This is a genomic window from Stenotrophomonas sp. FR010, assembly GCF_047520755.2.
Lineage (GTDB): Bacteria > Pseudomonadota > Gammaproteobacteria > Xanthomonadales > Xanthomonadaceae > Stenotrophomonas > Stenotrophomonas sepilia.
In genome coordinates, this window is sequence record NZ_JAXBQT020000024.1 from 1 (window position 1) to 57671 (window position 57671).

Annotated in this window: 48 protein-coding genes and 3 pseudogenes (1 of these 51 running past the window's edge); 25 read left to right on the forward strand and 26 right to left on the reverse strand. The window is 63.5% G+C overall.

The window, feature by feature from the left end:
* Positions 1-173: 173 nt before the first annotated feature.
* From ACM0PK_RS18015 to ACM0PK_RS18030, 4 genes are all read right to left on the reverse strand, one after another.
* Entirely contained in the window at positions 174-1778 is a 1605-nt protein-coding gene (locus ACM0PK_RS18015; protein WP_180868592.1) for an OpgD/OpgG family glucan biosynthesis protein, read from the reverse strand.
* A 104-nt stretch (positions 1779-1882) separates the two neighbouring features.
* A complete protein-coding gene (gene mutM, locus ACM0PK_RS18020; protein WP_061480453.1) occupies positions 1883-2695 on the reverse strand; it encodes a bifunctional DNA-formamidopyrimidine glycosylase/DNA-(apurinic or apyrimidinic site) lyase in 813 nt (270 codons plus the stop codon).
* A gap of 19 nt (positions 2696-2714) precedes the next feature.
* Positions 2715-3047, reverse strand: coding sequence for an EF-hand domain-containing protein (locus ACM0PK_RS18025; RefSeq protein WP_061480454.1), 333 nt, complete (start codon positions 3045-3047; stop codon positions 2715-2717).
* Positions 3044-4246: a DesA family fatty acid desaturase gene (locus ACM0PK_RS18030; protein ID WP_065179775.1), complete on the reverse strand. Its 1203-nt coding sequence runs from the start codon at positions 4244-4246 to the stop codon at positions 3044-3046. The genes ACM0PK_RS18025 and ACM0PK_RS18030 overlap by 4 nt, the downstream gene beginning before the upstream one ends.
* A gap of 151 nt (positions 4247-4397) precedes the next feature.
* On the opposite strand from ACM0PK_RS18030, the gene ACM0PK_RS18035 reads away from it, so the two are divergent.
* Positions 4398-5219, forward strand: coding sequence for an ABC transporter ATP-binding protein (locus ACM0PK_RS18035; protein ID WP_053496707.1), 822 nt, complete (start codon positions 4398-4400; stop codon positions 5217-5219).
* A 130-nt stretch (positions 5220-5349) separates the two neighbouring features.
* On the opposite strand, the pseudogene ACM0PK_RS18040 reads toward ACM0PK_RS18035, so the two are convergent.
* Together ACM0PK_RS18040 and ACM0PK_RS18045 are read right to left on the reverse strand one after the other, a co-directional pair.
* Positions 5350-6553, reverse strand: a pseudogene (locus tag ACM0PK_RS18040) (DUF4785 domain-containing protein).
* An 11-nt stretch (positions 6554-6564) separates the two neighbouring features.
* Complete coding sequence (locus ACM0PK_RS18045; protein ID WP_072167423.1) at positions 6565-7443, reverse strand: hypothetical protein; 879 nt, start codon at positions 7441-7443, stop codon at positions 6565-6567.
* Positions 7444-7704: 261 nt separating this feature from the next.
* Here ACM0PK_RS18045 and ACM0PK_RS18050 point away from each other — a divergent pair, with 261 nt between their 5' ends.
* Positions 7705-8544, forward strand: a complete 840-nt coding sequence (locus tag ACM0PK_RS18050) for an acid phosphatase (protein ID WP_134969335.1) — start codon at positions 7705-7707, stop codon at positions 8542-8544.
* Positions 8545-8675: 131 nt separating this feature from the next.
* Here ACM0PK_RS18050 and ACM0PK_RS18055 read toward each other — a convergent pair whose 3' ends face one another.
* Positions 8676-10946, reverse strand: coding sequence for a TonB-dependent receptor (locus tag ACM0PK_RS18055; protein WP_414606772.1), 2271 nt, complete (start codon positions 10944-10946; stop codon positions 8676-8678).
* Between the two features lie 160 nt (positions 10947-11106).
* Between ACM0PK_RS18055 and ACM0PK_RS18060 the strand changes: the two genes are divergently transcribed.
* Complete coding sequence (locus ACM0PK_RS18060) at positions 11107-12123, forward strand: TIGR00266 family protein (RefSeq protein WP_134972062.1); 1017 nt, start codon at positions 11107-11109, stop codon at positions 12121-12123.
* A 284-nt stretch (positions 12124-12407) separates the two neighbouring features.
* On the forward strand, positions 12408-13400 hold the full coding sequence (locus tag ACM0PK_RS18065; protein ID WP_164093443.1) for a patatin-like phospholipase family protein: 993 nt from the start codon (positions 12408-12410) through the stop codon (positions 13398-13400).
* A gap of 39 nt (positions 13401-13439) precedes the next feature.
* On the opposite strand, the gene ACM0PK_RS18070 is transcribed toward ACM0PK_RS18065, so the two are convergent.
* Positions 13440-13925 carry an Lrp/AsnC family transcriptional regulator gene (locus ACM0PK_RS18070; RefSeq protein WP_005411782.1) on the reverse strand — a complete coding sequence of 162 codons (486 nt, stop codon included), beginning with the start codon at positions 13923-13925 and terminating at the stop codon, positions 13440-13442.
* A 125-nt stretch (positions 13926-14050) separates the two neighbouring features.
* On the opposite strand from ACM0PK_RS18070, the gene phhA reads away from it, so the two are divergent.
* Complete coding sequence (gene phhA, locus ACM0PK_RS18075; protein WP_111201591.1) at positions 14051-14944, forward strand: phenylalanine 4-monooxygenase; 894 nt, start codon at positions 14051-14053, stop codon at positions 14942-14944.
* 105 nt (positions 14945-15049) lie between these two features.
* Here the strand turns inward: phhA and ACM0PK_RS18080 are convergent, their stop codons facing one another.
* Positions 15050-16105 (reverse strand): LacI family DNA-binding transcriptional regulator, encoded by a 1056-nt coding sequence (locus ACM0PK_RS18080; RefSeq protein ID WP_414606773.1) that lies wholly within the window; start codon positions 16103-16105, stop codon positions 15050-15052.
* Positions 16106-16344: 239 nt separating this feature from the next.
* Here ACM0PK_RS18080 and ACM0PK_RS18085 point away from each other — a divergent pair, with 239 nt between their 5' ends.
* The 4 genes from ACM0PK_RS18085 (at position 16345) to ACM0PK_RS18100 (ending at position 19330) form a co-directional block, all read left to right on the forward strand.
* Positions 16345-16935: a cysteine dioxygenase family protein gene (locus ACM0PK_RS18085; protein WP_414606774.1), complete on the forward strand. Its 591-nt coding sequence runs from the start codon at positions 16345-16347 to the stop codon at positions 16933-16935.
* A gap of 111 nt (positions 16936-17046) precedes the next feature.
* Entirely contained in the window at positions 17047-17685 is a 639-nt protein-coding gene (gene eda / locus ACM0PK_RS18090; RefSeq protein ID WP_065186797.1) for a bifunctional 4-hydroxy-2-oxoglutarate aldolase/2-dehydro-3-deoxy-phosphogluconate aldolase, read from the forward strand.
* Between the two features lie 96 nt (positions 17686-17781).
* A complete protein-coding gene (adhP, locus tag ACM0PK_RS18095) occupies positions 17782-18810 on the forward strand; it encodes an alcohol dehydrogenase AdhP (RefSeq protein WP_414606775.1) in 1029 nt (342 codons plus the stop codon).
* A 127-nt stretch (positions 18811-18937) separates the two neighbouring features.
* Positions 18938-19330, forward strand: a complete 393-nt coding sequence (locus tag ACM0PK_RS18100) for a hypothetical protein (protein ID WP_069138230.1) — start codon at positions 18938-18940, stop codon at positions 19328-19330.
* Between the two features lie 60 nt (positions 19331-19390).
* On the opposite strand, the gene ligD is transcribed toward ACM0PK_RS18100, so the two are convergent.
* The 3 genes from ligD to ACM0PK_RS18115 form a co-directional block, all read right to left on the reverse strand.
* Positions 19391-21877: a DNA ligase D gene (gene ligD / locus ACM0PK_RS18105; RefSeq protein ID WP_134972042.1), complete on the reverse strand. Its 2487-nt coding sequence runs from the start codon at positions 21875-21877 to the stop codon at positions 19391-19393.
* Positions 21878-21880: 3 nt separating this feature from the next.
* Positions 21881-22801: a non-homologous end joining protein Ku gene (ku, locus tag ACM0PK_RS18110; protein ID WP_134972040.1), complete on the reverse strand. Its 921-nt coding sequence runs from the start codon at positions 22799-22801 to the stop codon at positions 21881-21883.
* 163 nt (positions 22802-22964) lie between these two features.
* The gene (locus ACM0PK_RS18115) at positions 22965-23363 is read right to left on the reverse strand and encodes a hypothetical protein (protein WP_049413394.1); all 399 of its coding nucleotides are present in this window, start codon (positions 23361-23363) and stop codon (positions 22965-22967) included.
* 146 nt (positions 23364-23509) lie between these two features.
* Here ACM0PK_RS18115 and ACM0PK_RS18120 point away from each other — a divergent pair, with 146 nt between their 5' ends.
* Positions 23510-23854: a hypothetical protein gene (locus ACM0PK_RS18120; protein WP_053496719.1), complete on the forward strand. Its 345-nt coding sequence runs from the start codon at positions 23510-23512 to the stop codon at positions 23852-23854.
* 79 nt (positions 23855-23933) lie between these two features.
* Here the strand turns inward: ACM0PK_RS18120 and ACM0PK_RS18125 are convergent, their stop codons facing one another.
* A complete protein-coding gene (locus ACM0PK_RS18125) occupies positions 23934-26027 on the reverse strand; it encodes a TonB-dependent receptor family protein (RefSeq protein WP_180885160.1) in 2094 nt (697 codons plus the stop codon).
* Between the two features lie 171 nt (positions 26028-26198).
* Between ACM0PK_RS18125 and ACM0PK_RS18130 the strand changes: the two genes are divergently transcribed.
* The 3 genes from ACM0PK_RS18130 (at position 26199) to ACM0PK_RS18140 (ending at position 29497) form a co-directional block, all read left to right on the forward strand.
* On the forward strand, positions 26199-27401 hold the full coding sequence (locus ACM0PK_RS18130) for an amino acid aminotransferase (RefSeq protein ID WP_134972764.1): 1203 nt from the start codon (positions 26199-26201) through the stop codon (positions 27399-27401).
* Between the two features lie 263 nt (positions 27402-27664).
* The gene (locus ACM0PK_RS18135; protein ID WP_061480468.1) at positions 27665-28681 is read left to right on the forward strand and encodes a class 1 fructose-bisphosphatase; all 1017 of its coding nucleotides are present in this window, start codon (positions 27665-27667) and stop codon (positions 28679-28681) included.
* 108 nt (positions 28682-28789) lie between these two features.
* Entirely contained in the window at positions 28790-29497 is a 708-nt protein-coding gene (locus tag ACM0PK_RS18140; RefSeq protein WP_414606776.1) for a 2OG-Fe(II) oxygenase, read from the forward strand.
* Between the two features lie 55 nt (positions 29498-29552).
* On the opposite strand, the pseudogene ACM0PK_RS18145 reads toward ACM0PK_RS18140, so the two are convergent.
* Positions 29553-30407, reverse strand: a pseudogene (locus ACM0PK_RS18145) (PA0069 family radical SAM protein); the annotation flags it as partial.
* Positions 30408-30527: 120 nt separating this feature from the next.
* A complete protein-coding gene (locus ACM0PK_RS18150) occupies positions 30528-31115 on the reverse strand; it encodes a cyclin-dependent kinase inhibitor 3 family protein (protein WP_012478648.1) in 588 nt (195 codons plus the stop codon).
* Between the two features lie 421 nt (positions 31116-31536).
* Between ACM0PK_RS18150 and ACM0PK_RS18155 the strand changes: the two genes are divergently transcribed.
* The 11 genes from ACM0PK_RS18155 to ACM0PK_RS18205 all read left to right on the forward strand — a co-directional run bounded on the left by ACM0PK_RS18155 (position 31537) and on the right by ACM0PK_RS18205 (position 45282).
* Positions 31537-31902, forward strand: coding sequence for a hypothetical protein (locus tag ACM0PK_RS18155; RefSeq protein WP_414606777.1), 366 nt, complete (start codon positions 31537-31539; stop codon positions 31900-31902).
* 90 nt (positions 31903-31992) lie between these two features.
* A complete protein-coding gene (locus ACM0PK_RS18160) occupies positions 31993-33243 on the forward strand; it encodes a TolC family protein (protein ID WP_012478646.1) in 1251 nt (416 codons plus the stop codon).
* Positions 33240-34475, forward strand: a complete 1236-nt coding sequence (locus ACM0PK_RS18165) for an efflux RND transporter periplasmic adaptor subunit (RefSeq protein WP_005411786.1) — start codon at positions 33240-33242, stop codon at positions 34473-34475. The genes ACM0PK_RS18160 and ACM0PK_RS18165 overlap by 4 nt, the downstream gene beginning before the upstream one ends.
* 9 nt (positions 34476-34484) lie before the next feature.
* Positions 34485-37622 (forward strand): efflux RND transporter permease subunit, encoded by a 3138-nt coding sequence (locus ACM0PK_RS18170; protein ID WP_414606778.1) that lies wholly within the window; start codon positions 34485-34487, stop codon positions 37620-37622.
* Positions 37619-38350, forward strand: a complete 732-nt coding sequence (locus ACM0PK_RS18175; protein ID WP_012478644.1) for a HupE/UreJ family protein — start codon at positions 37619-37621, stop codon at positions 38348-38350. Before ACM0PK_RS18170 ends, ACM0PK_RS18175 begins: the two co-directional genes overlap by 4 nt.
* 19 nt (positions 38351-38369) lie before the next feature.
* Positions 38370-39008 carry a hypothetical protein gene (locus tag ACM0PK_RS18180; RefSeq protein ID WP_012478643.1) on the forward strand — a complete coding sequence of 213 codons (639 nt, stop codon included), beginning with the start codon at positions 38370-38372 and terminating at the stop codon, positions 39006-39008.
* Positions 39009-39047: 39 nt separating this feature from the next.
* A complete protein-coding gene (locus ACM0PK_RS18185; RefSeq protein ID WP_005414985.1) occupies positions 39048-39287 on the forward strand; it encodes a hypothetical protein in 240 nt (79 codons plus the stop codon).
* A 165-nt stretch (positions 39288-39452) separates the two neighbouring features.
* Positions 39453-40787 carry an MFS transporter gene (locus ACM0PK_RS18190; protein ID WP_005414984.1) on the forward strand — a complete coding sequence of 445 codons (1335 nt, stop codon included), beginning with the start codon at positions 39453-39455 and terminating at the stop codon, positions 40785-40787.
* A gap of 686 nt (positions 40788-41473) precedes the next feature.
* Positions 41474-43201, forward strand: coding sequence for an ATP-dependent nuclease (locus ACM0PK_RS18195; protein WP_005414983.1), 1728 nt, complete (start codon positions 41474-41476; stop codon positions 43199-43201).
* Entirely contained in the window at positions 43191-44612 is a 1422-nt protein-coding gene (locus tag ACM0PK_RS18200) for a UvrD-helicase domain-containing protein (protein ID WP_414606779.1), read from the forward strand. The genes ACM0PK_RS18195 and ACM0PK_RS18200 overlap by 11 nt, the downstream gene beginning before the upstream one ends.
* Before the next feature lie 244 nt (positions 44613-44856).
* Complete coding sequence (locus ACM0PK_RS18205) at positions 44857-45282, forward strand: hypothetical protein (protein WP_125892599.1); 426 nt, start codon at positions 44857-44859, stop codon at positions 45280-45282.
* On the opposite strand, the gene ACM0PK_RS18210 is transcribed toward ACM0PK_RS18205, so the two are convergent.
* From ACM0PK_RS18210 to ACM0PK_RS18240, 7 genes are all read right to left on the reverse strand, one after another.
* Entirely contained in the window at positions 45245-47311 is a 2067-nt protein-coding gene (locus tag ACM0PK_RS18210; protein WP_229302253.1) for an integrase, read from the reverse strand. The genes ACM0PK_RS18205 and ACM0PK_RS18210 overlap by 38 nt on opposite strands.
* 44 nt (positions 47312-47355) lie before the next feature.
* On the reverse strand, positions 47356-49197 hold the full coding sequence (locus ACM0PK_RS18215) for a hypothetical protein (RefSeq protein WP_021204602.1): 1842 nt from the start codon (positions 49195-49197) through the stop codon (positions 47356-47358).
* Between the two features lie 90 nt (positions 49198-49287).
* On the reverse strand, positions 49288-50589 hold the full coding sequence (locus tag ACM0PK_RS18220) for a tyrosine-type recombinase/integrase (RefSeq protein ID WP_012478638.1): 1302 nt from the start codon (positions 50587-50589) through the stop codon (positions 49288-49290).
* A gap of 619 nt (positions 50590-51208) precedes the next feature.
* On the reverse strand, positions 51209-51682 hold the full coding sequence (locus ACM0PK_RS18225; protein ID WP_021204601.1) for an NIF family HAD-type phosphatase: 474 nt from the start codon (positions 51680-51682) through the stop codon (positions 51209-51211).
* Positions 51683-51800: 118 nt separating this feature from the next.
* Positions 51801-52475, reverse strand: coding sequence for a hypothetical protein (locus ACM0PK_RS18230; RefSeq protein WP_241899045.1), 675 nt, complete (start codon positions 52473-52475; stop codon positions 51801-51803).
* A gap of 413 nt (positions 52476-52888) precedes the next feature.
* On the reverse strand, positions 52889-53980 hold the full coding sequence (locus tag ACM0PK_RS18235; RefSeq protein WP_021204599.1) for a PA0069 family radical SAM protein: 1092 nt from the start codon (positions 53978-53980) through the stop codon (positions 52889-52891).
* 150 nt (positions 53981-54130) lie between these two features.
* Positions 54131-54466 (reverse strand): hypothetical protein, encoded by a 336-nt coding sequence (locus tag ACM0PK_RS18240; RefSeq protein ID WP_012478634.1) that lies wholly within the window; start codon positions 54464-54466, stop codon positions 54131-54133.
* Positions 54467-54546: 80 nt separating this feature from the next.
* On the opposite strand from ACM0PK_RS18240, the gene ACM0PK_RS18245 reads away from it, so the two are divergent.
* Positions 54547-54771 carry a helix-turn-helix domain-containing protein gene (locus tag ACM0PK_RS18245; RefSeq protein WP_012478633.1) on the forward strand — a complete coding sequence of 75 codons (225 nt, stop codon included), beginning with the start codon at positions 54547-54549 and terminating at the stop codon, positions 54769-54771.
* Positions 54772-54930: 159 nt separating this feature from the next.
* Here the strand turns inward: ACM0PK_RS18245 and ACM0PK_RS18250 are convergent.
* The 4 genes and pseudogenes from ACM0PK_RS18250 to cls all read right to left on the reverse strand — a co-directional run.
* A pseudogene (locus tag ACM0PK_RS18250) lies at positions 54931-55167 on the reverse strand (radical SAM protein); the annotation flags it as partial.
* A 125-nt stretch (positions 55168-55292) separates the two neighbouring features.
* Positions 55293-56036: a pyridoxine 5'-phosphate synthase gene (locus tag ACM0PK_RS18255; protein WP_180885162.1), complete on the reverse strand. Its 744-nt coding sequence runs from the start codon at positions 56034-56036 to the stop codon at positions 55293-55295.
* 9 nt (positions 56037-56045) lie between these two features.
* Entirely contained in the window at positions 56046-56315 is a 270-nt protein-coding gene (locus tag ACM0PK_RS18260; RefSeq protein ID WP_005421192.1) for a hypothetical protein, read from the reverse strand.
* Between the two features lie 40 nt (positions 56316-56355).
* Positions 56356-57671, reverse strand: the 3' portion of a protein-coding gene (gene cls / locus ACM0PK_RS18265) for a cardiolipin synthase (RefSeq protein WP_134972778.1). 145 nt of this gene lie beyond the right edge of the window; 1316 of the gene's 1461 nt are visible here — the last part of the coding sequence; its start codon lies off the right edge, out of view; its stop codon occupies positions 56356-56358.

Below are 57671 nucleotides of genomic sequence, written 5' to 3' on the forward strand. Positions count from 1 at the left end.
GGGTCCGGTTGCGGGGGCGTGAGCCGCATGGATGCGGCGACCGAGCTTACAGGGACGTACTTGCAGCGTCCCCCGCAACCGGACCCACCCCGCCATCCCACGGAATGCACGCATTTGACGTTGCCTTGGCTTGAAGCGGGTGCAGGGCTGCAAGCCCTGCAATCCCAAACCACTCAGTACAGCGTCCGCTCCGGCGCACCCACCGGCGGCGGGGTGTACTGGTACAGCCAGGTCTCGGTGAGGGTCTTGCCACCACTGCGCAGGAACAGGCGGATGTCGATCTGCTCGGTACTGCCTTCCGGCGGCACCAGGTCGAACATCGCGCGATAGCCGTTGATCTCGCGCAGCGGGCGCGCCGAAACGATCTCGACCCGGCCACGGCTGGCTTCCACCACCGCTTCGACCTCGGCCTTGTCGATCAGCCTGGCCAGTTCGCCACCTTCGAAGTCCACCGCGAAGCGCCAGCTGAAGTACTCGCGCTTCTTGCCGACCACACCGCCCAGGCCGGTGCGGCTGGCCACGCAGTGCGCCAGCGGCGGGCGTGCCGGCGGTTCGGCGCCCCAGTACAAGCGGTAACCGACCAGCAGCTCCTGGCCCGGCTGCGGCTTTTCCTTCGGGTTCCAGAACGCCACGATGTTGTCGAAGGTCTCGTCCACGGTGGGAATCTCCACCAGCTGCACCGAGCCTTCGCCCCATTCGCCCTTCGGCTCCACCCACAGGCACGGGCGCTTCTCGTAGAACACGCCGTCGTCCTGGTAATGGTCGAAATTGCGGTCGCGCTGCAGCAGGCCGAAGCCGCGCGGGTTGCGGTCCACGAACATGTTGAAACGCAGGTTGCGCGGGTTCAGCAGCGGCCGCCAGATCCACTCGCCGGCACCGGTCCACAGCGACAGGCCATCGGTATCGTGGATCTCCGGGCGCCAGTCCCAGCCCATCCGGCGGTCATTCTCGCCCACCTGGTACATGCTGGTGCACGGGGCGATGCCCAACCGCTCGATCGTCTTGCGCGGGTACAGCGCGCTGTCGATGTCCATCAGCAGCACGTCACCGTTGGTGATCGCGAAGCGATAGGCTCCGGCCACGCTGGGCGAATCCAGCAGGCCGTAGACCACGATCGTGTCCGAATCAGCCGACGGCTGTTCCAGGTAGTAGGCGATGAAATCCGGGAATTCCTCCGGCTTGCCCATGCCGGTGTCGATCGCCAAGCCACGCGCGGACTGCCCGTACTGGCCCTCCTTGCCGACCGCGCGGAAGTAGCTGGCGCCAAGGAAGGCGGCGAAGTCGCGGTCGGTGTCCTTGCGGGTGTTCAGGCGGAACCCGGCGAAGCCCAGATCGGCCGGCAGCTCGCCATCCTTGATGCCGCTCTTGCCGTAGTTGAACGCCGCGCCGTCATACGCCAGTTCCTGCGCCTTGCCGTCGACCACGTCGAACATGCGCACCGGCGAATGGAAGTACAGGCCCAGGTGGAAGAACTTGGCCTGGAACTTGCCGGGCTGGTCGGCCCACAGCGCATGGTCCTGGCGGTAGCCAATCGACTGGTACTGGTCCCAGTCGAGGCCTTCCAGGCGGCCCGGCAACACCCGCTTGTGGCTCTTGTAGGGCGCCTGTGCCAGCGCGCGCGCCTGGCCCTTCAGGGTGGCGAAGTCGAACGGCTGCGGTTGGCCGAGGCGGCGCAGGCCCATCTGGCCGCTCCTGCTGGCCGCGCACGCGGGCAGGGACGGCAGGCCGAATGCAGCCAGGGCGAGGGAGGCATTGCGGATGAAGTCGCGTCGTTGCATGCAGGCGCGTCAGGCACAGAGGGAAGGTCGGCCATGATAGGCAGACAAACGTTAACGGGCAGCGGAGACGCGCCCTGCCCGTTCAGCTGCCGCTGGTCGCCGGCTCAGCGCTGGCAGTGGCTGCACCAGACGCTGGCGCGCTGGCCGATGGTGGCGTGCTTCAGCGCGCGCCCGCAGTTCGGGCACGGCAGCCCGTCGCGGCCGTACACCAGCAGCTCCTGCTCGAAGTAGCCCGGCGCACCGTCGGGGCTGATGAAATCGCGCAGGGTGGTGCCGCCGCGGGTGATGGCGTAGCCCAGGATTTCCTTCACCGCGTCGGCCAGCCGCTGGTAGCGTTCTCGCGAGATCTTTCCTGCCTCGCGCAACGGGCTGATGCCGGCCTTGAACAGGCTCTCGGCGGCGTAGATGTTGCCCACGCCCACCACCACCGCCTGGTCCATCAGGAAGGTCTTCACCGGCGCGCTGCGGCCCCGGCTGCGGTCGAACAGGTAGTCGCCGTCGAACGCGTCGTCCAGTGGCTCCGGGCCCAGCCCCTGCAGCAGCGGGTGGATCTCCCCAGCCGGCTGCCAGAGCAGGCTGCCGAAGCGGCGCGGGTCGTTGAAGCGCAGCAGGCGGCCGTTGTCCAGGCTGATGTCGACGTGGTCATGCGCCCGCAGCGGGGTATCACCGGGCAGCACGCGCAGGCTGCCGGACATGCCCAGGTGCAGCACGGCGCTGCCGATGGCGGTATCCAGCAGCAGGTACTTGGCGCGCCGGCGGATGTCCTCGATGCGCTGCCCCGGCAGCAGCTCGGCCACTTCCGGTGGAATCGGCCAGCGCAGGTCGGCGCGGCGCAGGATCACGCCATGCACGCGCCGGCCCTGCAGGTGCGGCGCCAGGCCGCGGCGGGTGGTTTCGACTTCGGGCAGTTCAGGCATGGTGCGATTCTACGCCCGCTCAACGCGGCGGCGCGGACAGCTCGCGGGCATCCAGGAAGCCATCACCGTTGGCATCCTGCTTGTGGAAGCGCTGCACGATCACCTGCCGCTGCTGCTCGCGGCGGATTGCCCTGCCCTTGCCGCCGGGCAGCTCGTCGGCGCTCAGTACGCCATCACCGTTGCGGTCCATGCGATCGAAGGCATACAGCATCCACTGCACGTACTCGGCCTCGCTGACCTTGCCGTCGCCATCGCTGTCCATCCGCTGCAGATAGCTGGCGGTGTCGGTGACCTGGGCCAGCGCCGCACCCGGCAGCAGCGCCGCCAGCAGAAGCCCGTACCCTGCCCTCACGCGCCCACCAGACTGTAGCCCTTCAAGCGTGCGGCGTAGGCCTGCAACGCCGCGATACCGCTTTCCTCGGCCTCGCGGCACCACGCCTGCAGCTGATGCAGGCGCTCGGCGGCGTCGTGGCCACGGGCTTCCAGCAGCGCAGCCAATCGCCCGCGGTACTCGACCAAGGTGCGGATGCGCGGCCGCTGCGCCACCCATGCGCTGAGCTGGGCGCGGCTGTCCGGCTTCAGCCAGCGGCCATCGTTGACCAGGCCACGGCGCAACCGGCGTGGCAGCAGGCGGCGCAGCTTGGCCCCGGCCTGCGCGGCCTCCTCGCGCAGGGCCGGCATGAACACGTTGCGCTGGTAATCGGTCATCGCCTGGAAGCGGTGCGACAGCAGCGCCTTCAGCGTTTCGGCATCGGGCACGGCGATGTTCGGGCGCACGTCCATGGCCGGTGCCACCCGCAGCACCCTGGCCAGTCGCAGCGCCTGCAGCAGGCGGATCGCACTCCAGCCGATGTCGAACTCCCAGCGCCGCATCGCGAAGCGCGCCGAACTGGGGAAGGCATGGTGGTTGTTGTGCAGCTCCTCGCCACCGATCCAGAACCCCCACGGCGTGAGATTGGTGGAGGTATCGGCCGACTCGTAGTTGCGGTACCCCCACCAGTGGCCCAGGCCATTGACCACGCCCGCCGCCCAGAACGGGATCCACGCCATCTGGATCGCCCACAGCGCCACGCCGGGCAGGCCGAACAGCACGCTGTTGATCGCCAGCAGCACTACCGGCCCCAGCGTGGCGTGCGGGGTATACAGATGGCGCTCGATCGCGTCGTCCGGCGTGCCGCGCCCGTACTGCTCGATGTCCGCGCGCATGCCGCGCGCTTCGCGGTACAGCTCCACGCCATGCCAGAACACCTTGCCGATGCCGCGGGTGACCGGGCTGTGCGGATCGTCCTCAGTCTCCACCTTGGCGTGGTGCTTGCGATGGATGGCCACCCACTCGCGGGTGATCATCGACGTGGTCAGCCACAGCCAGAAGCGGAACAGGTGCGCCAGCGCCGGATGGAAATCGACCCCGCGATGGGCCTGGCTGCGGTGCAGGTACAGGGTTACCGAGAAGATGGTGATCTGGGTGAAGACCAGCAGCACGCCCAACATGGCCCACCAGCCGAGGCCGAGCACACCACCGGTCAACAGGGACATCAGGGCATCAGACATGGCAGCTCTCCGGATCGACGCGGGGATGGCAGACATGATGGGCGCTTGCGTTGCAAACTGCATCCCTGCGGCGATGTATCGCATCGCCATCCGTGGCACCGTTCACAGTTGGGGACCTGAGTTGTCGAGCCTTGATCCACGCGCCAGCACCATGACTGCCGCCCCGCCCGTTGCGGAGCTGCCCCCCTTGATCGAACTGGACCGCGCCACCGTGGTGCGCGGCCAGGTGAAGGTGCTGCACGGGCTCAGCCTGCGCATCGCACAGGGCCAGCACACCGCCCTGCTCGGCCCCAACGGCTGCGGCAAGTCGACCTTCATCAAGCTGATCACCCGCGAGCTGTACCCGCTGGCGCAGGTCGACGGCTCCGTGGCGGTAAGGGTGCTGGGGCAGAACCGCTGGCAGGTGGACCGGCTGCGATCGCAGCTGGGTATCGTCACCGGCGATCTCAGCAGCAACCTGGCCGACATGCCGGGCCTGACCGTGGAACAGGCAGTGCTGTCCGGCTTCTTCGCCAGCTACGTGGTGCCGGCCTTCCGCGAAGTGACCGCCGATATGCGCGCACGCGTGGGCGAGACACTGGCGATGACCGGCGCCCTGTCCCTGCGCGACCGCGCCTACGCCGAGTTGTCCGCTGGCGAGACCCGCCGCGTGCTGATCGCCCGCGCGCTGGTCAACCGGCCGCAGGCACTGCTGCTGGATGAACCCTCCACCGGGCTGGACCTGGTCGCCCGCGAGCAGCTGGTGGCGACCATGCGGGTGCTGGCGCAGCAGGGCATCACCCTGGTGCTGGTGACCCACCACATCGAAGAGATCATTCCCGAGATCGAGCGCGTGGTACTGCTGCGCGATGGCCGCGTGCTGGCCGACGGCACCCGCGCCGAGCTGCTGCGCAACGAACCGCTGTCGGCGGTGTTCGGCGGCGCGATCACCGTCTGCGAGCAGGAAGGCCGGCTGACCGCATACGCGGGGTGATCGGCATGCCGTTGTAGAGCCGAGCCGATGCTCGGCTGCTCCTGATCACGACAAACAGCAGCCGAGCATCGGCTCGGCTCTACAGGATGCAATGCAGCGGGCCGGATATCCCGGCCCGCCACCGTCGTGCTCAGAACCGCAACGCCAGCGCGCGCGACTCGATCGGTGCCATCCGGCTCTGGTCCTGCAGCTGCAGGTCACGCAGCTCGTACGGTGCGCCAAAACCGGCCGGCAACGCGACCTCGCCGAACGGCAGCACCAGCTGGCCGGCGCCTGGGCCATCGAACCACGCGGCTGCATGTGCCTGCGCGACCGGCTTCATCCGGCCATCGCGGGCCGTGGCATACAGCGTGCCGCGTGCCTCGTAGCGGCCTGCCGCAGCCACCTGCAGCGGCAGCGCCACCTGGCGGTTGGACGGGTCCGGTGCTGCCTGGCCACTGAAACGCGCGGTCGGCCGTGCCACCGCGAAGGCCACCTTGCCATCGCGCAGCACGCCATCGGCCTGGGCGAACACCTGCAGCTCCCACAGCCCCTGCACGGTGCCGACGTCGGTCGGGATCCGCACCTGCGCGCGCAGGCTGCCATCGGTGGTGCGCAGCAGACGCTGCGGCCAGCTGCGGCCATCCGGTGCGACCAGCAGGGCTTCACCCCCCCAGGCCGCCACGACGCGATGCCAGCTGCGCGCTGGTGGCGCCGTCTTCCAGCAGGCGTGCCTGCAGCTGCACGTTGCCACCGGCCAGCACCTGCGCCTGGTTGGCCTGCACTTCCAACCGCAGCGGGCTGTTCGGCTCCAGCACCTGCACCACATAGCGGCCCTGCGCCTGCGTGCTCTGCAGGGTGTACGCACCGGCGGCACTGGTCGCGCCGGTGCGCAGCATGCTGCTGCCATCACTCACCGGCATGCCGGCATCCTGCAGCGCGCGCGCATCGACACTGCGGGCCACGCTGCTGCGGCCAGCCGGGTCGCGCACCTGCAGGGTGTTGGCCGGCAGCGCGCGGGCTCCTGCGGCCGGACTCAGCTGGATCACCGCATCCGGCGCCGTCAGCGGCAGGTCCAGGCCGCGCTGCAGCTGCGTGCCATCGACCTGCTGCCAGTAACTGCGGCTGACCGAGGCATATGGCGTGGCCGCCTGCAGCGGCTGTGCCGGGTCCAGCGCCCAGGCAAACGACAACGGCGCGTGTTCGCTTTCATCGGCAGGCAGCGGCGCGGCCACCAATGCGGCAGGCACCTGATCGCCCGCGCGGGCCGCCTGCAGAGGCTGCGCGGCCTGCGCGGCGGAAAGGGACAGTACTGCCAGCACCGCACTGGCCAGCAGGGTGGAATGGGTCGTCATGGTCATCTCTCTCACTGGGTCAGGTCGTTGCGCAGCAGGGTGCCGAGGCCGAAGCACTCGCGCCGGCTCTGGTTGTGGCTGAGCGGTTCTGCGCCCTGGGTGCGCGCTTTGTCGGTGAACCAGGTGGTGCCGGCCGCCTTCTGGCTGCTGCACTCCAGGAAGCCATCGGAGCAGGACGACAACCAGTTCTGGGTGAATTCCAGGCCAACGTTGGCGGCATAGCCACCGCAGTAGCTGTTGCTGTCCCACACCGCCGATTCCACGTCACTGCCGACCACCGCGCGGAACGGCTTGGGCAGCGCCGGGCGACCGGCCGTGCCGTACAGGTTCTGCGCGTTGTAGGTGGCCATGCTGGCCACCTGCTGCTGGCGTACCGCGTCGTTCTTGTAGCCCAGCAGCCAGCCCAGTGACGTTTCGAAGGTATTGCCGTTGAGCACCGCATCGGCCAGCGGCGTGCCCGCCGAAGACGGTGCCAGTGCGGTGACCTTGCGCACCGTGCGGATGATCTTCGGATAGCGGCTGTCGTAGGTCGGGTTGGACAGGATCCAGCGCATCACGTTGCCGCCGTTGGAATGGGTGATCACCACCAGCTGGGTGATGCCACGGCTGTCGATGAAGCCGGTCAGCTGGTTGGCCAGGCAGCCGGCGGCCTCCGGTTTCCACATGTACTGGGTGAAGTCACAGTTGATGACCACATAGTTGCTGCTGTTCGGCAGGCCCTGGCGCACGGTGTCGATGATCGCCGGCTGCCAGTAGTCCTGGGTGGCATTGGTCTGCGCGCCGGTGCCATGCACGAAGGCCACGCCGACCACGTCGGCGGCCTGCGTCGGTGCTGCTGCCAGCCCCAGAAGCAGGGCCAGGACGGTACTTCCTGTTGCGGTGCTGCGCATCGCTTCTCTCCCTCTGTCTTCGGATCCCCCCGACCCGGCTGGAACTGGACGGCCCCTGGTGCCTGCCGATGTGCCGATGCTCACGGTGCGGCCGCGTGAAAGTCCGTGCGCTGCGCCCGGATTCAGCAGACTGGCACCCTTCGATGACGTTCTTCATCTCCTGTGATGACCATGCCGGGTCTGGCCGTATGACCGATGGCCACTGCAGTGCCGCATACGGGCTGCGATCATGACGCGATGTTTTTCCTCCGGAGCCCGTCCATGTCGTTGATTTCCCACCCCGCCCGCCCGCTGCTCGGCCTCGCCGTTGCCGTGGCCCTGGCCGGCTGTGCTGCCACGGCCACCAAGCCGACCGCCGTCGAAGCCAACATCACCACCAAGGCCGTGGGCTATCTGGACAAGAGCGCTGTTCCGGCCAGCCTCGATCTGGTGCCGGCACCGCCGGTGGCCGGTTCGGCCGCCCTCGCCCTGGACGAACAGGTCAGCCGTGAAGCCCGCGCGCTGCGAGGCAGCCCGCGCTTCGCCCAGGCCGGCGTCGATGCGGAACTCGGCTTCCCCGAGGGTGCAAACCACTTCTCCTGCGCCGCCGACATCGACGTCGATGCGGTGAAGACTCCGGCGCTGTATCGACTGCTGGAGCGCAGCCGGATCGACGCCAGCGCCGCCACCAAGGCGGCCAAGAACCACTACCAGCGCCCGCGCCCGTTCATGGTCAACGGTGAGCCGACCTGCTCGCCGAAGGACGAGGATGGCCTGCGCAGGAATGGTTCCTATCCATCAGGCCACACCTCGATCGGCTGGGCCTGGGCACTGATCCTGTCGGAGATCGCGCCGGACCGCGCCGATGCCATCCAGGCCCGCGGCCGCAACTACGGCGAGAGCCGCCTGGTGTGCAACGTGCACTGGCAGAGCGACATCCTCGAAGGCCGCTTCATGGGCGCCGCCGCCGTGGCCCGCCTGCACGACAACGCGGCGTTCAACAAGGACCTGCTGGCCGCACGCAAGGAGATCGAGGCGGCGCGCAAGGCCGGTCGGCACTCCAGCCGCGACTGCGCCACCGAGAATGCGGTGCTGAAGGTGCGCCCGCAGAGCGCGCTGTAAGCCATGCCTCTGTAGAGCCGAGCCATGCTCGGCTCATGGCAGTCGAGCATGGCTCGACTCTACAGAACGCAGGAAACAGATGGGCCGGCATTGCGCCGGCCCTTCTTCATTGCACTACCGCAGCCACCGCATCAGAACTTCGCGGTGAACTCCACGCCCCAGGTGCGCGGCTCGTTGAGGAAGCCGGTCAGGTTGTTGAAGTCGATGGCACCGACGACGCGGGTCTGGTTGGTCAGGTTGCGGCCGAACACCGCCACGTCGTACTGGCCATAACCCCAGTTGTAGCCCAGGCGCAGGCCGCCTTCCAGCGAACTACGGCCGCGGAATTCCGGCGACTCGTAGATGAAGAAGTTCACCGCGCTGCGGTAGGCCCAGTCGGTGTAGGCGTACAGCTCGCTGCCATCGCTGAGCGGGAAGCCCACGCGCAGGGTCGCGTTGTGGATCCACTTCGGCGCCTGCGGCAGCGGGTTGCCGTTCACCAGCGCGTAGGTCTGGCCGTTGATCACCGTGGTCGGGTCGGTGATGGTGCAGCCGCCGCCGCAGATCGCCACCGCCAGGTTCTTGTCCTTGATCTCGGTGTCGTTGTAGCTGCTGCCAAAGGTCAGCAGGACGTTGTCGGCCAGGTAGGCCTCCAGGTCCAGCTCGACGCCCTGGCCGATGGTCTTGTCGGCGTTGAGCAGGGTGGCGGTGTTGTTGGCACCGCCCACGGCGATCAGCTGCTGGCCATCGACGTCGTAGCGGAACACGCTCAGGCCCAGGCGCGCGCGGCGCTCGAACAGGTCGGCCTTGATGCCGGCCTCGTACGAGATGACCTTCTCCGAATCGGCCTGCGACAGACCCGGCGCAAAGGCCAGGCGGCCCTGGATCGACGGCGCGCGGAAACCCTTGGCCACGCGGGCGTAGGCGTTGATGTCGTCGGTCAGCTTGTAGACGCCGCTCAGGTCCCAGCTGACGTCGTTGACGTCGGTGTTGGCCAGGTACGGGCCACTGACCGGGGTGCCGAACGGAACCGCCTGCAGCACGCTGGCGCTGAAGTCCTTCTTGTCCTGGGTGTAGCGCACGCCGGCACGCAGCTTGAAGCGGTCGGTGACGTCGAAGTCACCCGAGGCGAACACTGCCCAGGCCTTGTTGCGCTGGTTCTGCACCACGTGGCCGGTCTGCGGATTGCCCGGGGCCAGCGAGTCGTAGTTGAAGTTGTTGATGGTCACGTCTTCATCGAAGTAGAAGACGCCGGCCTGCCAGTCGAAGCGGCCCCACTCGTTGGACTCGACGCGCACTTCCTGCGTCCACTGGCGATGGCGCGGCAGGCCATCAGCCGACTCCGAGGAGAACGGAATCAGGCCCGGGCCGTAGTTGCCGTCACCGAGGAAGGCCGCACCGTAGCCACCGTCGATGTCACCGCGGTTGAGCGATTCGGCGGTCTCGTAGCCGGTGATCGAGTGCAGGGTCACCGAGCCGAGGTTCCACTGCAGGCGCGCACTGCCACCCCAGGTCTCCAGGTCGGAGAAGTTGACGCCGTCGTTGGCCACCTTGTCGCGGTCGAAGTTCTCGACCAGCGAATTGCCACCCTTCTGGATGATGTTGGCGCGGAACAGGCGGGCGGTGCCGTTGAGCTTGCGCTTGTGCAGGTTGAACAGCGCCTCGAAGTCATCGCCTTCGTACAGGAACTGCACGCGGCCGGCGGCTTCGTCGTAGCCCTCGAAGCCGCTGTTGGGCGCGCCCACACGGGTGTTGTCGACCCAGTCGTCGCGGCGCTGGTAGATCGCCGAGACGCGTGCCGACCAGCGGTCGGTCAGCGGGCCGCCGTAGGCGCCCTGCACGTTCCAGCTGTTGTAGCTGCCATAGCCGACGCGGAGGTAGCCATCGGCATCCTGCGACGGGCGCGCCGAGTCGAACTTGACCACGCCGGCCGGCGTGTTGCGGCCGAACAGGGTGCCCTGCGGGCCACGCAGCGCTTCCACGTTGGCCAGGTCGAACAGCGGGAAGCCCTTCAGCAGCGGGCTTTCCTGCACGACGTCGTCGTATACCAGCGACACCGGCTGCGAGGCATTGAGATCGAAATCGGTGTTGCCCAGGCCGCGGATGTAGAAGCGCGGGAAGGCACGACCGTAGGACGACTCGATGTTGAGGCTCGGCACGCGTGCGGCCAGGAAGCGGATGTCATCGCCGGCCGAACCGAGCACATCCAGCTTCTCGCCCTGGATCGCGCTGACTGCAACCGGTACGTCCTTGGCGTTCTCGACACGGCGCTGCGCGGTGACCTGCAGGGTGTCGAGGGCAACCGGATCCTTGGCGGCAGGGGTTTCCTGGGCGGCTGCTACCAACGGCAGCAGGGCGGAAAGAGCGGCAACGAGAGGGCGCGCGACCGGAAGGCGGCCACGGGAAGTGCGGGTCGGGGACATGGCGGTAGGCTGTGTTTGGAGGGGTGGTAAAACGGCGCTACCAGATAATTGTTGCAATACAGCACCTGCCCCGCAAATGCCGGCCGTTCATGGCCCCGTCGCCCTGCCCCCCGGGGCGCTCGCTAGACTCGGGGTTTTCCAGCGCCGCGGAGCCGCCGCAATGACCCAGTGGTACTTCCATGCCTCGGCCCAGGCCGACCGAATCGGACCGCTCGATGACCCGGCCGCGCGCCGCTACGCGCAGGCCAACCCGCGCGCGCTGGCCTGGTGCCAGGGCATGAGCGGATGGACCTCGATTGCCGAAGTGCCCGAACTGCAATCCGCGGCCCCGGGCATGCCCCACACCCCACCCCCGGTCCCCGCCACCGCCAGCGGCCGCGCCGACGACATCGAATTCCGCATCGTCGGCCATGAGATGCAGTTCGTGGAAATCGAGCTTGATCCCGGTGAGAGCGCCATTGCCGAGGCCGGCGCGTTGATGTTCAAGGACGCCACGGTGCAGATGGATACCGTGTTCGGCGCCGCCAATGGCGACCAGGGCGGCGGCTTCATGGGCAAGGTGATGGCTGCCGGCAAGCGCGTACTGACCGGCGAAAGCCTGTTCGCCACCGTCTACACCCAGAGCGGCCATGGCAAGGGCAAGGTCGCCTTCGCTGCGCCCTACCCTGGGACGGTGCTGGCGATGAAACTGGACCAGCACGGCGGCCGCCTGATCTGCCAGAAGGACAGTTTCCTGGCCGGCGCGCGCGGCGTGCAGATCGGCGTGCAGTTCCAGCGCAAGATCATGACCGGCCTGTTCGGGGGCGAGGGTTTCATCATGCAGAAACTGGAGGGCGACGGCTGGGTGTTCATCCACGCCGGCGGCTGCGTGGTGGAGCGCGAGCTGGCCGCCGGCGAGCGCCTGGATGTGGATACCGGCTGCGTGGTCGCCTACCACCCGACGGTGGACATGGACGTGCGTCGGGTGGCCGGCATCAAGAGCATGCTGTTCGGCGGCGAAGGGGTGTTCCTGGCCACGTTGACCGGCCCCGGCAAGGTCTGGCTGCAGTCGCTGCCGTTCTCACGCCTGGCCGGCCGCATGTGGATGGCCGCACCGCAGGGCGGCGGCCAAAGCCGCGGCGAAGGCTCGGTGCTGGGCGGCCTGGGCCGGATGCTGGATGGCGATAACCGCTTCTGACCGCCTCCGGTCGTGCCGGCCGCTGGCCGGCAACCTCCTGGACCTTGGCGCGCATCCCGGTAGTGCCGGCCGCTGGCCGGCAGCCTCATGGACCTTGGCGCGCATCCCGGTAGTGCCGGCCGCTGGCCGGCAGCCCCATGGACCGTTGCCAGTTTCCCTATGGTTGCCGGCCAGCGGCCGGCACTACCTTTATGAATGGGCGATATTTCCCACCCTGCCCGCCCCGCCGCAGCTTCGGTATGCTGGCGCCCTTTCCTGAATCCGGCGCCGTGCGCGCACTGCCGATGAGCCTGTTCCGCCCCCGCATGCTGCTGTCTGTCGCCCTGATCGGCCTGCTGGCCGGCTGCGGTGGCGACCCGGTCCGCCCCACGCCGCCGCCGGCGCCGACCGTGGTCCCGCAGGCCAAGCCGGTGAAGATCGGTATCGCGCTCGGCGGTGGCGCGGCCAAGGGCTTCGCCCACATCGGCGTGATCAAGATGCTGGAAGCCAATGGCTTCGAGCCCGCGGTGGTGTCCGGCACCAGTGCCGGCAGCGTGGTCGGCGCGCTGTATGCCAGCGGCATGGATGCCTTCCAGATGCAGAGCAGGGCCGTGGCGCTTGATGAAGCCAGCATCCGCGATGTGCGCCTGTTCTCCGGTGGCCTGGTGCAGGGCCAGAAGCTGCAGGACTACGTCAACGAACAGGTTGCCAACCGTCCTGCCGAGCGCCTGAAAAGGCCGTTCGCCGCCGTCGCCACCCAGCTGGAAACCGGCGAGCGCGCAATCTTCGTGCGCGGCAATGTCGGCCAGGCCGTGCGCGCGTCGAGCAGCATCCCCGGTGTGTTCGAGCCGGTGAAGATCGGCGGCCGCAACTACATCGACGGTGGCGTGGTCAGCCCGGTACCGGTGGACGCTGCCCGCCAGCTCGGCGCCGACTTCGTGATCGCCGTCGACATCTCCAGCAAGGCCAGCGGCAAGGCGCCAACCGACATGCTGGGTATCGTCAACCAGTCCATCTCGATCATGGGCCAGCGCCTGGGCGAGCAGGAACTGGCGCGCGCCGACATCGTCATCCGCCCGAAGGTACTGGACATCGGTGCCGCCGATTTCAGCCAGCGTGGCACCGCGATCCTGGAAGGCGAAAAGGCCGCGATGGCAGCGATGCCGCAGATCCGCGCGAAGATCCAGCAGCTGCAGCGCGCACGCGCCGCCGCGGCGGCACCGGCGCCGGTGGCCGCGCCGAAGTGCGAGGAAGCCTCGCGCCTGGGCAAGCTGATGGGCCGCAAGGACAAGTGCTGATCCATTGAAGCCAGGCCACCGGGCCCGCCCGGTGGTCGCTCAGGACTCCAGCTGCGACAGCGGCAACGCCTGGAAGCCCTTCACCGTGCGCAGTACGAAGCTGGAATTGGCATCGGCCACGCCACCGGCATTGAGCAGCCGGTCCAGCAGGAAGCGCGAGAAGTGCTCCAGGTCGCGCACGTAGACGTGCAGCAGGTAGTCCATGTCACCCGTCAGCGCGTGGCAGGCCACCACCTCGTCCCACGCCTGCACGCTGTCCACGAAGTGGCCGATGGCGGCCTGGTCGTGCTTTTCCAGCTGCACGCGCACGAAGGCCTGCAGGCCCAGCCGCAGCTGCCGTGGCTCCAGCCGCGCGCCATAGCCGACGATCACGCCCTCGCTTTCCAGCCGCTGCAACCGCCGCAGGCAGGCCGAAGGCGAGAGATTCACCCGCGCCGCCAGTTCGGCGTTGGTGGCGCGCCCATCCCGCTGGATTTCGGCCAGCAGGCGTATATCCGTGCGATCGAACTGGACTTCTCCGGCCATTGTTGCCCCGCAACATGGTGAGTACGCAAGGATATTGCGCCAACAAGGCCAATCGGCGCAACTTTTGCAACCCTGTTGCGCGTCCCCTGCCCTAGCATCGTGGGTATCCCATCCAGGAGTGCCGCATGGACCTCGCCCAGCCCCGCCGCGTCGAACACCAGCAGACCGACAAGGGCTACGTGCCGGTGTATACCACCGCGCTCGTCGAGCAGCCATGGGACACCTACAGCGCCGACGACCACGCGACCTGGAGCACGCTGTACCAGCGCCAGCGTGAGATGCTGGTCGGCCGTGCCTGCCAGGAGTTCCTGGATGCGCAGGACGAAATGGGCATGAGCGCACACATGATTCCGCGCTTCGACCAGCTCAACGAGGTGCTCGGCGCCGCCACCGGCTGGACCCTGGTCGGGGTTGAAGGCCTGCTGCCGGAACTGGATTTCTTCGACCATCTGGCCAACCGCCGTTTTCCGGTGACCTGGTGGATCCGCCGCCCGGACCAGATCGACTACATCGCCGAACCGGACCTGTTCCACGATCTGTTCGGCCACGTGCCGCTGCTGATGAACCCGGTGTTCGCCGACTACATGGAGGCGTACGGCCGCGGCGGCGTCAAAGCGCATGCGATCGGTCCGGATGCGCTGCAGAACCTGACCCGCCTGTACTGGTACACCGTGGAGTTCGGCCTGATCGACACGCCCGAGGGCCTGCGCATCTACGGTGCCGGCATCGTGTCGTCGAAGGGCGAGTCGCTGTACTCGCTGGAATCGGCCGCGCCCAACCGCATCGGCTTCGACCTGCAGCGGATCATGCGCACGAAGTACCGCATCGACACCTTCCAGAAGACCTACTTCGTCATCGACAGCTTCGAACAGCTGATGCAGGCGACCTCGCCGGACTTCACCCCGATCTACGCGGCACTGGCCAACCAGGCGCATCTGCCGGCCGGTGAAGTGCAGGGCGACGACCGCGTGTTCCAGAAGGGCACCGGCGAAGGCTGGGCCGACGGCGGCGACGTGTAAGCGCACAACGCGCACGGCTTTGCACTGAAAACGGCGCACATGGGTGCGCCGTTTTCGTTGTTGCCTGCCTGCGCCACTGCAGCGACGCAGGCGAGGGCAGGGCACTCAGGCGTCCACGGCCCGGCAGGACCCGCGCACCATCAACTGCGGATGCACGCTGGCGGCGGTCGGTGCGTCGGGCACGTCGGCCTGGACCAGCATGGCGGCGGCGGTGCGGCCGATGTCGGAAACGTGGCGCCGCACCGACGTCAGCGGCGGCCACAGCCGCGATGCCAACGGGCTGTCGTCGTAGCTGACGATCGACAACTGCTGCGGCACCGCGATGCCTGCACGCAATGCCACCTGGTACACGCCTGCGGCGATTTCGTCGTTGCCGGCGAAAATCGCGCTGGGGCGTTGCTCGCCCATCAGCAGCCGTTCGGCGGCATGCACGCCGGACTCGAAGGTGTCGCCCGCTTCCAGCACGCGCTCGCCGGGCAGGATCAGGCCGACCTGCGCCAGCCGATCAAGGAAACCATGCGTCCGTTCGCGCGCGGCACGCCGGTCACCCGGTCCGGCGATCACCGCAATGTCGCGGTGGCCAAGCGAAAGCAGGTAGCCCGCCGCAGCGGCAGCACCATCGCGGTCATGGGTGACCACGGCATGGTTCTCATCCTCCGAGGCATGCGCGTTGATGCGCACGTAGCGACAGTCGATGTCATCGAGCATCTGCGCCAGCGCAGCCGATTCGGACGCACGCGGCCCCAGGATCACGCCGTGCAGCTTCTGCTGCTGCACGAAACGGCGCACGCCCTGCGGGCATTCCGGATCCTGGCTGTCGCAGGGGTGCACCACCAGCTCATAGCCAGTGCCGCGCAGCGCGTCCAGCGCGCCGTGCTGCAGGTCGACAATGCATTGGGCACCCGGGTCGTCATACACCAGGCCGATCAGGAAGGAGCGGCGGAATGCCAGCCCGCGCGCGAGAGGATCGGGCACGTAACCGACCTCGCGCATCAACGCCTCGACCTTGTCGCGGGTGTCCTTGCGCACCAGCGGCGAGTTGTTGATGATTCTTGAAACCGTTTTCTTGGAAACTCCCGACAGTCGTGCGATGTCGTTGATCGTGGCAGCCTTGCCCTTCGATGCCGGCAACGCGGCATCGCTAATAGTTCGCACTGACATGTATAGAACCAGGTAAGTCGGAGAATTCTAGCCTTGCGCCCGTCGGGCGCGAAGTTGCGGAATGTCGCAGCGGATCTGAATCGTGTCGTGTTCGACAGGTTCTGCTGCGCAAGGTTCCATTGTGATCGCTCTACTGCTTCTACATCTGAACCGTTCTTCCGCGCGTATTCACCCTGGATGTGGACGCGACGCGCGCGAACGCCAACATTCCCTTAACCATGCTCCGCTACATTCGAGGCATGGACCTGCAGACTTCTCCGTTTCCGTCATTCCGCGGCCGCGACCGGTTGATCGCCGCAGTCGACGCGGCGATGAGCTCCGGTGATCCCGAGCGCATCACGACCGACCTGCAGCTGGCGCTGCAGGAAGCCATAACCGACAGCCGCATCGAGTTGCCCGAATGCGTGCATCGGCCGGTCAGCGATCATTACGCGCGACGTCCGCTGTACCACAGCCGCGAACACGGCTACAGCGTGATTGCCATGAGCTGGGGCCCAGGGCAGGGCACGCCGCTGCACGACCACGATGCCATGTGGTGTGTGGAGGGCGTGTGGTTGGGCGAGCTGGAGATCACCCGTTACGAGCTGCTGGAGTGCGCCGGCGAGCACTGGCGCTTCCGCCGCCACGCCGCGCTGCGCGGGGGCTGCGGCAGTGCCGGCAGCCTGATCCCCCCGCATGAGTACCACACCCTGCGCAATGCCAGCGATGAGGCACTGGCGATCTCGGTACACGTGTACGAGGCGCAGATGGAGCGCTCGGCGGTGTTCGATCCGCTCGGTGGCGACTGGTACCAGCGCCGCATCCAGGCGCTGCAGGCCGACCCGGCCTGAATCCGGCGCGGTGCGGAGCAGGGCACCATCGCGGTCCGCATGGCATCATGCGCCGCTGCGCTGCCGGCACCGGCAGCATCCGCGATGCCCTGGCGGGCAAGGAGCAAGACGATGTCCAGCGCTGATCCGCGCCTGCGCGCGCTGTTGAAGCTGGCACCGGTGATCCCGGTGTACACCCCCGAAGATGTGAATGAAGCGGTCGAAGTAGCCCAGGCACTGTTCCGTGGTGGGCTGCCGGTGATCGAGGTGACCCTGCGCACGCCGCAGGCGCTGGATGCGATCAAGGCCATGGTCGAGGCCGTGCCGGACGCGGTGATCGGTGCCGGCACCGTACTCAACGCCGCGCAGATGCAGGCGGCGAAGCAGGCCGGTGCGCGTTTTGCCGTTTCCCCCGGTGCCACGCCGGCACTGTATGCGGCCGCGCGTGATGCCGATCTGCCGTACCTGCCCGGTGCTGCCACCGCTTCGGACCTGATCCAGGGCCTGGAGCACGGCGCGGACACCTTCAAGTTCTTCCCGGCCGTGCAGGCCGGCGGCGCCGCGCTGCTGGCCGCCTGGCACGGCCCGTTCGCCGATGTGCGCTTCTGCCCGACCGGCGGCATCAGCGCGCAGACCGCGCCGCAGTTCCTGCACCTGCCCAACGTGCTGTGCGTGGGCGGTTCGTGGCTGACCACCCCGGCGCTGCTGCAGACCCGCGACTGGGACGCCATCGAGCGCCTGGCCCGCGAGGCCTCGGTGCTGGCCAGCTGAACCTGCTTCGCGGATCTTCAAAGGTTTGATCGTGATCAAAGCGCCGGCCTCGCGCCGGCGTCATTCTGTGGGCAAGCGCACTACGGAGATCCGAACATGAATTCCACCATGAAGGCCGCTGTCGTGCGTGAGTTCGGCAAGCCACTGGTGATCGAGGAAGTCTCGGTACCGCGCCCGGGGGCGGGCGAGGTGCTGGTCAAGATCGAGGCTTGTGGCGTCTGCCACACCGACCTGCACGCCGCCGAGGGCGACTGGCCGGTGAAACCGAACCCGCCGTTCATCCCCGGCCACGAGGGCGTGGGGCACGTCGTGGCCGTGGGAGGCGGGGTAGGGCACGTCAAGGAAGGCGACAGGGTCGGCATCCCCTGGTTGTACTCGGCGTGTGGTCATTGCGAACACTGCCTGGGTGGCTGGGAAACGCTGTGCGAGACGCAGCGCAATACCGGCTACTCGGTCAACGGCGGCTTCGCCGAGTACGCACTGGCCGATGCCAACTATGTCGGCCTGCTTCCGAAGGAGGTGGGCTTCGTCGAGATCGCGCCGGTGCTGTGCGCCGGCGTGACCGTCTACAAGGGCCTGAAGGTCACCGACACCAAGCCCGGTGACTGGGTGGCGATTTCCGGCATCGGTGGCCTGGGCCACATGGCCGTGCAGTACGCCCGCGCGATGGGCCTGAACGTGGCCGCGGTGGACGTGGACGACACCAAGCTGGCACTGGCCCGCCAGCTGGGCGCGCAGGTCACCGTCAACGCGCGCACCACCGACCCGGCCGCGTTCCTCAGGAAGGAAATCGGCGGCGCCCACGGTGCACTGGTCACCGCGGTGTCGCCGAAGGCGTTCGAGCAGGCGCTGGGCATGGTGCGCCGTGGCGGCACTGTCTCGCTCAATGGCCTGCCGCCCGGCAACTTCCCGCTGGACATCTTCGGCATGGTGCTCAATGGCATCACCGTGCGCGGCTCGATCGTCGGTACCCGCCTGGACCTGCTGGAATCGCTGCAGTTCGCCGCCGAGGGCAAGGTCGCGGCCACGGTCAGCACCGACCGCCTGGAAAACATCAACGACGTGTTCGCGCGCATGCATGCGGGCACCATCGAAGGCCGCGTGGTGCTCGACTTCGCTGCCTGACCGCCTGTGCATGGCCGCCGTCGCTCCGTCCCCCTCTCCCACGGACGCGGCGGCCATGCCGATTCATCGGTAGTGCCGGCCGCTGGCCGGCAACGCGGGCACTCTGTGGCCGCCGTACAATGCGCGCATGCCTGGCGTGCTCAAGACCCTGTTCCTGTCCCTCGTTGCCTTGATCGGCGGTGTGCTGTCGCTTGCGCTGGTCAGCAGCGTCGCCAGCTGGCTGCCACCGTTGCTGGGCCTGTCGCCGGACAACAACAGCGTGCAGCTGGGCTGGGATCTCACCTTCAGCGTGCTCGGTGGCATCGCCGGGGTTTCCTTTGCCACCTATTACGCGCCCTGCTGGCCGCGATCGCACGGCTTCTCGATCTGGTCGCTGGTCGCGCTGGGCTGTGGCTACGCCATGTGGACGGCGGGTGCGGATTTCCCGTTCTGGTTCGTCATTTCACTGCTGGCGTCGCTGCCGTTGCAACTGCTGGCCGGCTGGTGGTTCGGCCGTCGCGCCTCGCGCGATCCGCGCTGAGCGCATGCAGGTAGTGCCGGCCGCTGGCCGGCAACCTCGGCCATCCTGCCGTTGCCGGCACTACCGCTTCAGCGACGGCAGCGTCTGCTTCAACTGCGCGATGCCCTGCCATGGGTCACTCTTCAGGCGTTGCGCCCTCGCCAGCGCCTTGCCCATGGAAAATGCGTCGGCGGCACTGATACGAGCCAGTTCATCCCAGCGCAGCGGTACTGCCACACCGGCGGAATCGCGCGCACGCAACGACCACGAACACACACTGGTGGCACCCCGCGTATTGCGCAGCCAGTCGATGAAAATGACGCCGCCACGCTTGGCCTTGCTCATTGTGGCCACGTAGCGGTCCGGCGCCCGCTCCGCCATCGCCCGGGCGAACGCCTCACAGAACGCCTTGGCCTGTTCCCAGTCGGCCTTGGGCCGCAGCGGCACCACCACGTGCACGCCCTTGCCACCGGACAGCCGCACGAAACTCTTCAGGCCGACTTCCTGCAGGCGGTCACGGACATCACGCGCAGCGGCTTTCACCTCCGCCCAGCCCACCCCTTCACCGGGATCGAGATCGAACACCAAGCGATCCGGGTGCTCGGGATCGGCCACGGTTGCGCCCCACGGATGCAGCTCCAGTGTGTTCATCTGCACCAGTTGCAGCAGGCCCCGCACATCGTCGATGTAGACGTAGTCCTCGCGGCCGCTCTTCTGCTGCAGGGGCACCGCGTGCACGGCATCCCCCAGGCCGGGGCCATGGTGCTTCTGGAAGAAGCAGTCCTTGCCCACGCCATCCGGGCAGCGCAGCAGTGACAAGGGCCGCCCGGCAATTTCGGGCAGGATCCAGCGCGCCATGCGCTGGTAGTAGTCCGCCACGTCGCCCTTGCTGAGCTTCTGCCTTGGGAACACCACCCGCTCCGGATGGGTTATCTGGACCTCGCCCCCGGCTTCAGCACTCGATACGGCCACTCCCAGGTCCTCCTTCTGCTTGTCGATGCGCAGCCGCTTGAAACTGGACTGGCGCAGCAGGCCTTCCTTGCCCCAGCCACGGAAGGCCACTTCCGCCACCGTCACCGGCTTCACCCAGCGAACGCTGGCGGCGCGGAACGGCACATGCGCCGGCAGCTGCAGCACAGGCGTCTTCACCGCCAACGGCTGCAGCGCCTTGTGCAGCGCGCGCAGGCTCTCGTCGTCGAAGCCGGTGCCGACCCGCCCCACATAGCGCAATCCGCCGTTGTCCGGCGTGGCGAGAAGCAGCGAGCCGAACCCTACCCGGGAGCCCTTCGGTGCCGTGTAGCCGACAATCGCGAACTCGTCGGTGTCTTCATGCTTCACCTTCACCCAGCTGCGTGCACGGGTGTTCACGTAGGGCGCATCCACCTGCTTGCTGACGATACCTTCGAATCCCGCCTTGCCGCTGGCATCGAATACCTGCGGGCCATGGTCGATCACGTGCTCGCTGAAGGCCAGGGTTCCGGGCGTGGGTCCGATGAGATCCTTCAGCAGCGCCTTGCGCTCCAGCAGCGGTGAACGACTGATGTCCACGCCGGCCACACCCGGCAGATCGAACACGATGTAGCGCAACGGTTGCTTCGAACTCCCGTCGATCACACGCTGCAGCGCGGCGAAGTCGCTGCGCCCCTGCTTGTCCAGCACCACCAGCTCGCCGTCCAGGCGCGCATCCCGCACCGGCAGTGCCTGCACGGCCTGTACCACCTCGGGGAAATCACCGGTCCAATCCAGGCCGTTGCGGGAGCGCAGCGTCACCTTGCCTTCGTGCAGATCGGCCAGCAGGCGATAGCCATCCCACTTGATCTCATGCAACCAGCGCGCGCCGTCCGGTGCACTGTCGCGATGATCGGTCAACTGTGGCTTGAAGGCGCGCGGGTAGGGCGTGTCACGCGCGCCGTCCAGGTTCAGCGCTCGCGCATGCCAACGCGCATCGGCCTTGCGGGTCGCCGATCGTGCAGCCGGTGCGGCGCGCGTCGACTTGCCCACCGTGCGCTTGCTCACTGCGGATGTGCGTTTCGGCATGGGGGATTGGAGTAGATCATCTGCTTCGGCATCACGCGCTTCCCCGTCGTCGCGTTTGATCAACAACCACTGTACCTGGCGTCCCTTCATCGCTGTGCGCACCAGCTTCCAGCCGCCAGCCAGGCGTTGCCCATGCAGCACGAAGTCGATCTTTCCCGCTGCCAGTGCCTGCAGTGGATCGCCTTCGCAGGCCCATGTGCCGTGATCGAAGACCTCGACGTGGCCAGCGCCGTAGTGGCCTTCGGGAATATCGCCTTCGAAACCGGCGTAGGACAGCGGATGGTCTTCCACTTCCACGGCCAGCCGCTTGTCACCAACGCGAAGCGAAGGACCCTTCGGCACCGCCCAGCTTTTCAGCACACCGTCCATCTCAAGGCGGAAGTCATAGTGCCGCGAAGTGGCATGGTGCAGCTGTATGACAAAGATCGGCCGCCGCTTCGGATTGCCGTGTGCGGGCGTGTCGTCAGGTTCCGGTGTCTGCCCGAAGCCACCGCCAAGTCGGCGCTTTCGCCGGTACTGGTGCAACGACATGGCTCAACCTGCCTTGCGACGTGCAGCGGTTTTCTTCGCGGCCTTCTTCGTTGCCTTCTTTGCGGCCTTCTTTACCGTCGGCTTGGTGGCTGCTTTCCGCGTTGCCATCTTCTTCGCCGGCGTCCGCTTGTTCGCATCCAGGCTCTTCTGCAGCAGTGCCATGAAATCGACCACGTTGGTGCTGGCGTCCTCACGCGGTGCAGGTTCATCCTCCACCCGGGTGGTACCGCCCTTGGACTTGATGCGCTTGTTCAGCACCTGCTGCAGGCGCTCGCGGAATTCGTCGTGGTACTGCGACGGATCCCAATCACCGGACATCGACTCGATCAACTGCTCGGCCATCGCCGTTTCCTTGCTGCTGATGCGGTAATCGGCGAGCTTTCCGGTGGGCAGCTTGTAATCTTCGGGATCCACCAGTTCCTGCGGATAGCGCAGGATCATCAGCACCAGCGCGTCCGCATGCGGCATCACCGCGCACAGGTATTCGCGGGTACGCACCACCACCCGGGCGATGCCCACCTTGCCGGTACTGCGCAATGTCTCGCGCAGCAGCACGTAGCCCTTTTCGGCCTTCTTGCCGGGCACCAGCAGGTAGGGTTTCTCGTAGTAGCGCGGGTCGATCTGCGCGGCATCCACGAACGATTCCACCTCCACCGCTTCGTGGCTTTCCGGTGCCGCAGACCGGATATCGCCTTCCTCCAGCACGACATAGCTGCCCTTGTCGTACTCGTAGGCTTTGACAATGTCCTTCCATGGCACTTCCTCGCCGGTATCGGCGTTGACCCGCTCGAAGCGGATCGGCTTGCGGTCGCGGGAGTCGAGCATGCGGAACTGCAGATCGACCTTGCGTTCGCCTGACATCAGCGACACCGGCACGTTGAGCAGGCCAAACGACAGCGTGCCGGTCCAGATCGGGCGGGCCATGAGCGTACCTTTGGCGGGGCAGGGCATCCAGCTTCGGATGGGCGGTGTAAACCACCCGTGTCGATACCGTGCACGTGGGTTCTACGGAGAACGGTAGCGCCGGCCGCTGGCCGGCAGAGCTCGCGGCCTGAAGTTTCCTGACGTTGCCGGCCAGCGGCCGGCACTACTGCAGCAACGGCCTCACCGCCACCGCCGGAATATGATCCAGCGCGCGCCAGGCGTCTTCCACCACCGGCCGTGCCTGCGACCAGCTCAACCGCGACTGCCCGCGCATCTGTTCCCAGTGTTCGGCCAGTTCCTCGCACGTATCCGCGGCGTCACCGCGCGGCCAGTCGGCAGCGTGGGTGGTCAGCGCGAAGGCATAGACCGGGCATAGATCGCGCCAGTTGCGGTGGTTCTGCCCGCGACGCTCTTCGTAGTCGCTGAGCATGTACTGCAGGTAGTCCTGCGCCACCGCCTGCGGATCTTCATGGCGGCGCGTGCGGCGTTGTGCGGTGCGCTGGCCGAGCGGATCGAGCAGGGCGTTGAACACGGACGGTGCGGGTCGTTCAAGACGGGGCATGGCCGGCTCCTGCAGCGGGGACGGGTGGGCAGGAATACGCGCGGTGCTGTTACCGGGGGGTGAGCGAGATGTTCATGACGCCGGGTTCGCGGCGGCTTTACCTGTGGCGCGGTGTAGTGGGAGCCCCGAGCGCAGGTAGCCAGACCATGAGCCGAGAGAATTCCCGAGACCCGTTGCGGGAAAACCACCCGCCCATTCCCGGTGAACAGCGCGGCAAGCGCGATGCCGACAATGCCGACTACCGCGGCACCGGTGCACCCTTCTACGACGCCGAGCACGGTGGCGACCATCTGCCGGTGAAGCACGAGGCTGAACAGGCCGCCCAGGACCGCAAGGATGGCGGCGACCGCCATCGCGGCGGCCAGGAAAGCCCGCTCAAGCGTCGCGAACGCAAGCAGCGCGCCAGCGACAACCAGGACGAGGCGCTGGAGGAGACCTTCCCGGCCAGCGACCCGACCTCGCCGTTCGTACCGGCCAAGGCGCCCGACTGACGGGTAGTGCCGGCCGCTGGCCGGCAACCCCCTGACGCCCTGCGCGGCGCGATGCTGGCCAGCGGCCGGCACTACCCAGTCAACGCCAGGACCATTGCAGGCCCACGCTGGCCCGGCGCCCGGGTCCCGGTTCGTAGAAGCGCCCGTTGCCGTCGTTGACGATCACCGAGCCGATGTAGGCCTGGTCCAGCACGTTCTCCAGCCGGGCGAAGGCGCGCAGCTCGCCACCTGGCAGCGTCCAGAGACGACCGGCTTCCAGGTTCAGCAACGCGTAGCCCGGCGCACGTTCGGTGGCCACGTCGTTGACCAAGGTGTCGGTGCTGGCGGCGGCCTCCAGCGCCCACTGCCAGTCGGCCGGGATCCACTGCAGCCGGGCAAACGCCTGCTGGCGCGGTACGCCGGGCAAGCGGCTGCCGGCGGAAACCCAGGTGTTCGAGGTCAGGTACGGCGCACGCACCTGCGCCTGCAGCCAGGTCCAGGCCACCTGCAGTTCCAGCTGTTCTGCCAACGGCTGCCGGTAGCGCAGTTCCACGCCCTGGCGGCGGGTGCGGCCGATGTTGCGATAGGTGCTGCGTCCGCCGATGTTGCTGGCAACTGCCAACTCATCGTTGGTATCTGCGCGGAACAGGCTGATATCGAGCTGGGTTCCGTCCTGTGCATGCCATTTGCTGCCCACCTCCAGGCTGCGGCTGCGCGCCGCCGCCAGATCCAGCGCCAGTCCCGCCTGCCCGTCGGCGCGATACCCCAGTTCGTTGAAGGTGGGCGTCTCGAAGCCACGGCCCACCGCCGCGTGCAGTCGCCACTGCGGGCTGGCCGCGAAGCTGATTCCGGCCACCGGCGTGGTGGCCTGGTAGCGGCGGTGGCCGCTGTCGTCCGGGTTGCGGGCGGTGATGTAGCGATCGTCGGATTCGAAGCGCACGGCGCTGTGACGCACGCCAGCCAGCAATGACCAGCGTGGACTCCACTGCCACCACGCCTGGGCGAACTGATCGACGTTCTGCACGGTGTCGATCTGGTCTCTGCGCAGCCGCCCACGCACGCCGAGAGTGCTGCCGATGAAGTTCTCGTAGCCGGTGCGATGCTGGCGCTGGCGGTCGGCGCTGAGCCCGGCCACCAGATCCAGCGGTCGGCCGGCGAGGTCGCCGCGCCAGCCCCAGCGCGCGTCCAGCCCGCCATAGCCGCCCTCCAGGTCGATCACCCCGCCGGCATGCAACGGGCTGTTGGTCTGAGCTGCCGGCGGGATCGGCAGGTACTGGCGTACCGCGCGCTGGCCGGCATAGCCCACCAGCTGCCAACGCTGCGCCCCGGTTTCACGGGTCCAGCGCAGGCCAGCCTGCTGCTGGCGCACCGATTTACGGGTGTTGTACTGGTGCGCCACGGCGGTGGCCTGGCGCGGATCGGCCGCCACCTGGGCACGGCTCAGGCCCAGCGGGTCCTGCGCATCGGGGGCATCGAAGGCATTGAGCAGCAGCTCCAGCCGCCCCCCGCCGAGATCGCCACCGATACGCGCAGCAAGCGATTCGCGGCGGGCACGGCTGTGGTCGCGCCAGCCATCGGTGCGGAAGTGATTGGCGGCGATGTTGTAATCCAGAACACGGCCGGCACCCTTCAGTTGCGCGCCGACGCTGAGCGTGTTGTCGGCACCCGCGTTGACGCGCAGCCGCCACGGGTCGCCGGCCTGGCCCTGTGCGCTCCAGACCTGCAGCACGCCGCCGGAGGAATTGCCGTACAGCGCCGAGAACGGCCCGCGCAGCACGTCGATCCGTTCGGCACCGAGCAGGCTGGCATGCGACAGCTGGCCCTGTCCGTCGGGCATGGTCGCCGGCACCCCGTCGATCAACACCCGCACCCCACGCACACCGAAGGTCGAGCGCGCACCAAAGCCACGGATCGACAGTTGGGTGTCCTGCGCGAAGTTCTGGCGGTCACGGGCGACCAGGCCCGGGACCCCGGCCAGCGCCTCGGACAGCTGTGCGCCGGCGCCGGGACGCGCGGCGTCGATCCAGACCGTGTCCTGGCTGGCCGGCAGCGCGAACGGGTCGATGCCGGGCACGCGTGCGGCCTGCACCTGCACGCTGGGCAGGGCGGTCGGCGCGGGCTCGGCCAGCGCCGCCCAAGGCGACAACAGCAGGGCAGCGAGCAGCAGGCAATGGCGTCGTGCAGCAGGATTCATGATTCAGGTTGATGGATCAGGCGGCAACGCACGCCATGGTACGGGGCCACAGATGACGATGGCGGCGGCCAGCCCCGGCAGGCTTTGTTACGATGGGTTGTTTCCGGCTGCAAGGCCGCAGACCGCGTAGCGCACTTCCTCCCCCTTTCCGTCTACCGAACGAGTACCGCCGTGTCCTTCTTTGCAAACGTGGAACTGGTCCCAGGCGACCCGATCCTGGGCCTGACCGAGGCGTACAACGCCGACAGCCGCCCGACCAAGGTCAACCTGGGTGTGGGCATCTACTACGACGAGAGCGGCCGCATCCCGCTGCTGCGCGCCGTCAAGCAGATCGAGCAGCAGCTTGCCGCTGACGCCAAACCGCGCGGCTACCTGCCGATCGATGGCCTGCCGGCATACACGCAGGCCACGCGAGAGCTGGTGTTCGGCAAGGACTCGCCGCTGCTGGCCGCCGGCCGCGTCACCACCGCACAGACCGTCGGTGGCAGCGGTGCGCTGCGCGTCGGCGCCGACGTGCTGAAGAAGCTGCTGCCGCACGCCACCGTGGCGCTGAGCAACCCGAGCTGGGAGAACCACCGTGCGGTGTTCAGCGCGGCCGGTTTCGAGGTGCTGGATTACACCTATTTCGACCCGGCCAGCCATGGCGTCGACTTCAACGGCATGCTGGCCGACCTCGGCAAGCTGGAAGCCGGCACCGTAGTGCTGCTGCACGCCTGCTGCCACAACCCCACCGGTGCCGACCTCACGGTCACCCAGTGGAAGCAGGTCGCGCAACTGCTGAAGGACAAGCAGCTGTTCCCCTTCATCGACATGGCCTACCAGGGCTTCGACAAGGGCATCGAGCAGGATGGCGCCGCCGTGCGCATCATCGCCGAAGCCGGCATCGACAGCTTCATCGTCGCCAACTCGTACTCCAAGTCGTTCTCGCTGTATGGCGAGCGCGTGGGTGCGCTGTCGATGGTGGCGCCGACCGCTGCTGACGCCAAGGCCGTGCAGTCGCAGGTCAAGCGTGTGATCCGCACCATCTACTCCAGTCCGTCCACCCACGGTGCCGCGCTGGTGGCCGGCGTGCTGACCAACCCGGAACTGCGCGCGATGTGGGAGCAGGAGCTGACCGAGATGCGCGAGCGCATCCACGCCCTGCGCCAGGGCCTGGTCGAAAAGCTGGCCGCTGCCGGTGCGCCGCAGTTCGGCTTCATCAACGAACAGGCCGGCATGTTCTCCTACTCGGGCCTGAGCCGTGAGCAGGTCGAACGCCTGCGCGACGAGTTCGGCATCTACGCCGTCGGCACCGGCCGCATCTGCGTGGCCGCGCTGAACCGGAACAACCTGGAATACGTCGCCAAGGCCGTGGCCACCGTCGCCAAGGGCTGAAGCAAGGCTGCACGGGTTTGAGAACAAAGGCGCCGAAAGGCGCCTTTGTTTTTGCTTCTGCTTTGCCTCTGCCTTTGCCACACCCTCCGCGCTCGCGGCGAACCCTGAAGCGCAGGGCGAGGTACACCGTGCCCTGTGCCTCCATGAAGGAAGGCGCCACGAGCGCAACGCATCTGGAAACGATTACGCCTTCCCGCGCTCACGCACGCCCCCGCCAGACGGGCGACAATAGGCGTTTTCCCGCTGCCGAGACCTGCCCGCCCATGTCCCGTACTTCGTTGACCCGCTTCCTGATCCAGGAACAGCACGCCGGCCGCATCAATGCCGACCTGCGCCAGCTGATCGCGGTCGTCGCCCGCGCCTGCACCAGCATCTCCATCGCCGTCAGCAAGGGCGCCCTCGGTGGCGTGCTCGGCGACGCCGGCACCGGCAACGTGCAGGGCGAAGCGCAGAAGAAGCTGGACGTCATCAGCAACGAGATCCTGCTCGAAGCCAATGCCTGGGGTGGCCACCTTGCCGCCTGCGCCTCGGAGGAAATGGACCACAGCCAGCCGGTGCCGGACATCTATCCGCGCGGTGATTTCCTGCTGCTGTTCGACCCCCTCGATGGCAGCTCCAACATCGACGTCAACGTCTCCGTCGGCACCATCTTCTCGGTGCTGCGCTGCCCGACCAACGTCGAGCTGCCGGGCGATGACGCCTTCCTGCAGCCGGGCAGCAAGCAGATCGCCGCTGGCTACTGCATCTACGGGCCCAGCACCCAGCTGGTGCTGACCGTCGGCCACGGCACGCACGCCTTCACTCTGGACCGCGAGAAGGGCGAGTTCGTGCTGACCACCGAGAACATGCAGATTCCGGCGGCCACCCAGGAATTCGCCATCAACATGTCCAACCAGCGTCACTGGGAAGCGCCGATGCAGGCCTACGTCAGTGATCTGCTGGCCGGCAAGGAAGGCGCGCGCGGCAAGAACTTCAACATGCGCTGGATCGCCAGCATGGTGGCCGACGTGCATCGCATCCTGACCCGCGGCGGCATCTTCATCTACCCGTGGGACAAGAAGGATCCGTCCAAGGCCGGCAAGCTGCGCCTGATGTACGAAGCCAACCCGATGGGCCTGCTGGTCGAACAGGCCGGCGGCGCCGCCTGGACCGGCCGCGAGCGCATCCTCGACATCCAGCCTGATCAGCTACACCAGCGCGTGCCGGTGTTCCTGGGTTCGCGCGAGGAAGTGGCCGAAGCGGTGCGTTACCACCACGCGCACGACGAAGCGAAGGGCTGACGGCTCAACGCCTGACGGCGGTCATGGCAGTTCGATGACATGACCCCAGGGTGACACCGCGGGCGGCAAACGGCACCATCAAGCCGTTGCCGCCGAAGGAATGCACGCATGCACGAGCAGGGCCCGGTCGATTTCATCGAGGTCATCCACAACGCCGTCCCCAGTGAGGTCTGCGCGGCCATCGTCGAGCGCATGCGTGCCACGCGTGGCCTGCTGCCCGGTGCGGTGGGCAGTGGCGTGTTCCCGGAACTCAAGCACAGCAAGGATCTGCGCATCAGTGGCCTGGACGGCTGGCAGGATGTTGATCAGCAGCTGCAGATTGCGGTGTTCAACGGCCTGCTGACTTATCTACGCCGTTATCCACAGGCGTTGATTGCCCCGCTGATGTTGCAGATCCAGGACAGCAATGGCCAACCGCGACGCCTGTCTGCCGAGGACTTCCCCGACATGCCGCAACAGCAGCTGGCCGACCTGGCCCGCACCTGCCTGCGTCCGGGTGCGATCAACCTGCAGTGGTACGCCGCGGGCGAGGGTGGCTACCCGTACTGGCACTGCGAGCTGTACCCGAAGGATGCGCAGGCCGAGACCCTGCACCGGCATGTACTGTGGACGCTGTACCTCAATGACGACTTCGACGAGGGCGAAACCGAGTTCCTGTTCCAGGGGCGGAAGATCGCGCCGCACACCGGCAGTTTGCTGATTGCGCCGACGGCGTTCACCCACACCCATCGCGGCAATCGGCCACAGGGTGGCGACAAGTTCATCGCCACCAGCTGGATCCTGTTCCAGAGTGCGCAGAAGTTGTTTGGGGGGTGACGCCGAACTGCTCGTCGGCCTTGATGTACAGTCGAGCCATGCTCGACTGATGGCCTCAGAACAACGACCCTTGCGGCGAATCCTTCTTCGGCGGCAGCGGCTTCTGGAACCGGCTGCAATCCAGCTTCGGCCAATGGCTGTTCTGAGCATTGAATCCCAACCGCTTGCGCGCCAGCTTGAAGCGGTTGTTCAGCAGATCGGCATACACACCCTGGCCGCGCATGCGGGTGCCGAACTGGCTGTCGTAGTCCTTGCCACCACGCAGCTGCTGGATGGTACTCATCACGTGCGCGGCGCGATCGGGATGATGGGTATCGAGCCAGTCGCGGAACAGCGGCGCCACTTCCAGCGGCAGGCGCAGCAGCACGTAGCCCGCGGTACTGGCGCCGGCATCGTGCGCAGCCTCCAGCACCGCTTCAAGTTCGCTGTCGTTGATCCACGGAATCACCGGCGCCACCATGACTCCCACCGGGATACCCGCGTCATGCAGGCGCTTCATCGCGCGCAGCCGCGCATGGGGCGCTGATGCACGCGGCTCCAGCTTCGCGGAGAGATGCGGGTCCAGCGAGGTCACCGAGAAATGCACGCTGACCAGGTTCTCCGCCGCCAGCGGCGCGAGCAGATCGATGTCGCGCTCGACCAGTGCGTTCTTGGTGATCAGCGAGAACGGATGCCTGGTCTCCAGCATCACTTCAATCAGCTGGCGGGTGAGCTTGAACTTGCGTTCGATCGGCTGGTACGCATCGGTGTTGATGCCCAGCGCGATCGGCTGCGGCACGTAACCGGGTTTCGACAGTTCCTTGCGCAGCAGCTGAGGCGCATTGGTCTTGGCGAACAGCTTGGTCTCGAAGTCCAGGCCAGGTGACAGGTTCAGATAGGCATGGGAAGGGCGCGCGAAGCAGTAGGAACACCAACACTATATGTGTTCGAGGAAAAGTGTTCAGCACTGCGTCCCCTACGGCGGCTTCCCTACAGACTACCTGCGGAGTTCCGTCCTCTTGTATTCCAGCCCAAGGCGGTAAAGGGTAGGTTAGCCGGGCATTGCGACTACCCCCAGACTTGAGGCTCTGCGAGCAGGCCAATTCAGGATGAATTCTTCCTGCTCCGCAGTCTCCACTGCACCAGGGCGCACCGAGCGCACCTTAGCGATCGCATCGATGCCGTCTGGAGCGCAGCCCGTGTCAATGAGAAGCATCGACGCCACGGTCCCCGCTCGCCCTAGGCCTCCTTTGCAGTGCACCACGATCCTGCTTCCGGACAAGAGCTCGGCTGCGAACTGGGGTCCTGTGGATTGCCATGGCAGAAGCAGCCGTGCATCAGGAGCCGCACCATCCTTAATCGGTAGGCCGTGCCACATCAAGCCATGCGCTTTGGCACGCTCTGCCAAGGAGGTAATTCGTAGCTCTTCGAACTCCCACGGCTCAATCAACGTGATCAGATGCTGTGCTCCCCACGCGACTATCGACGCCAGATCGATATCCAAGTCTCGGGCCCAAGACCCCGTCATTGCGACGTCCTGATATTTTCCCGGTGCAAAGGTAACGCCGATCGCACCGCCATTCACGCCGATAGGCAGCGTCGCAATCTGCAGTGGATGAGAATTACTTGTTCTGCTCACCTGCGCTCTCCGAAATCAATGGCCCTGTTGGGCGAGAAGCGAACGCTGCGCCCTTTTAACCTGAAAGTCCAACGGTGAGCCTAGTGGTACGGATATGGTCTTACTGAATCCCATAAGCAGCGCAGAATCGCCCAACGCCTGAGAGAGGGGCCAGGCCCCATTCGACGTTGGAACGAGCCTGGAGGACGCGGTTCCAGAGAGCAGTGAGGCCCAGTTCCAGCCTCTGGCCGGCACCATCCTTACTGGGCGGCCGCTATCGGCCAGAAGCGGCAGCAGGCGCGGCGATACCTGAGGCAATGCGATCTGATCGGAGTGGGCTTAAGCGACGCCCTCCCTCGAGCGCCAAGCCATAACTGGATCAGGGGGGGCTCCAACTCAGGGCTCTCGACAACTCAGCTTGACTGCCTCTATTCTTCCTTTCATGTCCGCCTTCTCGGCCCGCCACCGTCGACTCATCCGGTTCAGCCTTTTCGTGCTGATGCTGTTGAGCGTCGTTGTTCGGCCGATCGTGATCCAACAGGAGCTCCATACTGCCGAGCACGACATCGCTGCAACGGCAGAGCACGGGCACTCACACGGTCCTGGAACTGGCGACAACGTAGATCCGAAGCATGCATCGGGCGTGCACAGCGTCCTTCACCAGGCCGATGTGAGCTTTGCCGGCATGCTGGTGTCTTCGAATCTGAACCTAGCAACTGTTCCGCCGGCATCTTTACTGCCCGGCCTGCACTCCGTCGATGAGCCCTCTGGTCATCGCGGCTCGCCATTCAGACCTCCGATCGTCTGACGACACCTGCCGCGCTGTAGCGGCCTGAGCGCGCTGTCCACCCAATGTTGGCCGGCAGCGCGTCGTCATGACCATCGTCGGAGATTTTCCGTGAAATTACGTAGTTTGTGGGCGCTCGCCATAGCCGGCGCCTACGGTGTGGCCGTGCCTGGCCATGCCGCTGAAGTGCTGCGCTTGGAGGATGTGGTCGCCCGCGCCCTCGGCACCCATCCCAGCGTCCAGGCAGACACCGCTCGACTGGAAGCTGTCAGAAGCCGGGCGGGCCGGGAGGCATTGCCTACGCCGCTCGTGCTGGGCGGCGAGCTTGAAAACGTGGCTGGCTCAGGCGGCCTGAGCGGCCTAGACGCCGCCGAATCCACCTTCCGCATCTCCAAGGTTCTAGAACTGGGTGGGAAGCGGGCTGCGCGCCAAGCGCTCGGCGGCGCCGAGGTGGACGCTGCCCGAAGCGAAGCGGACGTCACCCGTATCGCTATCGCAACTTTGGCCGCAGGGCGTTTCGTCGACGTGCTGGCCGCCCAGGAGCATGTCGAGCACGCCGAAGAGCGCATCAAAATGGCCAGCGCCATGCGCCGTGAAGTGGCCCGTTGGGTCGCGGCCGCCCGCAATCCCGACTCGGACCTGAGATCCGCCGAGATCGCCCTGCTCGATGCCGAGCTGAAGCGGGAGCAGGCATTGCAGGCTCTGGAAAGCGCGCGAATGTCGCTGGCTGCCACGTGGGGGGCGCCAAGTCCGGATTTCGGCTCGGTTGCAGGGGATACCGCGGTCCTTCCCCCTCTGGATGATTTTGATGATCTGAGCCGGCGCCTCGCCACGACACCACAACAGCGCGCCTTGGACGCTCAAGCCGGAGTTATAGATGCAAGGAGGGAGATCGCCCGCGCTAGCGCCAAGCCGGATGTCAGCGTTGGCCTCGGCATCCGCCGACTGGAAGCCACCAAGGACAGCGGCCTGGTGATGTCCGTCTCCGTCCCGTTGGGGAGCCGTCGGCGATCGGACTTCTCCGTGGCTGAAGCGGACTACGAACTCACCTCTCTCAAATACCGGCGCCAGGCGCAGATGCTGGAAATGCGTCAGGAGCTGTTTGGCATCTACCAACAGCTCAAGCAAGCGCAATCGGAAGTGGAGTCAGTGCGCCAGCGTCAGTTGCCAAAGGCCCAGCAGGCCTTTGATCAGAGCCGCAGGGGCTTTGAGGAAGGACGCTTCTCCTTCCTGGTACTCAGCCAGGCTCAGCAAAGGCTCTTCGATCTTCGCGAACGGGAAGTCGAAGCCGCCGCGCGCTATCTCCGTCTCCTGGTCGAGGCCGACCGCCTCACCGCTTCTGCCTTGGACATTCGCCCATGAACCGATACGTATTCCTGATCCTGCTTCCAATTGCCCTGGCTGCGTGCGGTGGCAACGAATCGTCGCAACGAGCAAAGCCAGAGGACACTGCTGCGACCGCAGGCGACTATGAGCGAGGGCCGCATCGCGGTCGCATGCTTCGCGACGGCGACTTCGCCCTTGAAGTAACTGTTTACGAAACCAATACCCCGCCTCATTTCCGGCTGTATGCCTATCGCAACGACAAACCGCTGGCACCTGGAGAAGTCAAAGCGACGATACAACTCAAGCGTCTGGACGGCGAAGTCAACAACTTCAGCTTTATTCCAGAGAAGGACTACCTGGTCGGCAGCGGGGAGGTGGTCGAGCCGCATTCCTTTGATGTCAAAGCCGATGCGGTGGTGGGTGGAAAGAACTACGCCTGGTCTTACGCCTCCTATGAAGGGCGCACCACGATAGATCCGAAAGCCGCTGCCGACGCAGGTGTCGTGGTCGAGTCCGCCGAACCGGGGACCATCCGGGACACCGTTTCCCTCATGGGCAACGTCGCGGTCGACACCGGCCGATTTGCTGCGGTCAAGGCACGCTTCCCTGGCGTGGTCCGCAGTGTGGCGGTCGAGATGGGACAACGCGTCTCGGCTGGTCAGACGTTGGCCACAGTCGAGGGCAATGACAGCATGCGGACCTACTCCGTCACGGCACCTTTCAGTGGAGTCGTACTCGCGCGCAGCACGTCGGTAGGCGATGTCGCTGCCGACAACACGCTGTTTGAAATTGCCGACCTTTCGGAGGTCTGGGTGGACCTGCGTGCGCTGGGAAGCGATGCCGAGCGACTGTCGCCAGGCCAGATGGTGACCATTCGCTCGGCAACAGGCGGTTTGGAAGCAACGGGAAAGCTGCAGGGCATCCTTCCGTTGGCCAGCGCTGGCCAGACCGTGGTGGCACGTGTGGCCCTTACCAACAGCGAGGGCAGGTGGCGACCAGGAATGGCCGTATCCGCCGAAGTCGTCATCGCGGAAACGGAGGTTCCATTAACAGTAAAGGAATCGGGCCTGCAGCGTTTTCGGGACTTCACCGTGGTATTCGCCCAAGTGGGCAACAGCTATGAGGTGCGGATGCTTGAACTGGGTAGGCGCGATGGCGATCGCGTGGAGGTACTGAAAGGGCTTAAGCCGGGAACCCGGTACGTTTCCGAGCAGAGCTACCTGATTCGTGCCGACATCGAAAAGTCCGGCGCAAGCCACGACCACTAAGGACGCACCATGCTAGAGCGAATCATTCGCGCGTCTATCGCGCACAGATGGCTTGTGCTCCTTCTGGTCCTGGCCCTCTCAGGCCTTGGGATCTGGAACTACAGCAAGCTTCCCATCGACGCCGTTCCTGACATTACCAATGTCCAGGTGCAGATCAACACCGAAGCTCCGGGCTACTCACCGCTGGAGGCCGAGCAACGGGTCACCTTCCCGGTCGAAACAGCGTTGGCCGGGTTGGCAAAGCTGGAACACACCCGTTCCATCTCACGCTACGGCCTGTCTCAGGTCACGGTCGTGTTTGAAGATGGCACAGATATCTACTTCGCCCGTCAGCAGGTCGCAGAGAGACTTCAGCAAGCGGGATCCCAATTGCCCGTGGGACTAAAGCCAAGCCTTGGACCGGTAGCGACGGGCCTGGGTGAGATCTTCATGTACACCGTGGAAGCGGAGTCCGGTGCTGAAGAGACGTGGACACCAATGGCGCTTCGTACGCTGCAGGACTGGGTGATCCGACCGCAGATGCGCCACTTGAAAGGCGTAACCGAGGTCAACACCGTCGGAGGCTATGTTCGCCAGTTTCACATCACGCCGGACCCGAAGAAGCTCCAAGCATACGGACTGACGCTGCAGGATGTGCTCGAAGCCGTGGCCCGCAGCAACACTAACGTGGGTGCCGGCTACATCGAGAAAAGCGGTGAGCAGTACTTGGTACGCGTGCCGGGCCAAGTGGCCGACATGGCGGGTTTGCGCAAGATCGTAGTGGCTAACCGTGATGGCATGCCATTGCGTGTTGGCGATCTGGCAGAAGTTGTAGAAGGCACCGAACTTCGTACAGGCGCGGCAACCAAGGATGGCAACGAAGTGGTCCTTGGTACGGCGTTCATGCTCATCGGCGAAAACAGCCGGGACGTGGCTCAGCGAACCGCGGCCAAGCTCAAGGACATCGACGCTACGCTGCCTGACGGCGTTCGGGCGCATCCTGTGTATGACAGAACCGAACTGGTGGATCGGACCATCGAGACGGTGAAGAAGAACCTCCTCGAAGGCGCCTTGCTCGTCATCGCGGTGCTCTTCCTGCTTTTGGGCAATCTTCGTGCGGCACTGATCACTGCGGCGGTCATTCCATTGACGATGCTGCTGACGATCACAGGCATGGTCCAGAATCGCGTCTCTGCGAATCTGATGAGCCTGGGCGCACTGGATTTTGGCTTGATCGTCGATGGGGCAGTCATCATCGTAGAGAACTGCCTGCGTCGCTTTGGCGAGCGGCAACACCTTCAGGGCCGTTTGTTGACTCGGGAAGAACGATTTTCCTTGGCGGCAAGTGCCAGTGCAGAGGTGATCAGGCCAAGCCTGTTCGGCCTTTTCATCATCGCGGCGGTCTACATCCCGATCTTTGCCCTCTCCGGCGTGGAAGGGAAGATGTTCCACCCGATGGCGCTTACCGTGGTCATCGCGCTTACCGGTGCCATGGCACTGTCCTTGACATTCGTACCTGCCGCTGTGGCTCAGTTCGTAACGGGAAAGGTTTCGGAGAAGGAAACCAAAGCCATGCGCCGAGTCACCAACGTGTATGGCCCGATGCTTGAGCGTGCCGTCAATGCACGCAAGGTAGTGGTGGCCTCTGCTGCGGTGCTCACCGTCCTGGCGGGCCTGCTTGCAAGTCGCCTCGGCACCGAGTTCATTCCGAACCTGGATGAGGGCGATATCGCCTTGCATGCGCTTCGAATTCCAGGGACCAGCTTGACCCAGGCGATCGGCATGCAACGTCAGCTGGAAGCGGCGATCAAACAGTTCCCCGAGGTAGATGAAGTCGTCGCAAAGATCGGCACTGCCGAGGTGGCCACCGATCCCATGCCCCCCTCCGTAGCCGACACCTTCATCATGCTCAAAGATCGGGACCAATGGCCTGATCCGCGCAAGCCGAAGGCACAGCTTGTTGCCGAGCTCGAGAAAGTGGTTCGCGCCATTCCTGGCAACAACTATGAGTTCACCCAGCCGGTGCAGATGCGGATGAACGAGCTCATTGCGGGCGTTCGGGCTGAGGTTGCTGTCAAGCTGTACGGCGACGACCTGGAGCAACTGGCAACCATCGGCAGCCAGGTAGAGAACGTTGCCAGTGAGATCCAGGGAGCGGCCGACGTGAAACTTGAGCAGATCACCGGTCTGCCATTGATGACGATCACGCCGGACCTGGATGCACTTGCACGATACGGCGTAGCCATTGACGACGTGCAGAAGACCATCTCGGTGGCGCTGGGAGGTGAATCGGTCGGCCAGGTGTTCGAAGGCGATCGGCGCTTCGATATCGTGGTTCGTCTGTCGGAGAACCTTCGCCAGGACGTCCGGACACTGGCGTCACTACCTGTGGCCGTCGCGCCCGGGGTGAGCACAGGCCAAGAGCGCAGCTTCGTGCCGCTGGGCCAGTTGGCCAAGGTCGAGATCGCGCCTGGTCCGAACCAGATCAGCCGTGAGAATGGTAAACGCAGGGTGGTGATCACAAGCAATGTGCGCGGGCGCGACTTAGGGTCCTTTGTCGAGGAGTTGCGCACCAAGGTCGGACAGGAGGTCCAGCTGCCGGAAGGGTACTGGATCGAGTACGGCGGCACGTTTGAGCAGTTGATCTCGGCAAGCAAGCGGCTGTCCGTCGTCGTGCCAGTGGTTCTGGTGATGATCTTCGGATTGTTGTTCATGGCATTCGGCTCAGGGAAGGACGCTGCGATCGTATTCAGTGGCGTGCCGCTTGCACTGACCGGGGGCGTGGTGGCGCTGTGGCTGCGCGACATTCCCATGTCCATCTCCGCAGGTGTGGGCTTCATCGCTCTTTCGGGCGTTGCCGTGCTCAATGGCCTGGTAATGATCAGCTTCATCAAGAACCTGCGGGAAGAAGGCGTCCCCCTGCACAAGGCTGTCACCGAAGGTGCTCTTACCCGCCTCCGGCCAGTCCTGATGACGGCCTTGGTGGCGAGTCTGGGCTTCCTTCCTATGGCCCTGAACGTCGGTGCTGGCGCGGAAGTTCAGCGTCCGCTCGCCACTGTTGTTATCGGCGGAATCATCTCTTCAACGCTGCTGACACTTCTCGTGCTGCCGGCGCTGTATCGATTGGTTCACCGCGAAGATTCTGTTCTGGAAAGTCGCTCCTCATGAACCACCCGTCCCCTTTCTGCACAAGGAACTTGTCTTTGACTTCTTCCAACAAGCTCTTTGCTTGGCTTTCGATGCTTGCCGCAGTCCTCCTGCCGTTTGCGGCGTTCGCGCACGGTGTAAGCGAGGGAGACCAGGCCTTCCTTGAAGAAAGCACCGGTAGGCAACTGATCGCGTTTACCTACCTTGGCGCCAAGCACATGGTGACTGGATACGACCACCTTCTATTTCTGTTCGGGGTGATCTTCTTCCTATACCGCATGCGGGACGTGAGCATCTACGTCACCTTGTTCGCCATTGGCCACAGCACGACGCTGCTGCTCGGCGTGCTCGGCGGCTTTCATGTCGACGCCTATCTGGTCGACGCGATCATCGGTCTCTCGGTGGTCTACAAGGCCTTGGACAACATGGGCGCGTTCAAGCGGTGGTTCGGCGTGCAACCCAACACCAAGATTGCAGTCCTTGTCTTCGGCTTCTTCCACGGCTTCGGCCTGGCCACGAAGCTTCAGGACTTCTCGCTATCGCCGGACGGGCTGGTCCCCAACATGCTTGCGTTCAACGTGGGCGTTGAGCTCGGCCAACTTCTGGCGCTTGCCGGCATCTTGATCGTGATGGGCTTCTGGCGTCGGCTGCCTTCCTTCAACCGCCAGGCCTACGGCGTGAACACCATCTTGATGACGGCCGGCTTCGTGCTCATCGGCATGCAGCTCACCGGCTACTTCGCTTCCTGATTTCTGACCGAGACCCATCATGTCAATCACTATCAATCAACCACTTCCCACGACTGGCCGCCTGCTGAAGTCGACCCTTGTCGCTGCCGCCATTGCCGGCGCGCTTCTCGTTACGGCCGTTCTGCCGGCGGAGTACGGCATTGATCCCACCGGGATCGGCCGAGCGCTGGGCCTGACTGCCCTGGCAGACGGCGGAAGCACCGCCGCAGACCCGGCTACGCCGACGTCCTCGACAGCATCGGACGCAGCGACCACCTTGGCGGAAAAGGCTGCGGCTGCGTTCGGGGCGAACAAGGGGCAATCGCTTGATCCAGCCGCGGTATCGCTCACCAACGGTGAGCTTCGCCAGGACGCGATGACGATCACGCTGGAGCCGGGGAAAGGCAAAGAGGTCAAATCCCACATGGCTGCTGGCGCGGGAATTCTGTTCAGCTGGAAGGCGACCGGTGATGTAGCAGTCGATATGCATGGTGAGCGGCCCGACGTGAAGGGTGCATGGACCAGCTACGCCGTCGAAGCTGCGCAGCGGGAGGCGCACGGCACCTTCGTCGCGCCATTTGAAGGAACTCATGGGTGGTACTGGCAGAACCGAAGCGACACGCCGGTGACCGTGAGCATCGAACTTGTGGGCTACCAAGCCGACATCTATCAGCCGTAACACCCGGCACTTCGCCGACCCAACCCGAGGAGAAACAACATGAAAACTCATAGCGCAGTAATTGCCGGCCTGCTTTTCAGCATGTCCCTTTTCACCACGGCATCCGCTCATGATCCTGCCCTCCATGCCGATCCGGCTCCCCCGGCTGCTCCCAAGGCCAAGCCGACGACTTGCGAACAGCTTGCCGACCGTTCGAAGTACAAGGTGGACCTCAAGGATGCCCAGACCAAGGCGCTGAAGGAACGTTGCGACGCACAGGCAGCTCCGAAGAAGAAGTAAATCCACTCGGATTTAGCCAACGACCCTGCCATTCCGGCGGGGTCGTCACCTCGACCCGAACAGTGGTGGGCGTACACTCCGCCTGTCTGCCGCCTCTGCCCTGAATCCGGGCAAAAGGGCGCACACGGGTTGGTGCCGTCAGAACGTTGCTACCAGGACAATCCCATGCTCGAAGTACTGAGTCACCCGGCGTTTCGGCGCCTGTTTGGTGCCCAGATAGTCGCCCTGGTCGGAACCGGCTTGGCGACTGTCGCCCTTGCCCTCCTGGCCTACGACCTCGCTGGCAGCCAGGCCGGAGCGGTGTTGGGCACCGCGCTGGCGATCAAGATGGTCGTGTACGTGACCTTGGCGCCCGTTTCAGGAGCGTTGGTCCCTGCACGGCTGCGCAAGCGGGTGCTGATCGCACTCGATCTGGTTCGTGCGGTTGTGGCGGTCTGCCTGCCCTTCGTCACCGAGATCTGGCAGGTGTATGTCCTCATCGCTGTGCTGCAGTCGGCATCGGCATGTTTCACGCCGCTGTTTCAATCCACCATCCCCGAAATTCTTCAAGAAGAGCGTGATTACACCCGTGCGCTCTCACTTTCCCGATTGGCATATGACCTTGAAAGCCTGCTGAGCCCGGCGCTTGCTGCCGCACTGCTGACGATCATTAGCTTCCACGGGCTGTTCGCTGGTACCTCGGTAGGTTTCATCCTCTCGGCGCTGCTCGTCGCGTCCACCACCTTCCCGGCCCTCGCTGCGGTCTCTTCCAAGGACGGTCCCTATGCCCGAGCCATCCGTGGAATGCGAATCTACCTCCGCACACCGCGATTGCAGGGCCTGCTCGCGTTGAACCTCTGCGCCGCAGCCGGCGGCGCGATGGTGTTCGTCAATACGGTGGTTATGGTCCGCACCGTTCTGGGCGGGGCGGAGGAGCAGGTTGCATGGGCGCTGGCGGCCTTCGGAGGCGGGTCCATGCTGGTCGCACTTCTTCTTCCGAAGGTTCTCGACCGCATTTCGGACCGGACAGTAATGTTGGCTGCAGGACTGTTCATGTCAGTTGTCCTGGTTACCTTCCTTGGCGTCTGGTTTGCCCTGAAGGGACATCCCGGGTGGACGGCGGTCATTCCGGCCTGGACGCTGCTGGGCATGGCGTATGCCGGCTTGGTTACCCCCGGCGGGCGGCTGCTGCGGCGTTCGGCTGAGTCCGCCGATCTACCATTCCTCTTCGCTGCCCAATTTTCCCTATCGCATGTTTGCTGGTTGATCGCCTATCCACTCGCCGGGTGGGTTGGTGCGCGCTACGGCTTGCATGTTGCCTTGGCCGCCTTGGGGATTCTGGCCACACTCGGTTTGGTCGCCGCGTGGCGCAGATGGCCGGCGCACGATCCAGAGGAGATAGCGCATAAGCACGAACATCTTGCTGAGGACGACCCGCACCTCTTGGCACACCGAGACGTGGATGGCACGCACCGTCACCGGTTTGTCATCGATCAACTTCACACACGCTGGCCAGGCTGACCAAGGCGCCAGGCGGGCGGCGAGCACGGAGCTACCTACTTGCGAGTTTGGTCGCAGACGTACAAGTCCATGTCGACGTCATATCGACACGCGCGCCCACATTCGTAAGATCCCACTTCCTGCGCCCCTGGCAGTGGAGGGCTATTTCTCAGGGCGGCTATTGCAGCCGCCTGGCAATGCTCGAAGGTGTCGTAATCGCCATAAACAGCGTGACGGACTTCCTGAGTGGACGCCCCGGGCGGATAGACAAAGGCAGTCCAGCGCCCCTGGGACCCGCCGCAAGAAACCGCGACTATGGCGACGCCGACGGTTAAGGTTGTCCGACCGATGTCCATGGCCGAATCCTAGCACCGCCGCGCGCCGGGCGGACACCAGCTCAAGCCTATTCAGCTTCGCGAACCAATTTCCTTCGCTCAGGGAAGTCCGCTGTTGGCGATGAACGGACCTCCGTCGCCTGCAAGCGGGCAGGTGACCACGGAAGAAGCGACCTGGAACCGCTCTCTCAGTGTTGCCGCGTTACAGGTTAGGGAAGTTCGCGAAGCAGCTCGGCGTGGCGCCAAGTTCCACCAATGAGCCAATGACTGGCAGAACGCTTTAGGGCTAGGATTGCCTCAGGGGCGTAGTAGGAGTTGGTGTCAGTCTGCGTCCTACACGGACCGTTGACCAAGCCTCTTACAGGACGCCCCATGCCTCGAATTCGCCATTTGGCCATTCGGAACTTTCGATCCATCAAGGCGCTCGACTGGTCGCCCGCCCCGGGCATCAACTGTTTGATCGGTCCTGGCGATAGTGGCAAGTCCACCATCCTCGATGCCATCGACCTGTGCTTGGGTGCTCGACGAAGCATTTCCTTCGGCGACATGGACTTTTTTGACCTCGATGTCTCAGAGCCCATTCGTATTGCCGTGACATTCGGGGAACTGCCGGCATCGCTGATGGACATTGATGTCTATGGCGACTTCTTGCGAGGATTCGATTCGGTATTTGACACCCTAGAAGACGAACCCGCCGCGGGGTTGGAGACAGTGCTTACGCTGCTGCTTCAAGTCGGGGCGGACCTTGAGCCCAGCTGGACGCTGATCTCCGATAGGTCGCTTCAACAAGGCTTGGAACGAAGCCTGCCTTGGAAAGAACGCATCGTGTTAGCTCCGGCACGCATCGGCAGCTTTACAAGCTCCAACTTATCTTGGAGCCGCGGGTCGGTGCTCAACCGGCTAACAGACGAGCGCGCAGAATTGGGAGCCCAGCTCGCTCTAGCAGCGCGTCAGGCGCGCGCCAACTTTGGCGCTCAAGCATCGCCCCACCTGAGTCAGACACTCGGAATCGTCCGGACAACTGCCCAGAGCCTTGGAGTTGACGTCGGATCGATGCCGCAGGCCTTACTCGACTCGCACTCCGTCTCCATCGGCGAAGGCGCCATCGCGCTTCACAGCGAGGCAGGCATCCCCCTTCGGTCCCTTGGTACGGGTTCTTCTCGACTCTTGGTGACGGGACTTCAACGGGCCGCGGCGGAGTCAGCGCCGATTGCCTTGGTGGATGAGGTGGAATATGGGTTAGAGCCCCATCGGCTCATGCGGCTGCTGGATTCCTTGGGAGCCAAGGAGACGCCGCCGCCTCTCCAAGCGTTTCTCACAACACACTCCCCTGTGGCACTTCGTGAGCTTTCAGGTGAGCAGCTGCTTGTAGTTCGGCCACGACCGGCTGGCCATGTCGTCATTTCCGCTGGCTCGACCGACGAGATTCAAAGCACGCTGCGCACTGACCCGGAGGCCTTTCTGGCGAAGTCTGTGATTGTGTGCGAGGGAGCAAGCGAGGTAGGGTTTGTGCGTGGCCTCGATCTATGGGGGGTAGCCAGCAAAGAATCCTCTTTCTTGGCTTTAGGTGGTGCATACGTCAATGCAGGCGGAGGCACTCCGGACAACGCTTTTGCCCGAGCGACTGCGCTTATGGATCTGGGTTACCGAGTCCTCGTCTTCATAGACGCTGACAAACCTGCCGCTCCAGGTGTTGCAGAAGCATATCTTCAATCAGGCGGCAGCCTCGTGACTTGGCGGGCAGGAATGACGTTGGAGGACGAGCTGTTCCTCTGCCTTCCTGACACATCGATTGATGCCCTGCTCCTGAAGGCTAAAGAGCGTGTTGGCGAAGATCTTATGAACCAACAGCTGGTTGCCAAATCGAACGGTCTAACAACTTTGGCGTCCATCGAAGCGCTGAGGCCGAATTCACCCTATCCGCCTGATATTCGCGTACTGCTTGGCGAAGTCTCCCGTATCAAAAAGAATAGCTGGTTCAAGTCGCTTACGACTTACCAGTCAATCGTCCTGGATATCGTCTCTCGGGGCTACGCAAACGCGGACGCTAGCTTCAAGGCAGTAGTAGACCAACTCTGGGCCTTTACCCGTGCTGCCTGAAATCGATCTGCTAGCTATCCAACGCGGATCGATCACCGCCCCAGCAGGATGCGGCAAAACCCAGCTGATTGCCGAGGCGCTGGCATCCCACTCTGGGAACAGACCGATCCTTGTTCTGACTCACACAAATGCTGGCGTCACCGCGTTGAGGACACGCTTGAAACGCGCGGGGGTGCCCAGCTCTGCCTATCGGCTGTCGACGATTGATGGATTCGCTATGCGTCTCATCGCCAAGTTCCCGGCGCGCAGTGGCCATCATCCCCAACTCTTGGAGCTCAACAACGCGGGTAGCGACTACCCCGCGATCCGTGAATCATTCCGGCAACTCTTGGACTCGGGGCATATCGCTGCACCCATCGCAGCCACTTACGCCCGGCTTTTGGTTGACGAGTATCAGGATTGCAGCACCGTTCAGCACTCCATCGTGTCCACCCTCGCTGCGCTTTTGCCCACGTGCGTCCTCGGTGACCCTCTGCAGGCCATCTTCGGATTTGGCGGAAATCGGCTGGTTCACTGGGAACAAGACGTTCAATCGTCCTTCCCAGCAGCGGGTAGCCTTCGAACCCCTTGGCGCTGGCAAATTGCAGGTAATGAAGAGCTGGGCCAGTGGCTGCTATCCCAAAGGCATGCTCTTACGGCCGGCTTACCCATTGATCTAACTACGGCTCCGTCATCCGTTCGTTGGATCCAGCTGGTTGCCGGTAGTGAAGTGCAGCAAAGATTGACTGCGGCACGGACCAATGCGCCTGGTAGCCAAGGAACGGTTCTGGTAATTGGCGAGTCCATGAATGTTCAATGCCGCCACCAACTCACCAGCCAAACGCCTGGGGCAATGGCGGTAGAAGCCGTGGACATGCGAGACCTCGTCAACTTCGCCAGGCAATTCAATCTTCAGGCTCCTAGTGCGCTGCAAGACTTGGCCACCTTCTCCGCTCTCATGATGACGGGCGTCGGCACGGCGAATCTAGTGACGCGTGTCGGTACCATTCGTAGAGGGAGAGCCAGGACACCTCCAACTCCTGTAGAAGCTGAGGCAGTCGCCTTTGAGTCCGAGCGGACCATGACGCGCGCCTTGCGGCTGGTGGACGCTTTGGCCGAACAGACAGGCACTCGGGTCTATCGGCCCGAGATTCTGCACTGCTGTCGATCAGCCATGCGAAGCGTTATCAACGGAGAGCAAGATCTATTAGGAGCCGCACTTCATGCCCGCGAGCGAAATCGTCACCTCAGCCGCCCCATTGCGCGCAGAGCAGTCGGCAGCACTCTCCTTCTGAAAGGTCTCGAGGCAGACATTGCCGTGGTCCTCTATCCGGAGAGCATGAGCGTGCAGAACCTCTATGTAGCCCTCACGCGTGGTGCGAAAGGGCTGGTGATCTGCTCCAGTACCCCAACGCTGACCCCGACCCCATAGCCTCAACCTAACCATTCTGCGCCCTATCAGGCACGAAGCTTTGCGGCGCTTCATCATTGCAATGGTCACAATGGACCTTGTCCCAAAGTCGTTGCTGAACATCTGGGTCTGAAGAACGTGGGTCTCGCCGGGCAGCGACTGCATCAGGATTGATTTCAAGGTTCTCCTTGTCCCACCTAGATGATTGGGCGGCGAAGGTGGCGTAGGCTATCTGCTTACCAATGATGCGTCAGCGGACAGCAGAATGAGCAGACCCAACTCAGTAGAGGATAAGGCATTGGCCGCTCTTGACCGCCTGGTGAAGCGACGCCCGACCAATGAACTGCTGAAGGCAAAGATGGCCGCAGGTCATCGGATCATCACGCCTACCGCGGTCGCGGCAGAGGCAGGAGTAAATAGAGGGAGCTTTGGATCAAGGCACGCTCGACTTGGGCACGTCTGGCTTAAAATTCAGGAGCTGGCTGAGGAGGAGAGGCGAGGCTCAGTAGCTGAAGAGCTCGCCAGGGTTAAGGCTGAGAACGCAAGGTTGAAGGCTCTGCTTTACAAGACCAACATCCACAACGCATCTCTCCAACTCGCAGTGTCCCGGCTTCAGAAGCAGAGTACCAAGAGAGACGATGGAGCAAATGTCGTCAACTTTCGCCGGAACGATCGGAAGCGTCCCCGGTAGCGTTGGATATCATCCTCAGCACTGCTCGACTCTGAACAACACGGCTCATAGCAATCTTGGAATACTGATCCCTAGAGTTGGTCCGCTCCATCTGGACAATGGCCTGATTTTTCAGGAGGCGATCCTCCCAAAAGTCCTTATGCTCTGGCAGGATGATGCAGCACTTGCACCCCGCGCACAGGCCGGGCGACCGTAGGCCGAAGTTGGGCGAGGCGCGGACAGTGAGGAGGCTTGCTTGTGGGTTGCAGCTGGAACGGTCAGGCAACATATCAATCAGGCAACTTGCGTAGGTCCCTGTCCATATCCGCAGGTCGGTGAGTTTCACGTATGCCACGGCCTTATCGATCGGCGTCTCTCCGTCCATCTTGGACAGTGCCTCGGTCATTGATTCGGCATGCTGCATGAGAAGACGCTGCGCCGGTCCACCTCCGATCGGCCTGCCGAGGGTGATTTGAACTAGGAACCGAGAGGTCTCCATGACTCTCTCTCCTTCCAAGTTCTCGAGCAGAGCCGCATCGTTTCCAATGTACCCTTGATCCGTGATCTGCTCGCTCATGTGACGGAAGTGCGTCCGTAGCGCTGGCATTAGTTCCGGCTTGGATCGGAACACATAGTGCGCAAAGGTGATCCTCCATCGCTGCGGGCGTAGGTACCTCACCTCGTAAACAGCTTGCGTCGTTTCGATGCCACGCTTCTTCGTGAGGGCTTCGACGGCAAACTCACGTTGCAGCAGAGAATTTCTGGATGCTGTCATTCGGCCGATTCCATCGGGACCCGATGGAAGGGACTTGGCGTGGGAGAAGCTGAGCATCAGTGACTTAGTGCCCGATAGTGCTCGCCAAGGCTCCATTAGCCGCACCAGCACCTCGACGGATTTCAGCACGATCGGCAGGTGATTCGTGCCCAACGGGCGCAGTCCGGCAGTCCACTCATGGCGAGTCGCTTCCCTTTTGGCGGAAATGCCACAGATGGAGAACACCTCCATTAGTCCGTCTAGCGACGTCACTGACTTGACCACACCGTGCTGTAGCGTCGGATCGTGGTCCAGGGAGAGGCCAATCAGCTCATGAGCTCGAATCCCGGTGCATCCCTGCAGCAAGACACTGCATGCGCTTTGAGTCATTAGTATTAGGCGTCTCAGGCCCTGAGTTCCGCTAATCTCGCGCTCGTCACCAGCGTCATCAATCCGATCTATGGTGGCCAATGGCTCATGCCAGGGTGTCAGTGTCCCTGGGATCGGGCTCATCTGGAACTCCTCGATGTGCCGTTTGATCTGACGAAAGCAGGCGATTCGTCTCGGTCCCGTAGCACTTCTTGCGTCGATCAGCATCGGGATGACCTCAGCCTGAAGTCTGATCACATCCTCCGAGCCGTACTCAATCCATTCACATGCGTAGGAAAGAATCGGTACCGAGATCTCGTCCGGGACAGGCATCAATCCACCCGTTCGAGCAAGCCCGAGCGGCTCTGTCACGACGTCGTAGGTCTTTCTTCCGTCAAACGGCGCTTCGCACGGTGCTTGTCCGCCTCTGGCGCGCAAGCTGTCCGCGATTTCGTAGATCTGTGTAAGTGGATGGATGAGTTTGTAGGCGGTCGCATGCGTCCACGCCCTGTCTCGACCGGCATCACTTCGGGCCGTCATGTACTGCTCTTCGAGACCTTCGACGTAGTCCCAGCTCATCGCCGTGGTGATATCGAAGAGGGAGTGGATCTCCCGCTCTCCCATGAACTTCACCAGCTCCCTCATGCCCATGTAAGTGCCAGGGATAGACCCAACCGTCATACGTACGGTGTCCTCAATGATGGCGGTCTTGAGGTAGCACTTCAGCTCAGAGAGCAGTCCTCTGTGCTTGTAGTCCGTGAGCAACTCTCCGCGTGCCACAGGGATTGCCCAGTCAACTGTGACAAACTCCTTCTGTTGGCCGACCGTGGTCTGGGCAAAGGTCCAGACATCACTGTCATAGTCAACTTGGAAGGAAGGATGCAGGGTCGCTGCCTGCGCTGTTTCGACCTTTCTTGCTGCGGGCATAGCCATATCTCTAGAATTGATTCGCTAGTGGCGGTACAGCCGGACTATTCAAGTCCAGGCAGGGGCGTCAGCATGATCATCATCGCTGATTGTCGATTCGCAGTTGTGCTCACTGCTGGGATCCATGAATCGCGGAGAGCGAGATAGGCATTCTCGAACTTTCGCCTCCAGATCTCGCTGCCGAGCTCTGCCCTGGCTTCTTCGTATAGCTCCTGCAGTTGAAGAAAGCGCGCGAGCGCGTAGGCTTCGTTTGGATCAGCTGCGGCGAGCGGGCATGCAGGACAGGAACCATAGCTGGTGCAGAGCTTTCCATGGCGCTGCCCTGGTTGAGGACTTTGGAATGGATCTGCACAGCAGAAGCCCTGCGTGGCTGCCGTTTGCTCACGATCACTTCGGGCGGAGCGTGTGTCGATCTTTCCATTTGAAGTCACCCAGCGCTCCTGTGCGGTCATGGCTCCTGCCAGCTGTTCCTTTTGCCGATGCTGCATCGTGGTTGTCTGGTAACTGTCTTGACCAGTTGACAGTAGCCGATGGCCTAGCATTGCTCGGAGCTCGAAGGCGTCGCCGTCGGTCAGCCCATCAACCGCTTCGGAGAACGCAAGCCTGTTTGCTTGAGAGCCAGAGTACTTAAGCCCCCTTCGTTTGCAGAACAACGTGATGTAACCGGTCACCCGCGTGGTCACGTCGTCGGTTCTGGCTGAGTAGGAGTCGATGTGCATTCCTCGGCGCTTGTGCCGCCCGCCTTCGGAAACTGCGTGGAGGAAGAAGTCATTGGCAAGCTCACCAGCAGCGTAGTCTCTGATTCGTTTGGTCCAAGCAATAACGAAACTGATCAATCTTTCAGGCGCTAGCGGGTGATCGCTAGCGGGGAAGGCTGCTCGCTGTGTCGCGCCCTGAGCGGAACTTCCAGCCCTGCGCTTGGAGGACTTGATCACCGTTCGCTTTTGTCCAAGCGGGTAGTGCTCCGATATGCCATTCAGGGTGAGTGTTCTAAGTGGCTGCTCGTTGAAGCCCGAGTGCATGGCTAGTACGAGAAAGAATGGGATCAGATCGCCGCCGATCGGGTGCGCTAGTCTCCTCAGACGGAAGTACTCGCTTTCGCTGATCTTTCCTACGCCTGGGAGCTTGTGAACCGCGCCTTGGCGAGGAAGATGACCGTCAAAGTTTGCCAATATTTGAGCAATTGCCTCTGCCGGATCGCTTAGCGATACAGCGTCGCCCTTTTTCTTCTGAGCGAGGGCACTGTGAACCCTATCTAGAAGCGGCCACACTTCGTCCATTGTCGATATGCATTCTTCGACCGCCGCCTTCATGACGTTGGCCCAAGCCGCACGGTCCAGCTCTTTCGGCTTGCTCTTCCGTGGCAGTCCTGCGAACGGCTTTGGCGGAATACGGATCACCTTCCACCGTGGATCCATCTCGTGCAGCGCAAGAACGACCTTCTTGAAGGTCCCGTAATAGTGGCGCTGGGTCTCCACCGAGAGAACTGTCGGGTGCGTGGTATCCCTACCTTTCAGATACGTTAGAAAGGACTCGCCGAGATCCATTGGAGTGTCGTCTGGGCCGCTTATCTTTACCCCTTTTACGGTTAGGTACTGCACCAGGCCACTCACGATGTTGTTAGCTGAAGAGGATCTAGTCGTCTCCCTGCTGTTCTTGTTAGCTCGGCAGAACGCCTCGGCGAAGAGCGGTGCCGCTGCACCTATGCCCTTCCACCGGCTGAGATTAACGATGTTGTCGCGCAGGTCTCCGGCGCGCCTGAACGCGACTTCTAGGCGACCAGCGCTCTCGCGGACATCCCATTTCTTTGTGTTGCCTACCTTTTCCTCAACTACTACGGCGTGCCGCAGCTGGGCGGATCTTCTTCCTGCCACGTAACGCTCCAATCCGTGTTCAATCTGATTTGATAAGGTGAGTCGGTCACATGCGAGGAGTAGTGCGTATGCTGGCCGTGGAGCCGTGTGAGCTCCAACTCGTCAGGCCTCGACGCCGATTCGCATAAAGGGTTGACCTTCAAGGTGCAGTCTGATCGATTCCCTGGTTTCGCTCTCGAATGCGTTCGCGCTTCGCAGGTAGATGGACTCAGTCGTATCCCTGAGACTGTGTCCCAGTACCGACTGAACATACTTGATCGCATCCATGTCACCGTTTGCGCGCTTCTCCATGTACGTGTACAAGGCGAAGGTGTGTCGAAGGGCGTGAATGGTTATTCGCTCGCGCTGCGTGGATTCGTAGCGAGCCAGGTCACGCTCTTTGGAGAGCCGTTTGAGCAGCCTGTCCTTGGCCTGGGCGAAATGCCGGTCGAAGATCTGCGGGGTTATCGGATTGCCCGCATGCTTGCGGTTGTTTGCGTCGAGGACGAATAGGACGCCGTGATCCTCGAGCTTGTGGTATCCCAGTCGGAGGTCAACGAGGCGCTGCCGAACACCTTTGGCATAGCGCTTCAACGCGTTGAGTAGCCAGACTGGAACGGGAACATTGCGCTTCTTGTTACCTTTCCCGAGCACGGGGATGGCGACTGCAGTGAGAGGATCGCGCCCTTCCGTACGGGCCTGAAGGATGGTTTTCGCTTTGAGATCGCACACTTCCGCCCGCCTCAGTCCTGCTTGATAGCAAAGCTCAGCCATCAATCGCTGCGCCGTGGTTGCGTATGCCAGTTCAACCAGACCGTTTCGCTCGAGCACAGGGTTTGGACCTAGTTCGTCAAGAATACCGACGACGGTCTCGGGATGGAGCGCAGTGATGAGTTCGTCAGCGTCGTTCAGCCCGGGAAGGTCGACGCCAACGTCGAGAACTTGAACAGTTCCTCGCTTCGTCTGCTTGCTCAGCAGCGCTGGTGCCTTCCTCAGGTATCCCCGTTTCACGCAGAATGCGATTAGCTTGGTCACGGTCGACCATCTTCGATGAATAGTCGCGGCGGCGAGCTTATCCAAGGTCACCGCAGAGTCCAGGTCAGTCAAGGTGTCCGCATAGGATCTGAGGAGATCCTCATCTACGTCGGAAACGAGCTTTTTTCTTGCGTCAAGAAAGTGATGGAAGTCGGTGAGGTCAGCCGCGATAGCTGCGGTTGTGTTCTTGCTGCAGGCAAGCTTTGGCTTTGGACCGATCGTTAGATGGGCATCTGCAAAGAATTCAAAAGCGGGCTGAACGATCGTTCCATCAGACCTGCTGACCAAAAAGCAGAAGCCTTCGGGTAAGGGTACGCCTTGCGCACACTTGATTCCTGTCGCTTCCGAAGCGATTGCACGTGCGGTGCATATTTCGACGTCATAGACCATGGCGCCGAAAGCTATCAGGTATACGGAAAGTTTTTTTTGCTGTGAGCCTTACGGTACGTTAACAACTGAAATGAGAATCATGCCTACTTTTTACTTCCATTGATTCATATATTTACGCGTGATCGTGACCCTACTGGTACGCTCGGTGTGAAGGAAGACCTGCTCGCTGGTACGGGGGAAGTGCGCAACAGAGAGGTGGGTTCGTTCGTCGCGCAGGCTAGATTTGCTCCTTCAGTACCAATGTTGGTGTCCGCTTGGCGCGGCAATCGGTAGCGCGCGGTCAATGGCTACCCAAGGCTGGCAGTGAGTTGACATCATCAATCGGGAGACGCCGCGGTTGCTACTGCGCGTTCTTTAGGGAAGCGTGTTGGCTGGGCAGTGGGTACGCCTGGAGCTACCGATTCAATTGCTGCCGGCAAAGGTAAGGTTGCCGCAACGCCACTGCACCACTTTTGATTGCTGGCAACCTTTGGTTGGCCGTCTCCGGGTTCTCCGGAGCGACGCTATCAAAGAGTTTCTCGAGTGCTGCCCGCGTGCTGATCCCTAACTGTGCCGAATGTGCGAGAGGACGGCCGCTGCATACGCGCTCTTTCAACGAGCCATCGAGACAACGCGCTGCTCAGCCATGATCGGCGATCATGTGGCCAAGGTCGGATGCACTCTGCAGTTCAATGATGCGATCGGTCAGGCGTTCAGCTGCGATCTGCAACCCGTCATCGTCTGACGAGTACGGGGAGCCGAACAGCGGGATCTCGACCCACAGTCTCTCCTGCCCATCATGCACATAGGGGCCATGGTCATCCAAGAGAAGGGCTTCACCCACGTGGGGGGAGACATAGGAAAGATCCTTTGTCCTTCCAGACCAGTGGATGTATCGAAGCTCGACAAACCATGCCGGAACACTGCCTTCCCTAGCCAGGAGTCCGGCAATTCTTCTTGCAAGTGCCTCGGGAACCGTAGTGAACAGTACAAGTTCCTCGAACTGCGATCGGACATCCTCTAGGAACCGGTGAAGCCCAGGGCGAGGAATCTGACTGACTGCGTTGGAGATGAGCGTGCCTTCGAGGTCCAGTGCCAGGATGGTTGGCTTCATTGGGAGTTCCTGTCTAAGCTTCTAAGCCTGAGTAAACGCATCGGTAGGTAGCTATCCATGGCGTGGGTCACAGGGTACCGGTTCGGGCTACGCCCCTCTGAAACTTTGCCCAACCACTTCACTTCCGTTGGATTGCTTCTGAGACCTCTACGGCCCAACGCGAGGTGTGGATGATCCTGGTCTCCTGCAGCTGCTCTTGAAGGATCTGGCGTTTGGTGAGCTGAGACACCGCCTCCCACTCGTTCCTGAAGATGTAAGTGGCATTGCCTGACTCGGGACTCTCGAACACGTATCGATTCCTTCCCGTGAACCCAAAAACGATGTACTCACTGAAACCGCCTAATCCGACTGCCATGAAGTCGGGCTCGTGACGAGTGATGGTCCGGATGCGCTGCTTAGCGACTGCGCGGTCGCTGTCGGTCAACTGCTTCAGATAACTATCCAATACCTGCATCGCTCTATCGAACGGGAACTTCCCCGGAGAGAGAATGCGCCAGTTGATCTTCTCGACCCTGACCGGCACCGCGAGGTCCGGGTCAACGATTTCGAAGTGTTGGAAGCATTCCAGGTAGATGTTGAGGAGGTTTGCAATGCTCTCTTCTGGCTCCGTCCGGTCAATGATCCTAGTAGCCATTGCGATACCACTGTCTGTATCTACAGCAGTGAGGAATTCACCAGGTGGTGCAACGTATTCCCTGGGATAGGTCTCATAGGATCTTGTCTGAGTACCGTGGTGAGTGTGTCCGTGCCAGTCCTTCCACGAGGTATTGATTGATCGAGACTTGGTGACCATCGGAAGGTCCTTTCGGATGATCTCTTTGCCTCGGGCATTGAATAACGTCGCGGGTCCTTCGGCGCTTGGCACAATGGAAGCGCCTGCGAGCGGAAGGTCGTCGAATCCCAGCATCGCCGCTTGGTGTTCTGTGAGTGGGCCGCTAAGAATGCGAAACTGTGGCAGCCGCTCAATCGTGCTTCGGTAGACTGATAAACCTCTCACTTGCTTGGGCATACGCTGGTCCTTTTCATGAGGAAGCGGGATAACCAAATATGTTTGGAAAGCCGTCTAAGCTTGCTGCGGAGGAGATGCTATTTCCTTTTCGGGGAGATGGTATCAGTACTCAGAAACCTAGGACGCTCTGTCCCTGTAGGCGCCGCTCGGACTGCATCCATAGCTTTGTACTGATGCTAGCCTCGTTTTCCGTTCGGCTAGAAAAGTTGCCCCTGTGGCGACTTGTCTTGGGGAGGTTGAAAAAGATGAGTGGCCAGCGCTGGCAGCCTAGTGAAACCGAGTTCACGATGCTTCTTTTCAAAGCGCTTCCGGATCAAGTCCGCTACAGGGCCAGTTCCGGACATCCTGGTGCCAAAGCTGGCGTCATACTCCTTTCCACCATGCATCTGTCGCATCAAGCTAAGCACGTGCGCAGCGCGGTCCGGATAGTGCAGCTCGAGCCATTCTCTCCAAATGTCCTTAATCTCGTTGGGTAGCCTGAGAAGCACGTAGCCTGCTGCCCGAGCGCCGTGTTCGTGAGCAGCCTCAAGGATGGCTTCTAGGTCATGGTCGGTGATCATGGGAATGACCGGCGCGATCAAAACCCCTACCGGTACTCCTGCCTCGTGCAGCTGATTCATTGCTCGCAGCCTTGCGTGGGGAGCAGCAGCTCGTGGTTCCAGTTTTGCAGATAGCTTCCTGTCGAGCGTGGTGACCGAGAAGTAGACCGTAACCAACCGATCCTTGGCCATCGACGCCAGCAGTTCGACGTCCCTGGTGATCAAGGCACTCTTGGTGACGAAGCTCACCGGATGCTTGGCATCAGCAAGCACCTCAAGGCATTGGCGTGTAATTTGGTAATTCCTTTCAATCGGCTGATAGCCGTCTGTGTTTATCCCCAACGCAATCGGGGTGCACTTGTAGTTCGACTTGCTAATTTCTGCTCTGAGGCGCTCCGGGGCATTTGTCTTTGCAAACAGGCGCGTCTCGAAGTCTAAGCCTGGTGAAAGGCTCAAGTAGGAGTGAGAAGGGCGAGCAAAACAGTAAACACAGCCATGCTCGCAGCCGCGGTACGGGTTGACCGACGCGCTAAAGCCAACGTCAGGGGATGAGTTGTGGCTGATCACTGTGCGCGCTCGCTCTTCCTGCACCTGAGTTCTCAGCGGTGGCGCGTCTTCCATCTCCTGGTAGACCGACTCCCAGCCGTCGTCGACTCCCACTGTTGCAGTGGTATCGAAACGGCTTGGGACACGCGATGCGGCCCCTCTGCCTTTGAGGGGAACTTGGGCCTTTCGAGCATCCTGTTCCATGGCGACAACTTGGGAAGGTCGGGCCGTTAGTATTATTGCTAACCACAGGCGCCGCAACACCGTGAAATTCAGCTAGCTGTAGGCCATACGGTCGTTTGGCGAGTAGGTTCTGCCCAGGCTTATCCACAGCTTCGGCTGGCAAGGCCTTTATCAGCTGCGTTGGCCATGGAGCGCTTTGGCTTCCGCCAAGAAGATCTGCATCAATGCCCGCGATCGACGTGTTGCTGCAGGCAGTGGAATGCCCAACTGTGCGCAGAGCGAAGTCGCATATGCCATCTGTGCACCCGTGGGCGGCTTGATGTCCCAATCCGTTAGCTGGGGGATGAGCTTTGAGAGCTCTTCTGCCAGGCGGTACTCAAAGCCTCTTGCTTGCCCTTCCTCTTCTTGCATTCGACGCATCTGCATAGCGACCTGCTCCCTGCCCATGGGAGAAAAGGGAAGCTCAAGAGTGAACTCCAGTTCCGGACATACGAGGTAAAAGTTCATGGGAGATGCAATTAGTACTTATAAGTAGACTACCTTTAGAGGCGTAGTCTTTAAAGTACTGGAACCACAAGCTGCTTCGTATGGTCGAGCATACGAACCAAGCGAAACTTGCAGATGTGATCCGCGCGCATCGCATTGATCTGGGTGTCAGCCAAGAAGCCTTTGCTGACCACATCCAGATGCACCGCGCCTACTACAGCAAGATCGAGCGTGGCGAAAAGAACCTCACTCTCGCTACCTTGGAGCGAGTTGCTAAAGGCATGGGTACCTCGATGTCGGCCCTGCTGCGCGCCGCAGGGCTCTAACACTCTTTGCAGACCACGAAGGTTGGCCAACCTCTCCAGGATGGGCGTGTTTGGCCGGCACTGCGCGGGGGATTGTGCCGATAGCAATGTGTTTACTGATTATTCTCTAACCTGTTGATCTATATGGATTTATCTAGTGAACAATCAGGGGGTATTGATACCATGCTCACAACCGCGATACGGATTCACCGACTGGCTGAAGCCGACGTCTGGCGAAGTGTTGCGGGTGATGATGCTGCGCGCGGTCTCGGCGCGCACCTCGGTGCGCAGGCGCGGCGCGAGGAACTCCTCGCTCTCATCGGTCGCCCAGCCGTCGTCCACCGCCTCGCTGACGGTGCTTTCGAAGCGTCCGGCGAGGTGGGACGTGGAACCTCGGCCCTTGATCGCAATACCCATTGCGGCAGGGTACGTCGCCACCGTCTCAATGGCTGCGACGGCTGTCTGAAGGGTTCAGGGCAAGTCTGAGCCGAGCGTGGGCTCGGCGCTGTAGAGCCGAGCCCATGCTCGGCTGCATCCATCGGTCAGAGCAGGGCCAGATAGCCCCGCACGGTGGCATCCAGCCCGTCATACAGTGCCTCGCCGATCAGCGCGTGGCCGATCGACACTTCCAGCACATCCGGCACCTGGGCCAGGAAGTCGCGCAGGTTGTCCTGTGACAGGTCATGGCCGGCATTCACTCCCAGCCCCACTGCCTGCCCCCGCCGCGCCGCAGTGGCGAACAGTTCGAGCATTGCCGCAGCGTCGCCCGCCGCATGCGCCTCTGCGTAGGGGCCGGTGTACAGCTCGATGCGGTCGGCACCAACCTCGGCGGCCTGCTCCAGCAACGGGTTGCCCGCATCAACGAACAGGCTGACCCGGCAGCCCATCGCCTTCAGTTGGGCAATCAACGGGCGCAAGCGCTCGGCGTCGCGTTCGAAGTCAAAACCGTGGTCGGAGGTGATCTGGCCATCGCCGTCGGGCACCAGGGTGGCCTGCGCCGGACGGGTCTGTTCGCACAGCGGCAGCAGCCCCGGGTACCCCTCGCGCGGGGGCGCAAATGGATTGCCCTCGATGTTGAATTCAACGCCACGGGCGCGGGTCAACGTGGACAGGGCCAGCACGTCCTCGGCGGTGATGTGGCGGCGGTCCGGCCGCGGATGCACGGTGATGCCATGCGCGCCGGCATCCAGGCAGGCCTGGGCGGCGCGCACCACGTCCGGTTCGGCACCGCCGCGCGAATTGCGCAGGACGGCGATCTTGTTGACGTTGACGCTGAGCTGGGTCATGGAACGGAACTACTTGGAAAGAGGGGACGGATCGTTGTCGTTGGCGTCATCGTTGCGGCGCGCCTGGGCCTGCTCGCGCAGGCGGCGCAGTTCCTCGGCATCGATCAGGGTGGCCGGGTCGCGCTGCAGGTCGCCGAAACGGGCCACGTAACGACCGCGTACCCAGGCCAGCAGGAAGCCGAGCGCAGCCAGCAGGCACAGGGTCATCAACCCCGCGCTTGGGGTCTTCAGCGCGAAGGCAAAGCAGCCCAGCGCCAGCAGCAGGTACAACCAGTACATAGTCGGGCTCCCCGGATGATCGCCGCAGTGTAGCGCTGCATCACAGCAGCGGCGAGGCCAGCCGGGCGAAGGCCTCGGGCAGGCGGTGCAGCCACAGCGAGCGCCCGGCCTGGTCATGCACCCGGGTGGCGCGATCGAATTCACCCTGCAGCAGCTCGGCCAGGGCCGCCACGCGGTCCCGGTCGCTGATCATCATCGACAGCTCGAAGTTCAGGCGGAAGCTGCGGTGGTCGAAGTTGGCACTGCCGACAATGCAGACGTCGTCGTCGGCGATGAACGCCTTGGTGTGCAGCATGCGCGGGCCGTACTCGTAGATCTTCACGCCGGCATGCAACAGTTCGTCGAAGTACGAGCGCGCGGCCTGGGTGACGAACCAGGAATCGCTCATTTTCGGTACCAGCAGGCGCACGTCCAGGCCGCCCAGCGCGGCCGAAGTCAGCGCCATCCGCGCCGCTTCACCCGGCACGAAATAGGGCGTCACCAGCCACACCCGCTCGTGCGCTTCCTGGATGGCGGCGACGTGCAGCCGGTGGATCGTCTCCCAGCCCGAATCCGGGCCGGAGACCAGTACCTGCGCGTTGATCGCGCCATCCCCGCGCAGCGGCATATCGGCCGGCCACAAGCGGGCGATATCCATCCGCGAGGGTTCCTGGCCACTGGCGTAGAGCCAGTCCTCGGCGAACACCAGCTGCAGACTGCGCACCACATGACCGCGGATGCGCATGTGCAGGTCGCGATAGGCGTCGGGCCTGCGGCTTTCGTCTTCCTCGTCGGTGATGTTGATGCCGCCAGTGAAGGCCAGGCGGCCATCGACAATCACCAGCTTGCGGTGCGTGCGCAGGTTCAGCCACGGGCGCTTGAACGGTTTCAGCAGCTGCCGTGGGTGGAACCAGATCGCTTCACCGCCAGCCTCGAGCAGGGGCTGCAGGAAACGGCGGGGCAGGGCGGATGAGCCCACCGCATCCAGCAGCAGGCGCACCTGCACACCGGCACGTGCGCGCTCGACCAGGGCATCGCGCAGGGCGGTGCCTGCGTGATCCGGATTGAAGATGTAGTACTCCAGATGGATGTGATCGTGCGCCTGTGCAACGGCTTCCAGCAAGGCCGCGTAGGTCGCCGCACCGTCCACCATCCAGGTCACTTCGGTGGCACTGCTTGGGGCCAGTCCGGTCGTGGCCTGGGCCACCTTGGCCAGTTCGGTGCAGTCCGAATCGGGCGGGCAGACATCGCTGTAGTGCTCCATGCCCGAGCGTGCACGGCCACGACGCAGCCGTTGCCGCTTCACCTTCTGCGGGCCCAGCAGGTAGTAGATGAAGAGCCCGAGATAGGGGAGCAGTGCCAACGAAAGGATCCAGC

Bases quoted from the DNA above. Each gene is read 5' to 3' on its own strand.
- ACM0PK_RS18015 (WP_180868592.1), bottom strand. From the start codon at position 1,778: ATGCAACGACGCGACTTCATCCGCAATGCCTCCCTCGCCCTGGCTGCA.
- mutM (WP_061480453.1), bottom strand. From the start codon at position 2,695: ATGCCTGAACTGCCCGAAGTCGAAACCACCCGCCGCGGCCTGGCGCCG.
- ACM0PK_RS18030 (WP_065179775.1), bottom strand. From the start codon at position 4,246: ATGTCTGATGCCCTGATGTCCCTGTTGACCGGTGGTGTGCTCGGCCTC.
- ACM0PK_RS18035 (WP_053496707.1), top strand. From the start codon at position 4,398: ATGACTGCCGCCCCGCCCGTTGCGGAGCTGCCCCCCTTGATCGAACTG.
- ACM0PK_RS18045 (WP_072167423.1), bottom strand. From the start codon at position 7,443: ATGCGCAGCACCGCAACAGGAAGTACCGTCCTGGCCCTGCTTCTGGGG.
- ACM0PK_RS18050 (WP_134969335.1), top strand. From the start codon at position 7,705: ATGTCGTTGATTTCCCACCCCGCCCGCCCGCTGCTCGGCCTCGCCGTT.
- ACM0PK_RS18055 (WP_414606772.1), bottom strand. From the start codon at position 10,946: ATGTCCCCGACCCGCACTTCCCGTGGCCGCCTTCCGGTCGCGCGCCCT.
- ACM0PK_RS18060 (WP_134972062.1), top strand. From the start codon at position 11,107: ATGACCCAGTGGTACTTCCATGCCTCGGCCCAGGCCGACCGAATCGGA.
- ACM0PK_RS18065 (WP_164093443.1), top strand. From the start codon at position 12,408: ATGAGCCTGTTCCGCCCCCGCATGCTGCTGTCTGTCGCCCTGATCGGC.
- ACM0PK_RS18070 (WP_005411782.1), bottom strand. From the start codon at position 13,925: ATGGCCGGAGAAGTCCAGTTCGATCGCACGGATATACGCCTGCTGGCC.
- phhA (WP_111201591.1), top strand. From the start codon at position 14,051: ATGGACCTCGCCCAGCCCCGCCGCGTCGAACACCAGCAGACCGACAAG.
- ACM0PK_RS18080 (WP_414606773.1), bottom strand. From the start codon at position 16,105: ATGTCAGTGCGAACTATTAGCGATGCCGCGTTGCCGGCATCGAAGGGC.
- ACM0PK_RS18085 (WP_414606774.1), top strand. From the start codon at position 16,345: ATGGACCTGCAGACTTCTCCGTTTCCGTCATTCCGCGGCCGCGACCGG.
- eda (WP_065186797.1), top strand. From the start codon at position 17,047: ATGTCCAGCGCTGATCCGCGCCTGCGCGCGCTGTTGAAGCTGGCACCG.
- adhP (WP_414606775.1), top strand. From the start codon at position 17,782: ATGAATTCCACCATGAAGGCCGCTGTCGTGCGTGAGTTCGGCAAGCCA.
- ACM0PK_RS18100 (WP_069138230.1), top strand. From the start codon at position 18,938: ATGCCTGGCGTGCTCAAGACCCTGTTCCTGTCCCTCGTTGCCTTGATC.
- ligD (WP_134972042.1), bottom strand. From the start codon at position 21,877: ATGTCGTTGCACCAGTACCGGCGAAAGCGCCGACTTGGCGGTGGCTTC.
- ku (WP_134972040.1), bottom strand. From the start codon at position 22,801: ATGGCCCGCCCGATCTGGACCGGCACGCTGTCGTTTGGCCTGCTCAAC.
- ACM0PK_RS18115 (WP_049413394.1), bottom strand. From the start codon at position 23,363: ATGCCCCGTCTTGAACGACCCGCACCGTCCGTGTTCAACGCCCTGCTC.
- ACM0PK_RS18120 (WP_053496719.1), top strand. From the start codon at position 23,510: ATGAGCCGAGAGAATTCCCGAGACCCGTTGCGGGAAAACCACCCGCCC.
- ACM0PK_RS18125 (WP_180885160.1), bottom strand. From the start codon at position 26,027: ATGAATCCTGCTGCACGACGCCATTGCCTGCTGCTCGCTGCCCTGCTG.
- ACM0PK_RS18135 (WP_061480468.1), top strand. From the start codon at position 27,665: ATGTCCCGTACTTCGTTGACCCGCTTCCTGATCCAGGAACAGCACGCC.
- ACM0PK_RS18140 (WP_414606776.1), top strand. From the start codon at position 28,790: ATGCACGAGCAGGGCCCGGTCGATTTCATCGAGGTCATCCACAACGCC.
- ACM0PK_RS18155 (WP_414606777.1), top strand. From the start codon at position 31,537: ATGTCCGCCTTCTCGGCCCGCCACCGTCGACTCATCCGGTTCAGCCTT.
- ACM0PK_RS18165 (WP_005411786.1), top strand. From the start codon at position 33,240: ATGAACCGATACGTATTCCTGATCCTGCTTCCAATTGCCCTGGCTGCG.
- ACM0PK_RS18170 (WP_414606778.1), top strand. From the start codon at position 34,485: ATGCTAGAGCGAATCATTCGCGCGTCTATCGCGCACAGATGGCTTGTG.
- ACM0PK_RS18175 (WP_012478644.1), top strand. From the start codon at position 37,619: ATGAACCACCCGTCCCCTTTCTGCACAAGGAACTTGTCTTTGACTTCT.
- ACM0PK_RS18180 (WP_012478643.1), top strand. From the start codon at position 38,370: ATGTCAATCACTATCAATCAACCACTTCCCACGACTGGCCGCCTGCTG.
- ACM0PK_RS18185 (WP_005414985.1), top strand. From the start codon at position 39,048: ATGAAAACTCATAGCGCAGTAATTGCCGGCCTGCTTTTCAGCATGTCC.
- ACM0PK_RS18190 (WP_005414984.1), top strand. From the start codon at position 39,453: ATGCTCGAAGTACTGAGTCACCCGGCGTTTCGGCGCCTGTTTGGTGCC.
- ACM0PK_RS18195 (WP_005414983.1), top strand. From the start codon at position 41,474: ATGCCTCGAATTCGCCATTTGGCCATTCGGAACTTTCGATCCATCAAG.
- ACM0PK_RS18205 (WP_125892599.1), top strand. From the start codon at position 44,857: ATGAGCAGACCCAACTCAGTAGAGGATAAGGCATTGGCCGCTCTTGAC.
- ACM0PK_RS18210 (WP_229302253.1), bottom strand. From the start codon at position 47,311: ATGCCCGCAGCAAGAAAGGTCGAAACAGCGCAGGCAGCGACCCTGCAT.
- ACM0PK_RS18220 (WP_012478638.1), bottom strand. From the start codon at position 50,589: ATGGTCTATGACGTCGAAATATGCACCGCACGTGCAATCGCTTCGGAA.
- ACM0PK_RS18225 (WP_021204601.1), bottom strand. From the start codon at position 51,682: ATGAAGCCAACCATCCTGGCACTGGACCTCGAAGGCACGCTCATCTCC.
- ACM0PK_RS18230 (WP_241899045.1), bottom strand. From the start codon at position 52,475: ATGGTCACCAAGTCTCGATCAATCAATACCTCGTGGAAGGACTGGCAC.
- ACM0PK_RS18235 (WP_021204599.1), bottom strand. From the start codon at position 53,980: ATGGAACAGGATGCTCGAAAGGCCCAAGTTCCCCTCAAAGGCAGAGGG.
- ACM0PK_RS18240 (WP_012478634.1), bottom strand. From the start codon at position 54,466: ATGAACTTTTACCTCGTATGTCCGGAACTGGAGTTCACTCTTGAGCTT.
- ACM0PK_RS18245 (WP_012478633.1), top strand. From the start codon at position 54,547: ATGGTCGAGCATACGAACCAAGCGAAACTTGCAGATGTGATCCGCGCG.
- ACM0PK_RS18255 (WP_180885162.1), bottom strand. From the start codon at position 56,036: ATGACCCAGCTCAGCGTCAACGTCAACAAGATCGCCGTCCTGCGCAAT.
- ACM0PK_RS18260 (WP_005421192.1), bottom strand. From the start codon at position 56,315: ATGTACTGGTTGTACCTGCTGCTGGCGCTGGGCTGCTTTGCCTTCGCG.